The sequence below is a fragment of the Streptomyces griseus subsp. griseus genome, assembly GCF_003610995.1.
Taxonomy (GTDB): Bacteria; Actinomycetota; Actinomycetes; order Streptomycetales; family Streptomycetaceae; genus Streptomyces.
In genome coordinates this window covers 6301476-6356916 of sequence record NZ_CP032543.1, presented here as the reverse complement: position 1 = coordinate 6356916, position 55441 = coordinate 6301476, and the positions used below count along the sequence as shown (strand labels likewise).

The 55441-nt window shown below is 72.4% G+C and carries 55 protein-coding genes and 1 pseudogene; 16 read left to right on the top strand and 40 right to left on the bottom strand.

All coding sequences use genetic code 11. The features are described from left to right. Positions 1-28 precede the first annotated feature (28 nt). The 3 genes from D6270_RS28545 to D6270_RS28535 form a co-directional block, all read right to left on the bottom strand. Positions 29-1489, bottom strand: coding sequence for a hypothetical protein (locus D6270_RS28545; protein WP_109162819.1), 1461 nt, complete (start codon positions 1487-1489; stop codon positions 29-31). 184 nt (positions 1490-1673) lie between these two features. After that, complete coding sequence (locus D6270_RS28540; RefSeq protein ID WP_109162820.1) at positions 1674-2054, bottom strand: PPOX class F420-dependent oxidoreductase; 381 nt, start codon at positions 2052-2054, stop codon at positions 1674-1676. A 28-nt stretch (positions 2055-2082) separates the two neighbouring features. After that, the gene (locus D6270_RS28535) at positions 2083-2361 is read right to left on the bottom strand and encodes a helix-turn-helix domain-containing protein (protein ID WP_109162821.1); all 279 of its coding nucleotides are present in this window, start codon (positions 2359-2361) and stop codon (positions 2083-2085) included. A gap of 67 nt (positions 2362-2428) precedes the next feature. On the opposite strand from D6270_RS28535, the gene map reads away from it, so the two are divergent. Then, a complete protein-coding gene (gene map / locus D6270_RS28530; RefSeq protein ID WP_202419110.1) occupies positions 2429-3202 on the top strand; it encodes a type I methionyl aminopeptidase in 774 nt (257 codons plus the stop codon). A gap of 18 nt (positions 3203-3220) precedes the next feature. Here map and D6270_RS28525 read toward each other — a convergent pair whose 3' ends face one another. Further along, the gene (locus D6270_RS28525; protein WP_109162822.1) at positions 3221-3961 is read right to left on the bottom strand and encodes a glycoside hydrolase family 75 protein; all 741 of its coding nucleotides are present in this window, start codon (positions 3959-3961) and stop codon (positions 3221-3223) included. Positions 3962-4120: 159 nt separating this feature from the next. Beyond that, positions 4121-5938: a gamma-glutamyltransferase gene (gene ggt / locus D6270_RS28520; protein WP_109162823.1), complete on the bottom strand. Its 1818-nt coding sequence runs from the start codon at positions 5936-5938 to the stop codon at positions 4121-4123. Between the two features lie 104 nt (positions 5939-6042). Here ggt and D6270_RS28515 point away from each other — a divergent pair, with 104 nt between their 5' ends. Beyond that, a complete protein-coding gene (locus D6270_RS28515; protein WP_109162824.1) occupies positions 6043-6789 on the top strand; it encodes a hypothetical protein in 747 nt (248 codons plus the stop codon). 17 nt (positions 6790-6806) lie between these two features. Here the strand turns inward: D6270_RS28515 and fabG are convergent, their stop codons facing one another. From fabG to D6270_RS28490, 5 genes are read right to left on the bottom strand one after another with little or no spacing between them, the layout of a single operon-like run. Then, on the bottom strand, positions 6807-7661 hold the full coding sequence (gene fabG / locus D6270_RS28510) for a 3-oxoacyl-ACP reductase FabG (RefSeq protein ID WP_225976971.1): 855 nt from the start codon (positions 7659-7661) through the stop codon (positions 6807-6809). Beyond that, positions 7658-7927 (bottom strand): acyl carrier protein, encoded by a 270-nt coding sequence (locus tag D6270_RS28505; RefSeq protein ID WP_109162825.1) that lies wholly within the window; start codon positions 7925-7927, stop codon positions 7658-7660. Before D6270_RS28505 ends, fabG begins: the two co-directional genes overlap by 4 nt. Before the next feature lie 31 nt (positions 7928-7958). Beyond that, positions 7959-8915: a beta-ketoacyl synthase N-terminal-like domain-containing protein gene (locus tag D6270_RS28500; protein ID WP_109162826.1), complete on the bottom strand. Its 957-nt coding sequence runs from the start codon at positions 8913-8915 to the stop codon at positions 7959-7961. Next, positions 8912-10048, bottom strand: a complete 1137-nt coding sequence (locus D6270_RS28495) for a beta-ketoacyl synthase N-terminal-like domain-containing protein (protein ID WP_109162827.1) — start codon at positions 10046-10048, stop codon at positions 8912-8914. The genes D6270_RS28500 and D6270_RS28495 overlap by 4 nt, the downstream gene beginning before the upstream one ends. Beyond that, a complete protein-coding gene (locus tag D6270_RS28490; RefSeq protein ID WP_225976970.1) occupies positions 10045-12342 on the bottom strand; it encodes an AMP-binding protein in 2298 nt (765 codons plus the stop codon). Before D6270_RS28490 ends, D6270_RS28495 begins: the two co-directional genes overlap by 4 nt. Positions 12343-12760: 418 nt before the next feature. Here D6270_RS28490 and D6270_RS28485 point away from each other — a divergent pair, with 418 nt between their 5' ends. The 6 genes from D6270_RS28485 to D6270_RS28460 all read left to right on the top strand — a co-directional run bounded on the left by D6270_RS28485 (position 12761) and on the right by D6270_RS28460 (position 21710). Next, complete coding sequence (locus tag D6270_RS28485) at positions 12761-14476, top strand: class I adenylate-forming enzyme family protein (protein ID WP_109162829.1); 1716 nt, start codon at positions 12761-12763, stop codon at positions 14474-14476. Further along, positions 14473-14925, top strand: a complete 453-nt coding sequence (locus D6270_RS28480; RefSeq protein WP_109162830.1) for a hotdog fold thioesterase — start codon at positions 14473-14475, stop codon at positions 14923-14925. The genes D6270_RS28485 and D6270_RS28480 overlap by 4 nt, the downstream gene beginning before the upstream one ends. 189 nt (positions 14926-15114) lie before the next feature. Further along, entirely contained in the window at positions 15115-16587 is a 1473-nt protein-coding gene (locus D6270_RS28475; RefSeq protein WP_109162831.1) for an MFS transporter, read from the top strand. A gap of 42 nt (positions 16588-16629) precedes the next feature. Continuing rightward, positions 16630-18498, top strand: coding sequence for an asparagine synthase (glutamine-hydrolyzing) (asnB, locus tag D6270_RS28470; RefSeq protein WP_109162832.1), 1869 nt, complete (start codon positions 16630-16632; stop codon positions 18496-18498). Between the two features lie 252 nt (positions 18499-18750). Further along, on the top strand, positions 18751-19965 hold the full coding sequence (locus tag D6270_RS28465; protein WP_109162833.1) for a L,D-transpeptidase: 1215 nt from the start codon (positions 18751-18753) through the stop codon (positions 19963-19965). A gap of 149 nt (positions 19966-20114) precedes the next feature. Further along, positions 20115-21710: a CocE/NonD family hydrolase gene (locus tag D6270_RS28460; RefSeq protein ID WP_109162834.1), complete on the top strand. Its 1596-nt coding sequence runs from the start codon at positions 20115-20117 to the stop codon at positions 21708-21710. 32 nt (positions 21711-21742) lie between these two features. Here D6270_RS28460 and D6270_RS28455 read toward each other — a convergent pair whose 3' ends face one another. The 5 genes from D6270_RS28455 to D6270_RS28435 all read right to left on the bottom strand — a co-directional run bounded on the left by D6270_RS28455 (position 21743) and on the right by D6270_RS28435 (position 25527). Then, complete coding sequence (locus D6270_RS28455) at positions 21743-22609, bottom strand: amino acid ABC transporter permease (protein WP_109162835.1); 867 nt, start codon at positions 22607-22609, stop codon at positions 21743-21745. Continuing rightward, positions 22606-23250 (bottom strand): amino acid ABC transporter permease, encoded by a 645-nt coding sequence (locus tag D6270_RS28450; protein ID WP_109162836.1) that lies wholly within the window; start codon positions 23248-23250, stop codon positions 22606-22608. The genes D6270_RS28455 and D6270_RS28450 overlap by 4 nt, the downstream gene beginning before the upstream one ends. A 17-nt stretch (positions 23251-23267) precedes the next feature. Further along, positions 23268-24212, bottom strand: coding sequence for a glutamate ABC transporter substrate-binding protein (locus D6270_RS28445; RefSeq protein ID WP_109162837.1), 945 nt, complete (start codon positions 24210-24212; stop codon positions 23268-23270). Between the two features lie 13 nt (positions 24213-24225). Continuing rightward, positions 24226-24969 carry an amino acid ABC transporter ATP-binding protein gene (locus D6270_RS28440; RefSeq protein ID WP_109162838.1) on the bottom strand — a complete coding sequence of 248 codons (744 nt, stop codon included), beginning with the start codon at positions 24967-24969 and terminating at the stop codon, positions 24226-24228. Positions 24970-25086: 117 nt separating this feature from the next. Continuing rightward, the gene (locus tag D6270_RS28435; RefSeq protein ID WP_109162839.1) at positions 25087-25527 is read right to left on the bottom strand and encodes a DUF6278 family protein; all 441 of its coding nucleotides are present in this window, start codon (positions 25525-25527) and stop codon (positions 25087-25089) included. A gap of 139 nt (positions 25528-25666) precedes the next feature. On the opposite strand from D6270_RS28435, the gene D6270_RS28430 reads away from it, so the two are divergent. Further along, on the top strand, positions 25667-26446 hold the full coding sequence (locus D6270_RS28430) for an SDR family NAD(P)-dependent oxidoreductase (RefSeq protein WP_109162840.1): 780 nt from the start codon (positions 25667-25669) through the stop codon (positions 26444-26446). A gap of 71 nt (positions 26447-26517) precedes the next feature. Here D6270_RS28430 and D6270_RS28425 read toward each other — a convergent pair whose 3' ends face one another. The 17 genes from D6270_RS28425 to D6270_RS28345 form a co-directional block, all read right to left on the bottom strand. Next, a complete protein-coding gene (locus D6270_RS28425) occupies positions 26518-27264 on the bottom strand; it encodes a Clp protease N-terminal domain-containing protein (RefSeq protein ID WP_109162841.1) in 747 nt (248 codons plus the stop codon). A 59-nt stretch (positions 27265-27323) separates the two neighbouring features. Further along, on the bottom strand, positions 27324-28103 hold the full coding sequence (locus D6270_RS28420) for an exodeoxyribonuclease III (protein ID WP_109162842.1): 780 nt from the start codon (positions 28101-28103) through the stop codon (positions 27324-27326). A 51-nt stretch (positions 28104-28154) separates the two neighbouring features. After that, positions 28155-28808, bottom strand: a complete 654-nt coding sequence (locus tag D6270_RS28415) for an MBL fold metallo-hydrolase (protein ID WP_109162843.1) — start codon at positions 28806-28808, stop codon at positions 28155-28157. A 12-nt stretch (positions 28809-28820) separates the two neighbouring features. Next, positions 28821-30086 (bottom strand): bifunctional 3-oxoadipate enol-lactonase/4-carboxymuconolactone decarboxylase PcaDC, encoded by a 1266-nt coding sequence (locus D6270_RS28410; protein ID WP_109167239.1) that lies wholly within the window; start codon positions 30084-30086, stop codon positions 28821-28823. Positions 30087-30337: 251 nt separating this feature from the next. Then, positions 30338-30985, bottom strand: coding sequence for an anthrone oxygenase family protein (locus D6270_RS28405; RefSeq protein ID WP_225977088.1), 648 nt, complete (start codon positions 30983-30985; stop codon positions 30338-30340). 72 nt (positions 30986-31057) lie between these two features. Beyond that, entirely contained in the window at positions 31058-32080 is a 1023-nt protein-coding gene (locus tag D6270_RS28400; RefSeq protein ID WP_225976968.1) for an alpha/beta hydrolase, read from the bottom strand. Continuing rightward, positions 32077-32916 (bottom strand): beta/alpha barrel domain-containing protein, encoded by an 840-nt coding sequence (locus tag D6270_RS28395; protein WP_109162845.1) that lies wholly within the window; start codon positions 32914-32916, stop codon positions 32077-32079. The genes D6270_RS28400 and D6270_RS28395 overlap by 4 nt, the downstream gene beginning before the upstream one ends. A 48-nt stretch (positions 32917-32964) precedes the next feature. Then, entirely contained in the window at positions 32965-33666 is a 702-nt protein-coding gene (locus tag D6270_RS28390; RefSeq protein WP_109162846.1) for a phosphoribosylanthranilate isomerase, read from the bottom strand. Further along, complete coding sequence (locus D6270_RS28385) at positions 33663-34808, bottom strand: acyl-CoA dehydrogenase family protein (RefSeq protein WP_109162847.1); 1146 nt, start codon at positions 34806-34808, stop codon at positions 33663-33665. Before D6270_RS28385 ends, D6270_RS28390 begins: the two co-directional genes overlap by 4 nt. Before the next feature lie 131 nt (positions 34809-34939). Next, on the bottom strand, positions 34940-35314 hold the full coding sequence (locus tag D6270_RS28380) for an ectoine synthase (RefSeq protein ID WP_010064083.1): 375 nt from the start codon (positions 35312-35314) through the stop codon (positions 34940-34942). Next, entirely contained in the window at positions 35301-36140 is an 840-nt protein-coding gene (gene trpA / locus D6270_RS28375; RefSeq protein WP_109162848.1) for a tryptophan synthase subunit alpha, read from the bottom strand. The genes D6270_RS28380 and trpA overlap by 14 nt, the downstream gene beginning before the upstream one ends. Continuing rightward, entirely contained in the window at positions 36130-37146 is a 1017-nt protein-coding gene (locus D6270_RS28370) for a hypothetical protein (RefSeq protein ID WP_109162849.1), read from the bottom strand. The genes trpA and D6270_RS28370 overlap by 11 nt, the downstream gene beginning before the upstream one ends. A 3-nt stretch (positions 37147-37149) precedes the next feature. Next, positions 37150-37413, bottom strand: a complete 264-nt coding sequence (locus D6270_RS28365) for an acyl carrier protein (RefSeq protein WP_109162850.1) — start codon at positions 37411-37413, stop codon at positions 37150-37152. Positions 37414-37494: 81 nt separating this feature from the next. Next, entirely contained in the window at positions 37495-38991 is a 1497-nt protein-coding gene (locus tag D6270_RS28360; RefSeq protein ID WP_151414734.1) for an AMP-binding protein, read from the bottom strand. Continuing rightward, complete coding sequence (locus D6270_RS28355) at positions 38988-39836, bottom strand: MaoC/PaaZ C-terminal domain-containing protein (RefSeq protein WP_109162851.1); 849 nt, start codon at positions 39834-39836, stop codon at positions 38988-38990. The genes D6270_RS28360 and D6270_RS28355 overlap by 4 nt, the downstream gene beginning before the upstream one ends. Then, entirely contained in the window at positions 39833-41092 is a 1260-nt protein-coding gene (locus D6270_RS28350) for a beta-ketoacyl-[acyl-carrier-protein] synthase family protein (RefSeq protein WP_109162852.1), read from the bottom strand. The genes D6270_RS28355 and D6270_RS28350 overlap by 4 nt, the downstream gene beginning before the upstream one ends. A gap of 90 nt (positions 41093-41182) precedes the next feature. Next, positions 41183-42397 (bottom strand): aminotransferase class I/II-fold pyridoxal phosphate-dependent enzyme, encoded by a 1215-nt coding sequence (locus D6270_RS28345; protein WP_109162853.1) that lies wholly within the window; start codon positions 42395-42397, stop codon positions 41183-41185. 414 nt (positions 42398-42811) lie between these two features. Here D6270_RS28345 and D6270_RS28340 point away from each other — a divergent pair, with 414 nt between their 5' ends. Then, on the top strand, positions 42812-43618 hold the full coding sequence (locus D6270_RS28340; RefSeq protein WP_109162854.1) for an AfsR/SARP family transcriptional regulator: 807 nt from the start codon (positions 42812-42814) through the stop codon (positions 43616-43618). 62 nt (positions 43619-43680) lie between these two features. Here D6270_RS28340 and D6270_RS28335 read toward each other — a convergent pair whose 3' ends face one another. From D6270_RS28335 to D6270_RS28325, 4 genes and pseudogenes are all read right to left on the bottom strand, one after another. After that, on the bottom strand, positions 43681-44223 hold the full coding sequence (locus D6270_RS28335) for an SDR family oxidoreductase (protein WP_318780030.1): 543 nt from the start codon (positions 44221-44223) through the stop codon (positions 43681-43683). Next, positions 44160-44393: pseudogene (locus D6270_RS33855) on the bottom strand (SDR family NAD(P)-dependent oxidoreductase); the annotation flags it as partial. The gene D6270_RS28335 and the pseudogene D6270_RS33855, both read right to left, overlap by 64 nt. 38 nt (positions 44394-44431) lie before the next feature. Then, positions 44432-45415, bottom strand: coding sequence for a 3-oxoacyl-ACP synthase III family protein (locus tag D6270_RS28330; protein WP_109162856.1), 984 nt, complete (start codon positions 45413-45415; stop codon positions 44432-44434). Positions 45416-45424: 9 nt separating this feature from the next. Further along, the gene (locus tag D6270_RS28325) at positions 45425-45685 is read right to left on the bottom strand and encodes a hypothetical protein (protein WP_109162857.1); all 261 of its coding nucleotides are present in this window, start codon (positions 45683-45685) and stop codon (positions 45425-45427) included. A 205-nt stretch (positions 45686-45890) separates the two neighbouring features. On the opposite strand from D6270_RS28325, the gene D6270_RS28320 reads away from it, so the two are divergent. The 6 genes from D6270_RS28320 to D6270_RS28295 all read left to right on the top strand — a co-directional run bounded on the left by D6270_RS28320 (position 45891) and on the right by D6270_RS28295 (position 52135). Continuing rightward, complete coding sequence (locus D6270_RS28320) at positions 45891-46775, top strand: class I SAM-dependent methyltransferase (RefSeq protein ID WP_109162858.1); 885 nt, start codon at positions 45891-45893, stop codon at positions 46773-46775. A gap of 5 nt (positions 46776-46780) precedes the next feature. Beyond that, positions 46781-48292, top strand: coding sequence for a flavin-containing monooxygenase (locus D6270_RS28315; protein WP_109162859.1), 1512 nt, complete (start codon positions 46781-46783; stop codon positions 48290-48292). Positions 48293-48332: 40 nt separating this feature from the next. Further along, complete coding sequence (locus tag D6270_RS28310; protein WP_202419109.1) at positions 48333-49841, top strand: FAD-binding protein; 1509 nt, start codon at positions 48333-48335, stop codon at positions 49839-49841. Between the two features lie 65 nt (positions 49842-49906). Beyond that, complete coding sequence (locus D6270_RS28305) at positions 49907-50407, top strand: SRPBCC family protein (protein ID WP_109162861.1); 501 nt, start codon at positions 49907-49909, stop codon at positions 50405-50407. Then, on the top strand, positions 50404-51285 hold the full coding sequence (locus tag D6270_RS28300) for an alpha/beta fold hydrolase (protein WP_109162862.1): 882 nt from the start codon (positions 50404-50406) through the stop codon (positions 51283-51285). Before D6270_RS28305 ends, D6270_RS28300 begins: the two co-directional genes overlap by 4 nt. A 91-nt stretch (positions 51286-51376) precedes the next feature. Further along, complete coding sequence (locus D6270_RS28295) at positions 51377-52135, top strand: 4'-phosphopantetheinyl transferase family protein (protein ID WP_109162863.1); 759 nt, start codon at positions 51377-51379, stop codon at positions 52133-52135. On the opposite strand, the gene D6270_RS28290 is transcribed toward D6270_RS28295, so the two are convergent. The 4 genes from D6270_RS28290 to D6270_RS28275 form a co-directional block, all read right to left on the bottom strand. Then, on the bottom strand, positions 52125-53117 hold the full coding sequence (locus tag D6270_RS28290; protein ID WP_109167242.1) for an AraC family transcriptional regulator: 993 nt from the start codon (positions 53115-53117) through the stop codon (positions 52125-52127). The genes D6270_RS28295 and D6270_RS28290 overlap by 11 nt on opposite strands. Positions 53118-53264: 147 nt before the next feature. Then, complete coding sequence (locus D6270_RS28285; protein ID WP_109162864.1) at positions 53265-53777, bottom strand: anthrone oxygenase family protein; 513 nt, start codon at positions 53775-53777, stop codon at positions 53265-53267. 56 nt (positions 53778-53833) lie between these two features. Then, on the bottom strand, positions 53834-54469 hold the full coding sequence (locus tag D6270_RS28280; RefSeq protein ID WP_109162865.1) for a hemerythrin domain-containing protein: 636 nt from the start codon (positions 54467-54469) through the stop codon (positions 53834-53836). Between the two features lie 141 nt (positions 54470-54610). Continuing rightward, positions 54611-55438, bottom strand: coding sequence for an NmrA family NAD(P)-binding protein (locus tag D6270_RS28275; protein ID WP_109162866.1), 828 nt, complete (start codon positions 55436-55438; stop codon positions 54611-54613). Positions 55439-55441 lie beyond the last annotated feature (3 nt).

Here is a 55441-nt window from a genome sequence, read left to right as displayed (position 1 = left end):
ACCGGCCGGGGCAGGCCCGGATGCCGTCTCACACCCCCGGCACCCCCGCCACCCGCAGCGCGTGCACCAGGTCCCACTCCCGCTCCACCGACACCTCGCGGGCCGCCGCCAGCAGCGCGGGCAGGACGCGGTCCCCGCCGTCGCCCGCGATCTCGGCCGCCTCCTGCGGCGTACGTACGCGGACGAAGGCGCCGAGCAGCGCCCGCGCCTCGCCCTCGCGGCCCGCGCCGTCCAGGGCGAGGACCGCCTCGGCCACCTCGGCGGCGGGCCTGGCCACCCCCTGCCGGAGCAGCAGCCCGCAGTCCTCGTCCCGGCCCGCCGCGGCCAGCGCCCCGGCCGCAGCCGCGAACCCGGCGGGCGGCAGCGAGGACGCCTCCCAGAGCAGGGTCGTCCAGTCGGCGGCGAGGCCGGCCCGGTAGAGGGCGACCGCGAGCACCGGCAGCCGGGGCGCGGGCCAGGCCGCGACCTCGCAGAGCACGACATGGGCCTCGCCGCTGCGCCCCTCCGCCCGCAGCCGGACCAGTCGGGCGACGGCGGCGGCCACGGCCTCCCCGGCCTCCGGGTCCGGCAGAGCGGCCGGGACCGGGGCCTTCCCCTCCGCCTCCGCGGGCCCGCCGCCGAACCGGGCGCCGCGCGGGGCCGAGCCACCCGCCGGCGGGGGCGCGGGGAGGGGCGAGGGGGCGTACCCCGCCTCCTCCTCGTCGTCCACGTCGAGACCGGCGAACCGGGCGCCGCCCGGCTTCCTCCGCCGGGGCGCGGGGGCGGATCTGCGGGACCGGGAACGCCCGGGGGGCGGTTCGGAGGCCGCCGGGGCGGGCTCGGCCACGGGCTCCGCCATGGACTCCGTTACCGGCTCCGCGACGGCCTGCGACACCTCCGGCGCCTCCACGACTTCCTGCGGCGGGTGCTCCGACGCCCGCCACGCCGGCCCCTCGGAGCCCCGGCGCGTCGAGCCGCGCGGACCGGTGTGCCGGTCCGGACCAGCCCCGGCCCTCGGCTGCGGAACCGTCACCGCCGCCAGCCGCTTGCGCAGCTCCACGCATCTGGCCGAGGCGCGCCGATGGTCGTCGTGCGCCCAGGCCAGCGCCTCCGGGTCGGCCGGGTCGCCGCCCGGAGCCGCCCCGGCCGTGCGCAGCCGCTCGGCGGCTCGCCCCTGCTCGCGAATCATCAACTCCAGCCGGTGGAGCAGCTCCTGGCGCCCGCCGGGCCGCCGGTCGTGGGCGGCCGCGGAGGCGGAGTACAGCGCGGCGGCCCGTACCGAGACCTGCTCGGCGAAGTACGCGCCGTGGACCTCGGCCAGGTCGGCGAGCAGGGACTCCACGACGTCCCAGGGTGGTATCTCCACCCCGTCGAGGCAGGACCGCATCCCCTGGGGGTCGCGCCGGACGAACACCCCGTACCACCCGCGTCCGGGGTCGAGTCGTGCGGTCAGTTCCTGTAGGTACTGCGCGAACGTGCCTACATCCAGAGCATTCTGATGCACCGTCATCGTCGCCCTCGCCGACTGTCGACTGGAGCCTTCCAGTCCGCAGGCATTCGACCGCAGATGTGTTACGGGACGGCTACGCCCAGCTTTCGTCCACGCTGCGCCGGGCGCACGGGGGCCGACGCCGTGCGCCCCCGTACGCGATCGACGGCCGGGCCCGGAACCCATACACGATCGGCGGTCGGGCTCAGAAAGTGACGGCGATCCCGGTGTGCGGGCGCTTGCCGAAGCGGGCGATGGTGGCGGGCCGGTCGATGAGCCAGAACTTCCAGGTGTACTTGCGGGTCAGCAGCTTGCGCACCTGGCGGGTCTCGTCCGCGTCGAGGAGGCGTGCGGTTCCCTCGGCGCTCGGGGCCCCCTCGGCGATCCCGCCGCGTACGTCGCAGACGGTGACGACCACGTCGGTGTTGTTGCGGAGCCGCTTCACCTTCCATGAGTCGGAGCGGGTCCACACGTACAGCACCTCCCCCTCGGCCGCCGCCCATACGGGCGTGGCGACGGGCGTGCCGTCCTTACGGTAGGTGGTCAGGCTGACGTACTCGCTGCGCGCGAAGTCCTGGAGAGTCACGGACGCGACCCTACGCATCGCGCGCCCGCTACGCGATCAGGGGTACGACCGCCGGCTCGGCAGGCTCCAGGGCGCAGCGGCCGAGCAGCTCGTCCATGGAGAGGCCGAGCGCTCCGGCGAGCGCGGCGACCGTGAAGAAGGCGGGGGTGGGGGCGCGGCCGGTCTCGATCTTGCGGAGGGTCTCGGCGGAGATCCCGGCGCTCGCCGCGACGGCGACCATGCTGCGCTCCCCGCGCGCCTCACGGAGCAGACGGCCGAGCCGTTCGCCGCGGAGGCGCTCTTCAGGGGTGAGTGGGGTGCGGACCATGGACCCACCCTACTACGGTTCACCATTTTTATACCGTCATTACTATACCGCTTCGACCGGTATAGTAATGGGCATGGTGCACATCAAGACAGACACATCCATCGAAGCCATGCGTGAGTCCGGACGCGTCGTCGCGCGCATCCTGGCCCGCGCCCAGGAAGTCGCGGCCATCGGCGTGACACCGCGCGAGCTGGACGAGGCGGCGCGCGAGGTGCTGCGCGAGGCGGGGGCCTCCTCACCGTTCCTGAACTACAAGCCGCACTTCGCGCCCACCCCGTTCCCGGCCGTCATCTGCGTCTCCGTGAACGACGCGGTCGTCCACGGCATCCCCTCAGCCGAGCCGCTGCGCGACGGCGACCTGGTCAGCGTGGACGCGGGCGCCCTCCTCGGCGGCTGGGCGGGCGACGCGGCGGTCAGCTTCACCGTCGGCGAGGCCCGCCCCGCCGACACCGAACTGATCGACGCGGCCACCACCGCCCTGGAGGCGGGCATCGCGGCGGCGGTCGTCGGCAACCGGATCGGCGACATCGCCCACGCGATCGGCACCGTCTGCCGCAAGGCGGGCTACGGCATCCTCGACGGGTACGGCGGTCACGGCATCGGCCGTTCGATGCACGAGGACCCGTCCGTGCCGAACGAGGGACGGCCGGGGCGCGGTATGCCGCTGCGCCACGGGATGGTCCTCGCGATCGAGCCCATGCTGCTCGCCGGCGGCCTCGACGAGTTCCGCCACGACCAGGACGGCTGGACGCTGCGGACGACCGACGGCAGCCGGGCCGCCCACGCCGAGCACACGGTGGCGATCACGAAGGACGGCCCGCGCGTCCTCACCGCCCTCTGAACAGCCCGCTCAGCAGGCTCAGCGTCCGACGAACGCCCTCGCCAGCTCCTCGCCCCGGCTCTCCGCCTTGGCGCGGCTCTCGATCGGTGAGATGCGGGAGTCCTTGAACGCGATGTACGTGACACCGGACGCGACCCCGCCGGTCGTCGGGTGGGGATCGATGGACAGCTCCTCCGCCAGCGCGTACGACCCCTCGCCGATGATCCCGGTGGGCCCGGTGTCGCCGATGACGGCGTACCGCACCTGGCCCTTGTGGATCACCGCGACGACGCTGCCGCCGGTCAGCCCGGACTTCCGGTAGTCCCAGATCCGGCCCGGCGCCGGCACGACCACGAACGGCAGCCGGGCCGAGTCCAGCGGTTTGCCGCGCGAGGTCTGGAACGCGGTCTGCGACTGGAAGTACGGGTCGGTCTCCGGGTTGCAGACCTTGGTCCTCCGGCCGTCGCAGTCGATGTCCATGTCCGCCTTCCAGAACACGGCGTCCGTGGTGCCGCAGACAGGGACGGTGGCCTTCGGGCTGTTGGCGTCCGTACGGTACCTGCCCCGCGAGATCTGCCGGCAGGAGCGGACCTCGGCGAGCAGTTCCTCCGCGCTCACCGGCGCGTCCGCGAGGCCACCCGGGGCTGACCCCGCCCGGGCGTCCGGCGGTGTGTCGGATACGGGGACGTCGGCGGTGGCGGGCAGGGCCGCCGGGCCGAGCAGGGCGGCGGCGCAGGCGGTGGAGGTGGCGACGGTCAGAGCGAACGTTCGGGTGCGCATCGTGGGGGACGGACCTTCCAGTCGACCGGAGGGACCCGTACGGCCCCTCCTTGCGCCGGCGCGGGATCTCCGGCTCTCCCCTCCCCCGGCGGCGGTGCCGGTCGCAGGCGGTGCGTCCGCGTACGGCCGGCCCCGCCGCCGCTGCTTCATGAGGCCGGGTCAGCTCCTGCCGCCCGGCTGCACCACCATGGCCGAGCCGCCGCCGCGCCGCACCTTTTCCGCCGCTGCCAGCCAGCGGCCGTCGGGGAGCCGCTGTACGCCGGTGGCGGCACCGATCTCCGGGTTCTGCCGGAAGACGTGACCCAGCGCTTCGAGCTCGGCGCGGACCGGGCTGTTCCACAGGTCCGGCTCGATCTCGGTGGCCGCCGCGTTGCGCTGGCTGGCGCGGGGCGCGGCGATCGCGTCGACGAGCGGGAGTCCGCGGTCCAGGTGGCCGGTGAGGGACTGGAGCACGGTGGTGATGATCGTGGCGCCGCCCGGTGAGCCGAGCGCGAGGACCGGCTTGCCGTCCTTGAGCACGATGGTCGGGGACATCGACGAGCGGGGCCGCTTGCCCGGACCCGGGAGGTTGGGGTCGTGCACGGCCGGGTTGGCCGGGGCGAAGGAGAAGTCGGTCAGCTCGTTGTTGAGGAGGAAGCCGCGGCCGGGGACCGTGATGGCGCTGCCGCCGGTGGATTCGATGGTCAGCGTGTACGAGACGACGTTGCCCCACTTGTCGGCGGTCGTGAGGTGGGTGGTGTTCTCCCCCTCGAACGTCGTCGGCGCCGCCGTGCCACCGCTTCCGCAGCGGGCCGGGTTGCGTGGGTCACCGGGCGCCACCGGGCTGGTCAGCACCGCGTCGTCCTTGATCAGGCATCCGCGCGCGTCGGCGAACCGCCGGCTCAGCAGCTCCTTCGTGGGGACGTCCTCGAAGGCCGGGTCGCCCACCCAGCGCCCCCGGTCGGCGAAGGCGATCCGGCTCGCCTCGATGAGCCGGTGGAGGTAGCGGGCCTGGCTCGCCCGTGAGAGGTCGGTGGGCTCCAGCATGTTGAGCGCCTGGCCCACGGTCGTACCGCCGGACGAGGAGGGTGCCATGCCGTAGACGTCCAGGCCCCGGTAGCCGACCTTGGTCGGGCTCTGCTTGAGCGTGCGGTACGAGGAGAGGTCCCTGCGGGTCAGATCGCCGGGGCGGACGTTCCGGGTCGCCTGCGGGTCGACGGGCGGCTTGCGGACCGTACGGACGATGTCGTCCGCCAACTCGCCCCGGTACAGCTCCCCGACGCCCTTGCGGCCGAGCTTCTCGTAGGTGCGGGCCAAGTCGGGGTTCTTGAACACCGATCCCACGACGGGCAGTTCACCGCCCGGCAGGAACAGCTTCGCGGAGGCCGGGAAGTCGGCGAACCGGGCCTGGTTGGAGGCCGTCTGCGAGCGGAAGGTGTCGTCCACCACGAAGCCGTCCCGCGCCAGGCGTTCGGCCGGTTTCAGCAGCGTACGAAGGGACGTGGAGCCCCACGCGTCGAGTGCGCGCTCCCAGGTGGCGGGGGTGCCGGGGGTGCCGACGGAGAGACCGCTGGTGACGCCCTCCTCGAACGGGATGGGCTTGCCGTTCTCCAGGAAGAGGGAGGCGTCGGCGCTGCGGGGTGCGGTCTCGCGGCCGTCGATGGTCTGGACGGTGCGCTTCCTGGCGTCGTAGTGGACGAAGTAGCCCCCGCCGCCGATGCCCGCCGAGTACGGCTCCGTCACACCCAGCGCCGCGGCGGTCGCCACGGCCGCGTCCACCGCGTTGCCGCCCTTGCGCAGCACCTCGATCCCGACCGCCGAGGCGTCCCGGTCGACACTGGCCACCGCTCCCCCGTACCCCACCGCCACCGGGGACTTGGGCGGGGCCGGTGGCTTGTGGGCGGGCTGGGCGGAGCCCGCGGGGGCGGCGGCCCCGAGGGAGGCGACCACGGCGAGGGCGGCCACTGTCGAGATGTTCCGGCCGACGGAACGGCGCATACGAACCTCCAGTCAACGGATCTCCGCGCAGGCTAGCCCGCGGGCACCCGGATCGTCAGGACCGCCTCGAACGGTTACCCGAATGACCGATAACATGCCCGGCCATGACGGACGACGTGCGCAACATCGTGCTGGGCGTGATAGCCGCCGGGGTCAGCGGAACGCTGGGCTGGCTGGCCCGTACCTACCTCCTGCGGCGCAAGCTCCGCCGTAAGCAGGCGTTCTTCGGCCTGCCGTCCCACTCCGAGTGCCTGCTCGTCGTCAACCGGTACGCGGGAGCCGAGGGGTCCGTGCACCGGTACGACGTGTTCGCGCTGCTGGAGCTCTCCGCGCTGATCAAGGACTGCGCGGGCAACGCGCAGATCGTCACGCACGACGTGGCACAGCAGGGCTTCGGGGAGCGCACGGAGTTCTGTGTCGGCGGACCGACGTCCAACCAGCGGATGGCGGCCCACCTGCGGACCCTGCTCCCCGGTGTGAGGATCAACACCGACCCGGACCCCGGCCCGGACCAGGTCGCCTTCCAGATCGGCTCGGAGCGCTACCGGCTGGAGCCGGGCATCGCGGAGTACGTTCTGCTCGCCAGGCTGACAGGTGGTCAGGACGCGCGCCCGGTCTTCCTGTTCTGCGGACAGCGGGCCATCACCAACCAGGCGGCGACCCGTTACGTGTCGCGCCACCACGAGAAGCTGCTGCGCAAGCACGGCAACAAGTCGTTCGCGCTGCTGCTGAAGGTGGTCAACTCCCAGGCGTACGGCCCCGATGTGGTGGAGGTCGTCGGCGATGTGACGCGTGCGGCACAGACGCCGGAGCCGGCGGCGCCCCCCGCCTCCCACCGGGCGGGGAGCTGAGTGCTCGCGCCGGTCGATCAGCTCGGCAGGCCGCCGTTGATCTCGACGACCTGGCCGGTGATGTAGGCGGCGCGGTCCGAGACCAGGAAGGAGACCAGGTCGGCGACCTCCTGCGGGGTGCCGGCCCGGCCGAGCGGGATGCTCCTGAGGTGGCGTTCGGCGACCTCGGCCGGCAGGCCGGCCGTCATGTCGGTGGAGATCAGGCCGGGCGCGACGACGTTGGCGCGGATGCCGTAGCGCCCGCACTCCCGGGCCAGGGAGCGGGTGAAGCCGATGATCCCGGCCTTGGAGGCCGCGTAGTTGGTCTGGCCCGCGCTGCCGTGCACCCCGGCGATGGAGGAGAGCGTGACGACGGCTCCCCGGCGGCGGCGCATCAGCGGGTAGACGGCGGCCCGGCAGACGTTGTAGGTGCCGTCGAGGTTGGTGCCGATGACCGAGCGCCACTCCTCCTCCGCCATCAGGGCGAGCGGCCGGTCCCGGGTGATACCGGCCGAGGTGACGACGGCCGCCAGCGGGCCGAGTTCGGCCTCGGCCGCGGCGACGAACTCCTTGACCTGCGCGGCATCGGCGACGTCGACCGGCCGGTGGAGGACCCGGGCCCCGGCCTTCTCGGCGATCAGGGCCGCTTGCCGGGCGGCCTCCGCGTCGGAGCGGTAGCAGAAGGCGATGTCGTAACCGTCCTCGGCGAGGCGGGCGACGACGGCACGTCCGATGCCTCGGGAGCCACCGGTGACCAGGGCCACCGGGCGGGGGGAGCGCTGGGTGGGTTCGGGGGTGGTGATGGCTTCGGTGGCTGTGCCGGTGCCGCTGTGGGCCTCGGAGCCGGTGTCGGCTTCGGGGCCGGTGAGGGCTTCCGCTTCGGGGCCGCTCATGTGGCGGACGCGCCGTTCAGCTCGGCCTCGATCAGCTCCCGTACCAGCCGGAAGCTGCCGATCTCGGCCAGCCGCGACTCGTCGATCTTCACGCCGTAGCGCTCCTCGACCCGGACGGCGATCTCCAGCGAGATCAGCGAGTCGACCTCCAGGTCCTCCTTGAAACGGGCGTCGTCGGTGACCTCGTCGACGGGCAGTTCCAGCGCCTGCGCGACGACGGTGCGCAACTCCTCGGCGTCGAAGGCCTGGTCGGTGTGGGCGGGCATGGGGCACTCCTCTTGCTCGGTGGTCGGGTACTCAGGGGGTGTGGTGCGGGCCCGTGAGGAACGCGGCGGCGACACCGTCGTCCTCGGGCCCGCCGCAGGTGGCGAGGACGGTGTGCCTGCCGTGTTCGTCGAGGTGGGCGATGGCGGCGGCGGCCTGGAGCAGGCCGAGGGCGCCGGAGGTGGCGCCGAGTCCGGCGGCGGGATCAAGGACGGAGGCGGCGCGCGGCCCGGCCGGTTCGTCCGCCGCCTCGGTCAGCCACAGGTCGGGCGCCAGGCCTCCGGCACGGGCCACGGCGCCGGCCAGGTCCGCCGCGCGGGCACAACCGGCCACGACGGCACGGATCTTGGCGCCTCGTTCGGCGGCGCGGGCGGCCGACTCCAGGACCAGGGCAACGGCACCGTCCAGCGCCGGGGTGCCGAGCAGCTTGGTGACGATGTCGCCGCCCGGCTCCACGCCGATCACGACGGCGGTGTCGGCGCGTCCGGTGACGATCAGGGCGCGGGCCCAGTAAAGGGCGTCGAGGCCACTGGTGGGGCCGTTGCACAGGGTCACGTTGGGGCCGCGCAGTCCGTGGGCCATGGCGACCGAGCCGGCGATGACGTTGCTGGAGGTCTGCGGCAGCCCGAGCGGACTGAGGCCGAGGACGGTGTCGCGGGCGATGGTGTCGGCGAAGCCGCAGACGTTCTCCAGGATGCCGACGTTGGTGCTGACGAGGACGGCGGTGGAGTCACCGGCGCCGGTGTAGCCGTCACCGGTGAGCAGACCGGCGTCCCTCAAGGCGGGGGCGGCGGCGCGCAGGGCGAGGCGGGAGGCGCGGTCCTTGTGCCGCAGGTCGCGGCCGACGAGTCCGGTGACGGGGTCGAAGCCGCCGTCGCGGACGGTGCCGAGGAGTTCGTCGGGCAGGGTGAGGCCGGGGACGGCGAGCCCCACCCCGGTGACGACGGCCGCTCGGGGCGGCGACGCGGAGGCGGGATGCGCTGCGCTCATCGGGCTGCCTCCAGGATCGCGGCGGCGTTGATCCCGCCGAAGCCGAACGCGTCGACCTGAGCAAGCGTCATTTCTGGTGCGGAGGCGGCCTTTTCGCGTACGAGACGCAGTCCGTCCGCCTCCTCGATCGGGTCGGTGAGACCGAGCACGGGCGGCACCTGGCCCCGCTGAAGGGCGAGCACGGCCATCGCCAGGCTGAGCAGGCCGGAGCCGCCGAGGGTGTGGCCGGTCATCGACTTGACAGCGGTCATCAGCGGACCGCTCCCGGGAGGGAAGATCCGGGAGAGCACGGCGGCCTCGGTGGAGTCGTTCTTCGGGGTGCCACTGCCGTGCAGCATGACGAGGTCGATCTCCTCGGGTGCGGCCCCGGCCAGCCGGTAGGCGTCGCGCAGGACGCGGGTGATGCCCTCCGGGTCGGGGGCGGTGGAGTGCCGGGCGTCGCAGTTGACGCCGACGCCGCGCAGCCGGGCGTGGACCCGGCGGCCGGGGGCGGCGGCGCGGGTGAGCACCACGGCGACGGCGCCCTCGCCCATCAACATGCCGCGGTGGGAGCGGTCGAAGGGGCGCAGCGCGTCGGGCACGTCGTTCTGGACCCGGTCCAGGGTGCCGAAGGCGCTCTCGCCGATGGCGTCGGTGCCCGCCACCACGACGGTGTCGGCCTCGCCGAGTTCGATGAGGTCGGTGGCCATGGCGAGGGCGTAGAGGCTGGCGGCGCAGGCGTTGGCGAAGGTGTAGGTGCGGGCGGCGCCGTACTGTTCCCGCAGCGCGGTGCCGAAGTGCAGGTCGGCGGGGTCGAGGGCGGTGCCGTGGCGCCACCAGAGTTCGGCGCTGCGCTGCTCCTGGAGGGTGGTGCCGACCAGGATCGGCACATCGGCGAGATCGCGCGGGTGGCCCGCGTCGGCGAGGGCCTGGTCGATCGCGGTGATGAGCCAGCGGGTGGCGCGGCCGGGTTCGTCGACGCCCGGGCGGGCCCGGTCGGTGATCTCGTAGGCGTTCCGGGCACGGTACTTGTCGTGGTCGAAGACCTGGAGCGGCCCCCGGCCGTCGCGGCCCGCGCAGAGCGCGTCGAAGACCTCCGACGGGGTGGTGCCGTTGCAGGCCACCGCTCCCATCCCTGTGATGTCCCACGTCATGATGCCTGCTCACGCAATCTGTAGGCGGCCACCTTGCCGGTGGCCGTGGCGGGCAGTGTGCTGACGAACTCGACCCGGGCCGGGCGCTTGTAGAGGGCGAGGCCGGCGCGGACCGCTGCCCGGAGGGCGCGGCGAATCGTTTCCTCGTCGGCCCCGGTCTCCGGAACGACGAAGGCGACGGCGCACTCCAGGCCGTCGGCGTCGAGGCCGCCGACGACGGCGCAGTCGCGGATGCCGGCGACGGTACGGAGCACCGCCTCGATCTCGGCGGGCGGCACCTTGTAGCCGCCGAGGTTGAGGAGGTCGTCGGCCCGGCAGAGATGGGTCAGGGTGCCGTCGGCCTCACGGCGGACCAGGTCGCCGGTGTAGGCACCGCCGTCGGCGAAGGTGATCCGGTCGGCGTCGGGGCGGTCGAGGTAGCCGAGTGCGACGGTCGGTCCGGCGATGTGCAGACGGCCTTCGGTGCCGTCGGGCACGTGGCGGCCGTGCTCGTCGCGGACGGTGGCGGTGGCGCCGGGGACGGCCAGTCCGGCCCGTCCGGGCATCGGGCGGTCCGGCGGGGTGGCGACGACCACGTGCATGACCTCGGTGGCGCCGAGGCAGTTCATCACGGGGGCGCCGAAGACGTCCTGGATACGGCGGTTGAGGTCGGCCGGGCAGTTCTCACCGGCGGTGAGGCACAGGCGCAGCGCGGCCACCGCGTCGTCCCCGGGCCGGAGGGTGTCCAGCAGGGCCGCGTAGAGGCGGGGTACGGAGCAGAGCACGGTGGGGCGGTGGCGGCGCAGCGCGGCCCGGACGGTGTGCGGGTCGACGGCACCGCGGATCAGTGCGGTGGTGGCCCCGGCGTCGAGGGCGCAGAGGACGGAGCTGCCGAAGCCGTAGCCGAAGGACATCCGGGCGGTGGAGAGCACGGTGTCGTCGGCGCGCAGGGCGAGCAGGCCGCCGAAGCCGTCCAGCATGGCGGTGATCGCGGAGGTGGCGTGCCGGACACCCTTGGGCCGGCCGGTGCTGCCGGAGGTGTACTGGATCAGGGCGGTCCGGCCGGGGAGGTGGCCGGTGGAGGGCCGGGCGAGGTCGGGGCGGTTCGCCGCGTTGGGGTGGCCGATGCGGATACCGGTGCGTACGGCGTCTCCCGTGAGCAGCACGGTCCCGGCGGGCGGCTCGGCGGGCGCGGTGTCGAGGTGGATGACCTCGGCCGCGCAGTCGGTGGCGACGAGGGCGAGGCCGGCCTCGCCGAGCATGGGGCTGACCGGGACGGGCACGCAGCCGTGCCACCAGAGGCCGAGGACGGCGGCGACGGTGGCAGCGGAGTCCTCGGCGACGACGAGCGCGCGGGCGCCGGGGGCGACGCCGTGGGCGCGCAGGGCCCCGGCGTAGCCGCGAGCGGCTTCGTGCAGGGCCCGGTAGGAGACGGCGCCGAGGTCGGGGTCGAGGTAGGCGGTACGGTCCCCACGTCCGACGGCGAGGTGGCGGCCGGTCAGCCGCTCCACCAGGTCGATGGCGGTGGAGGGGTCGATGCCGGTAGTCCGGCCGCCGCCCGTGGTCAGGGCGCTGCCCGTGGTCAGGGCGCTGCCCGTGGGGGCGGGTGCGGTGGCCGGGCGGGCGGCCTGCGGGGAGGACAGTCCAGGCAGGGGCGGCGCGGGCGAGGGTGGGACAGGCGGGACCGGCGCGAGCCGCAGCCCGGCGGGCACAGGCTCGGCGGAACCGAGCCGCAGCCCGGCGGGCGCAGGCTCGGCGGAACCGAGCCGCAGCCCGGCGGGCACAGGCTCGGCGGAACGCTGGGCCGGGACAGGCGACGACGAGGCGCGCGGGGACAGCGCGGGCGAGGATGAGGCAGCCGGGGACGGCTCAGACCGCAGCCCGGCGGGCGACGACGCGGCTGGGCGCTGGGCCGGGGCGGGGAGAAGCGGCGTCGGCGAGGACGGCCCGGAAGGGGGCGGCGCAGGCGGGCCGGCAGCAGAGCGGGCACCCCCCGGAGCCGAGGCCAGGGCCGGACCCGAAGCCGCGGCCCCCACCCCCACACCCGCCCCTGCCCCTGCCCGCAGCGAGGACCGGGCGTCCAGCAAAACGGCGGCGGCGAGCGCGCTGTCGATGGCGCTCGCCTCCTCGTCGCTCAGCGCGACGCCGAAGGCCCACTCGACCCGGGCCGCGAACTCGACCTTCTCCAGCGAGTCCATCTTCAGATCACGGTGGAAGGACGCCTCGGCCCCCACCTCCGCGAGGTCCAGCTCAAGGACGGATGCCACGATGTGGCGCAGCCGCTCCACGGCATCGGATATCCGTTCAGGCGACACGCGACGCGCTCCTTGTCGGGCTGCACGACGGCCGGCAGCCACGGCTTCCGGTCGGCTCCGGAGGAATTCGGCAGGAACGTAGCCGGGCGGGCCTCGGCCCGTCAGCGCCCCGACACCAAGTTCGTCAAGTCCGTTTCAGCCGCGCACAGATACCTTTCGGCCGACCCCGACTGGACCGCACGACACGGCATAACGCGGCATTCCCGGCACGAAACCCCGGCGCGGCAACCGACCTGACGCATTCTCGGCGGGCGATGGCGACGACGCAGAGGCCCCCTATAACTTCTGCACGCGCTGCCGCGACCGACCGGCGCTCCGGAGTCCCGGATCCTCGGTGCGTGCGTCGGCCGACCCGCGTCGCACGGCGGGGTCCCGCGATCCGTCCAGAGAGCTCGTCCGACCGAGGCCAGGGGAATCGATGCCGCTCACCTCCACCACGCTGCTGTCCCCCGAAGCACGTCTCCGGCTCGCGGAGCTCCCCGGTCTCGGCGGTGGCAACGCCTGGCGGATCGCCGTGGAGACGAACCCCGCGGCCGACCTGCCCGTACTCCTCGCCGAGCAGCCGCTGGCCGGCCTGGACGGCACCCCGCGAACGGAGTTCAGCCTGCGCGAGCTGGACGCCCTGGCGGACTCCTGGTCGGCCTGGTACCTGGACCGGGGCGTGGGGCCGCGCGACCGGGTCTCGGTCTACCTGGCGGACACCTTCGCGTACCAGGTGCATCTGACCGCGCTGGCCCGCATCGGCGCGATCGGCGTACTGATCAACGGCCGGATGCGCCCCGAACTCGCCCTCGGCCTGGTCGAACGCACCGGCTCGGCCGGCCTGTTCACCGACACGGAGCGGCTCACCCTGCTCGCCGGGCGTGAGCGCGCGCTTCCCGGGCTGCGCTGGACCGCCCTGGACGAGGAAGTCGGCACTCTGGGCGCCCGCGCCCCCAAGCCCTCCCAGCTGTTCCGGCACGGGGACGACGACCCGGTGGTCATCTGCCACTCCTCCGGCACCACCGGAAACCCCAAGCCGGTCGTCTGGGCGCACCGGCAGAGCGTCGCCGGCGCCCGCTACCGGCTGATCAACCACCCGGAGCAGCCGGGCTCCCTGGTACTCGCCGGTGCCCCGCAGTCGCACTCCAGCGCCATCGCGTTCACCTTCTACTCGCTGCTGGCCGGGGTGCCCACGGTCGGCTGGTCCGACCCGACCGGCCCCGGCATCGCACGCGGCTGCGCCACCCACCGGCCGAACGTCGTCCTGGCCTTCAACGAGGCTCTGTCGCACCTGGCCACGCACGACCCCGAACCGGCGGACTTCGACTCCGTCGCGGTGTGGGTGAACCTCGGCGACTGCGGCCACGACGCGCACATGCGCCGGCTGATGCGGCTCGGGCACACCACCGCGCCCGACGGCACCCGTACCCCCGGCTCGGTCATCGACGACGGCCTGGGCTCCTCCGAGCTGGGCTGGGCGGCGCTGCGCCGCGTACTCACCCCCGACTGCCCGTCCCGGGCCCGGCATCTTGGCACCCGGGTGCCGATCGCGGAGGTCGCGGTCCTGCGCGAGGACGGCACCGAGGCGGCGACGGACGAGGTGGGCCTGCTAGGGGTCCGCAGCGAGGCGCTCGCGCACGGCTACTGGAACGACTCCGACACCACGTACCGCACGATGCTCGCCGGCTACTGGCTCTCCGGCGACCTGGTACGCCGCTCCGCCGACGGCGAGTTCTTCCACGTGGACCGGGCGGTCGACCGGATCAGGACCGAGGCGGGTGACGGCTACTCGGCGCTGATGGAGGAGGAGCTGCTGCTCGCCGTCGAGGAGCTGGCGGACTGCTCGGTGGTCGCCGCCCAGGACCGTGGCCGGACCGTGGCGGCAGCAGTGGTGACGCTACGTCAGGACGTCACGGCTGACGACCTGTTACGGCGGGCCAACGCCGCCCTCGACCAGGCCGGTCAGCCGCGACTGGCCCTGCTGGAGATCGCGCCCACTCCCGACGCGATTCCGCTCGGCCCGACCGGCAAGGTACTGAAGCGCCAACTGCGCGAGAACTTTGCCGCGTTGGAGACGTACCGACCGGCCGACCCGAAGGCAGTGGCGGTAGCGGTGCCGGTGGACCAGGACCCGACGGCGGTCCCGGCATGACCACCTTCGCCGCGCCGCCCACCCCGGAGGCGGGCCCGGAAGCCGCAGCGGCCTGGGTGAACGAGGCCGGTGCCGACACCCTGGCCGGCCGGATGGGGATGACCTTCCTGGAGGCCGCCCCCCGGCGGGTGGTGGCGACCATGCCGGTCACCGGCAACACCCAGTTGCAGCGGATGCTCCACGGCGGTGCCTCCGCCGTCCTCGCCGAGTCGCTGGGCTCACTGGGCGCCGCGCTGCACGCGGGCGAAGGCCGTATCGCCGTCGGGGTGGACATCAACGCCACCCACCACCTGCCGGTGCGCTCGGGCACCGTGACCGGCGTGGCGACGGCCCTGCACCTGGGCGTGACGTCGGCCAGTTACGAGGTCGTCATCACGGACGAGGCGGGCCGCCGGGTCTGCACCGCACGGATCACCTGCGCGATCCACGGCAGGCGGAAGCGCGGCTGACCCGCCGCCACGGAGGTGGAAGCGCGGCTGCCCCGCCGCCACCCGTCACGGCCGCCCCCGACACGCCCCGCACACCCGCGCCGCTCCCTCACCCACCCACGTACGACAACCCCGCTCCACCCCCGTACAAGCCCCCCTCCCCGTCCGTCACAGCCGTCGGGCCGCCACAGGCCCCGAGGAGTGCCTGCCATGACCACGCTTCACGACCCGCACGAGCCCGAGACGGCGGCTCCTCCCCTCCTCCAGCGCACCGGGCCGGTGCTGCTCGTCCTGCTGTCGGCGATGTTCTTCGCCCAGTTCGACTTCTTCGTGGTCAACGTGGCCGCTCCCTCCCTGGAGAGCAGCATCAACGCCGACCCGGCGGCGCTCGAACTCATCGTCGGGGGTTACGCGTTCGCGTACGCGGGCGGGATGATCACCGCCGGTCGGCTGGGCGACCGTTACGGGCACCGCCGGCTGTTCGTCATCGGCACGCTCGCCTTCGGGTTCACCTCGCTGCTGTGCGGACTGGCCGTCAATCCGGGCCAGTTGATCGCCGCCCGCCTGGCCCAGGGCCTTGCCGGGGCGGTCATGGTGCCGCCGGTGCTGGCCGTCATCACCGCGTACTTCCCCAACGAGAAGAAGGGGAAGGCGATGGCCTGGTACGGCGCCGCCGCCGGGCTGGGGTCCATCGCCGGCCAGGTGCTCGGCGGTGCGCTGATCTCGGCGGACTTCGCCGGGCTCGGCTGGCGCACCATCTTCCTGATCAACGTGCCGTTCTGCCTGGTCATCGCGTTCGCCGCGCTGCGGGTGCTCCCCGCGCACATCAGCCGGATCCGGGCCGGTCTCGACCCGGTCGGCGCGGTCGGCGTCTCGTTCGCGCTCGCCCTGCTGCTGGTGCCGCTGACCATGGGCCATGTCTCCGGCTGGCCGGCCTGGACCTGGGTCAGCATGGCGCTGGCCGTTCCGGTGATGGTGGCGACGCTGCTCTGGGAGCGGGCCCTGGCGGCCCGTGGCGGCAATCCGGTGCTCGTCCTCTCGCTGTTCCGCAGCGACTCCTTCCGTGGCGGCGTGATCGCGGGCGCGGCGTTCATGCTCTACTTCGGCAGTTTCATGTTCACCCTGACCCTGCTCCTCCAGTCCGGGCTGAAGCTGGACCCGTTCGAGGCCGGACTGATGTTCTCGCCGATGGGTGTGCTGTTCACCGCCACCTCCATGATCGGCGGGCGGCTCACGGCACGCTGGGGCATGAACGCCCTGGTGGTCTCCGGCGGGGTGACCGCGCTCGGACTGGCCCTGCTGGCCGTGCCGTTGGCGTTCTCGGACTCCACCGTCGGCCTGCCGTGGGTGGTGTTCTGCCTCTGCCTGGTCGGCGCGGGCAACGGTGTCGTGCTGCCCGCCCTGTTCGGCGCGGCGCTCATCAACGTACCGCCGCAGGACGCCGGGACCGCCTCCGGGATTCTCACCACCACCCAGCAGTTCGCGAGCGCCGCCGGTGTCGCGGCGATCGGCGCGCTGTTCTTCACCGTGGCGGGCGACCGGCCGGCCACGGCCGACTGGTCCCTCGCGATGGCCTGGGCGACCGCCGCGAGCTTCCTGCTCGTCCTCGTCGTGATGTGGACGACCTGGACGTTCAAGCGCTTCAGCCCGCCGCCGGCCGGACGGTCCGCCGCCCGGGTCTGACCCCGCACCATCACGTCCACGTCCGAGAGAGGCCACATCACCATGTGTGGAACAGCAGGATGGGTCTCCTTCGACCCGGCAGCCCCCGTCACCGCCCCGGTGGCCGACGCGATGACCGCCACCATGGCCTGCCGGGGGCCGGACGCCCACGGTCTCTGGCTCGGCCGGTCGGTGGCCCTCGGTCACCGCCGGCTCTCCGTCATCGACCCGGCGGGCGGCAGCCAGCCGATGGTCTTCGAGCAGAGCGGTGAGCCGGTCGTCGCCATCAGCTACACCGGCGAGGTCTTCAACTACCTTGAGCTGCGCAAGCAGTTGGTGGTCCGCGGACACGGCTTCCGTACCGACAGCGACACCGAGGTCGTCCTGCACGCCTATCTGGAGTGGGGCGAGGACTTCACCGAACACCTCAACGGCATGTACGCGTTCGCGCTGTGGGACGCCCGTACCGAGGAACTGCTCCTGGTCCGCGACCGGTTGGGGATCAAGCCGCTCTACTACTGGCCGCTCCCCGGTGGCGGGGTGCTGTTCGGCTCCGAGCCCAAGGCGATCCTGGCCCACCCCTCGGTGCGCCCCGCGATCGACTCCGAGGGCTTCGCCGAGCTGCTCGGCTTCACCAAGACCCCCGGCCACGCGGTCTACAAGGGCATGTACGAGCTGCGCCCCGGCCACACCCTCAAGGTCGGGCGCGGCGGCAACACCCTGCGCCGCTACTGGGCGGTGGAGTCCCACGAGCACACCGATGACCTGGAGACCACGGTCGGCCGGGTCCGTGAGCTGCTGGAGGACATCGTCGCCCGGCAACTGGTGGCCGATGTCCCGGTGGGCACGCTGCTCTCCGGCGGGCTGGACTCCTCCATCATCACCGCCCTGGCCGCCCGCCGCCGGACCGCTCTCGGGGCCCCGCCGATCCGGTCCTTCGCCCTCGACTTCGACCGGCACGGCGACGACTTCCGGGCCGACGACTGGCGCGGCACCCCCGACGCGCCGTTCGCCGAGCTGCTCGCCCGGCACGCCGGCTCCGACCACCAGGTCGTCACCCTCTCCCCGGGGCAGCTGCTCGCCCAGGACGCTCGCGAGGCCATCATGCGCGCCCGCGATCTGCCGTTCGACCTCGGTGACGGCGACACCTCGCTCTACCTGCTCTTCCAGGAGGTCCGCCGGCACTGCACGGTCGCGCTCTCCGGCGAGGCGGCGGACGAGGTCTTCGGCGGCTACCGCTGGTTCAACCACCCCGACACCCTCACCGCGGACACCTTCCCGTGGCTGGCGCCGCCGTTCGGCACCGGCATCTCCGGGCCCGGCAGCGGCCCCGGCGAATCCCTGATCGACCCCGCGCTGCTGACCAAGATCGACCTCCAGGGGTACCGGGCCCAGCGCTACCACGAGGCGCTCGCCGAAGTTCCGCGGCTGGCCGGCGAGTCCGCCGCCGACCGGCGGATGCGCGAGATCGGCTACCTCCATCTGACCCGGTTCCTGCCCTGGATGCTGGACCGCAAGGACCGGGCCAGCATGGCCGTCGGCCTGGAGGTGCGGGTGCCGTTCTGCGACCACCGGCTGGTGGAGTACGTCTTCAACACCCCCTGGGCGATGAAGTCGTTCGACGGCCGGGAGAAGAGCCTGCTGCGCGCCGCCACCCGGGATCTGCTGCCGCCGGAGATCGCCGACCGGGTGAAGGCCCCGTATCCGACCAGCCGCGACCACCGCTACCTCGACGGGCTGCGGGCCTCCCTCAAGCGCGCGACCGAGGGCCCGGACGCGCCGGTGCGCGAGCTGCTGGACGAGACCGCGCTCGCCGCCGCCACCGCCGACGACCCGCGCCCCGGCTACCGCACCGGGACCGAGCTGGTCCTCGCCCTCGACTTCTGGCTGCGCGGTCAGAACGTCGGTCTCGACGTCGACCTGGAACTCTGAACCGCCCCCCGGGGTGGCGTACGGCCCCGCCCTCAGCACCGCAGCCGGGCCCGGCCGCGCGGGGAGCCCCGTAGGCGAGCGCCCCGGCGGGCAGGCACGGGCAGGGCACAGGCGAGGTCAGGGGCCGGGCGGGCGGGACACGAGCGAGGTCACGGACACGTCATGGGCGGAAACCGACATGGCGGAAACGGAACCCACCAGGGGGAAATCACCTCTCCCCTGTCGAGTCTTGCCGCCCTGGAGGTTTTTCCGTTGAGTTCCGCACGCCCGCGCACCCGTCACACCGCCCCGTCCGTCCGGAGCGCCCGGCTCGCCCTGACCGTCCCGGCGGCGCTGCTCGCCGCCGCTCTCACGGCCTGCTCGGGCGGTGGGGCGTCCGGCTCCGCCGCGCGGGATGGCGGGGACGGCAAGGCGCCCGCGGCCGACATCTCGGTGAACCTCCGGGGCAAGGCGGCGACCCCGGGCGGGCCGGTGAAGGTCACACTGGCGGCGGGCAAGCTGACGTCGGTGTCCGTGACGGCGGACGAGGGCGGCGCGCTGACCGGGAAGACATCCGCCGACGGCCGGACCTGGATATCCGAGCGGGTCGCCGCGCCGGGCACCGCGTACACGGTCGAGGCGAAGGACGCGGACGGCGGCAGCGACACCGCCACGTTCAGGACCGCCGAGGCGGAGAAGGTGAACAAGCTCTCGCTCGCGCCGGGCAAGAACACCACGGTCGGCATCGCCCAGCCGCTGTCGGTCGTCTTCGACCACCCGGTGGAGAACAGGGCGGCGGTGGAGAAGGCCCTGAAGGTGTCCACCTCGAACAGCACCGAGGGCTCCTGGGGCTGGTTGCGGGACCACTCGGGCAAGGACCGCGTCGACTGGCGGCCCGAGGAGTACTGGAAGCCGGGCACGAAGGTCACCCTGGCCGCCGAGCTGAACGGCATCGACACGGGCGCAGACGGCGGCTGGTTCGTCCGTGACTACGCGACGACGTTCACCATCGGCGCCGCCCAGGTGGTCAAGGTGGACCTCGACGGGCACCGCCTCTCCCTCCACCGCGACGGCAAGCAGGTGTTCCAGGCGCCGATGTCGGGCGGTACGCCGGGCGGCGACAAGGCGTCCTGGCGGGGCACGGCCGTCCTGATGTCGAAGGAGGGCACGATCAACATGCGCTCCGAGACGGTGGGACTCGGTGACGCCTACGACAAGATGGTCGACTACTCGATGCGGCTGACCTGGTCGGGGATGTACGCACACGCCGCGCCGTGGAACTCCGGCCACTTCGGCAACGCCAACCGCAGCTCGGGCTGTCTCGGGATGAGCGACGCGAACGCCTCCGCGCTCTACGGGCAGGTGCGGGTGGGCGACCCGTTCGAGATCACCGGTGCCGACGCCAAGGGCACGGTCGCCGAGGGCAACGGGTACGGCGCGTGGAACGTGTCGTGGGCCGACTGGCAGACGAAGAGCGCGCTGAAGTGAGCCACGCGCTCACCTCCGTACAGCGGAAGGGCTACTGACAGGACGTCCAACAATCGTTACCTTCACGCAACGCGCGAGGTAGTTACCACCGGTAAACAACCGGGGTTACCGTCGGGTCACTTTGCACTGACACGCGTGAGGAGTGACCCGTGGTACGTCCGAAACCGGCACTGCGCACCACCGCTTCGATCACCACCGCCGCCGTCCTGCTGACCGGAGCCGCCCTCGGCGCGGCTCCGGCTGCGGGAGCCGCACCCGCCCCCACCTCGGCGAGCGCCTCCGCGCCGGGCCTGACGTTCCATGACATCCCCGGCTCCGGGGGCATCACGCTCAAGGGCAATGTGTTCCGACCGTCCGGAGCGTCGGCCGGGGCGAAGCACCCCCTCATCGTCTTCCCGACCAGCTGGGGCCTGCCGCAGATCGAGTATCTGGCGCAGGCCCAGAAGCTCGCCGACTCCGGTTACGTGGTGGTGAGTTACACCTCGCGCGGCTTCTGGCTCTCCGGCGGTAAGATCGAGGTGGCCGGCCCCCCGGACATCGCGGACGCCTCCGCCGTCATCGACTGGGCGCTGGCGAACACCTCGGCCGACCCGGACCGGATCGGCATGGGCGGGGTCAGCTACGGCGCGGGCATCAGCCTGCTGGCCGCCGGGCACGACCCCCGTATCAAGGCGGTCGCCGCGCTCAGCGGCTGGGCCGACCTGATCGACTCGATCTACAGCGGCCGGACCCAGCACCTCCAGGCCGCCGCCCTGCTCGGCGGCGCCGGGCTGATCACCGGCCGCCCCAGCGACGAACTCTCGCAGACGCTTGTGGACTTCCTCGGCTCCAACCTGGCCAAGGAACCGGAGATGATCGCCTGGGGCGCCAAGCGCTCCCCCGTCACCCACCTCGACAAGATCAACGCCAACGGCGCCGCCATCATGATGGGCAACGCCTGGGGCGACACGATCTTCCCGCCCAACCAGTACGCCTCGTTCTACGAGAAGCTCACCGGCCCCAAGCGGCTGGAGTTCCGCCCCGGCGACCACGCGACCGCCGAGCTGACCGGCCTGTTCGGGCTGCCCAACGACACCTGGACGAGCACGCGACGCTGGTTCGACCGCTACCTCAAGGGCGAGCGCAACGGCATCGACACCGAGCAGCCCGTCCAGCTCAGGTCCCGCACGGACAAGGGGTACGAGGGGTACGCGGACTGGAAGTCGGTGGGCGCGGCGAAGAACCGCATCGCACTCGACGGTACGAAGAAGGTGTGGGCGAACGTCGACTCCGGCGCCAACGGCGGCATCACCCTGCTCTCCAACGCGCTGGACCAGTTCGTCAAGCTCCCGCCGACCGTCTCCGTGCCCCTTCTGCCGCGCGCCTTCGCGAGCGTGTGGCAGTCGGAGAAGTACGGCGCCGAGCAGCGCGTCCGGGGCACGGCCGAGCTGCACACCACGGTCACCAGCACGAAGTCGAGCGGCACCTTCGTCGCGTACCTCTACGACGTCGGCCCGCTCGGCGTGGGCAAGCTGGTCAGCAACGCCCCGTACACGTTCCACGGGCAGACGCCGGGCCGGCCGTTCCCCGTCGGCCTGGAGCTCTTCTCCACGGCCTACGACGTCCCGGCCGGTCACCGGCTCGCCCTGGTGATCGACACCGTCGATCCGCTGTACATCGAGCACAACCCGACCGGCGCGCAGCTGACCTTCTCCTCGCCCTCCACGGACCCGAGTCAACTCTCGGTCCCGCTGCGCGAGAAGTGATCACCGACTGCTGCCGGGCGGGGCATGCTCCGCTACTGCCCTCCCGGCAGCAGCTTCCCCGGCTCGGCCGGGGCCACCCCCACCGCCTCCGTCCTCGGATTGCGCCGCTGCCTTCGCGCCACCCAGGTGGCGAACCACGAGAGCAACATGCACATGCCGATGTAGATCGGAGAGATCACCATCACGACAGGGATGAAGGGAAGATCGTAGTCGAGATTCGACGCGATCAGCTTTCCCGCGTGGAGGAATTCCTCGTAGGTGATCAGATAACCCAGTGAGGTGTCCTTGAGCGCGACCACCAGCTGACTGATGATGGTCGGCAGCATCGCGCGTACGGCCTGGGGAGCCAGGACGAACGTCGTGACCTGTGTCTTGCGCATCCCGAGGGCGTACGCGGCCTCGCGCTGGCCGCGGTCCACGGAGTTGATCCCGGCCCGGAAGACCTCCGCGAGGACCGAGCCGTTGTAGAGGGTCAGTCCGGCGACCAGGGCGGGCAGGGCCTGCACCTTCAGCGCCACGAAGATGAAGAAGATCATCACCAGCACCGGCATGGCCCGGAAGAACTCGACCAGCAGGGTGGAGATCCAGCGCACCGGCCGGTGCGCGGAGAGCCGGCCGACCGCGAGGACCGCGCCGAGGGCGAGGGAGAGGACGGCGGCGTACGCGAACGCCTTGAGCGTGTTGCCGAGGCCCCGCAGCAGCAGCTCCTGGATGCCCTTGTACTCGAAGGGGCGCCACTTCTCGGCGGTGAACTGGTCGGTGTCGAAGAGCAGATAGACGATCCAGCCGACGAGGGCGAGGATCACGGCCGTCGAGGCGATCCCGTAGATGAGATGCCGTTTACGGGCCTGCGGCCCCGGGATGTCGTAGAGCGCGGTGGCCGAGGGGACATGGGTCATCGTGCGACTCCCCAGCGCTTCTCCATCACGTTGAAGAGCGCACTGATGGTGAGGGTGATGATCAGGTAGCCGACGGCGATCCAGACGAACGTCCAGATGATGCTGTAGCCCAGCTCGTTGAGCGTCCGGTAGGTGCCGAGCAGTTCGGTGACGCTGAAGGCGCCGGCGATCGCGGAGTTCTTGGCCAGCGCGATCAGGGTGGAGCCGACGGGCGGGAGCACCGATCGGAAGGCCTGCGGCAGGACGACCTCGCTCAGGGTCTGGCCGAAGGTCAGCCCGAGGCTGCGGGCGGCCTCGCCCTGGCCGGTGGGCACGGTGTTGATGCCGGAGCGCAGCACCTCGCAGATGAACGCGGAGGTGTAGCAGCCGAGCGCCAGGACGGCGAAGAGCTGGAACGGCAGCACCAGGCCGAAGCGGGGCAGGCCGAGGAGGACCGCGAAGAACAGCAGCGTCAGGGGGGTGTTGCGCAGCACGGTCACCCAGACCGTGCCCAGCACCCGCAGCGCGCCGACCGGCGCGACACGGAAGGAGGCCATGACGAAGCCGAGGGCGAGGGCGAGGGCCGAGGAGTAGACGGTCAGCTCGACGGTGCCGAGGAAGCCCTTGCCGTAGAGGGAGAAGTTGTCTGTCAGTACGTCCATGGGTGGGGCCGTCCCCCTCAGTTCGCCGGGTAGCGGTCGATGGGCGGCGGGGTCGGCGCGGGTACGCCGGAGCGCCCCAGCGTCGCTTCGAACGCCTTCTTCCAGTTGCCGTTCTTCTCGTTCGCCTCCAGCGCGTCGTTGAGGGCGGCGCGCAGCGCGTTGTCGTCGCGCGGTACGCCGATGCCGTACGGCTCCTTCGAGAAGGGCTTGCCGACGACCTTCATCTCGTCGGGCGCCTTGGCCGCGAAGCCCAGGAGGATCGCGTCGTCGGTGGTGACGGCGTCGACCTGGTACGTCAGCAGGTTGTCGACGCAGATCGAGTACGTGTCGTAGGCGACGAGCACCGCCTTGGGGTAGTCCTCGGCGATCCGCTGGTAGGGCGTGGAGCCGGCCGCCGAGCAGACCGTCCTGCCGTCCAGGTCCTGGGGGCCCTTGATGTCGTCCTCGTCGGTGCGCACCAGGAGTCCCTGACCGGCCATGTAGTAGGGCCCGGCGAAGCCGACGAGCTTCTTGCGCATGTCGTTGATGGTGTAGGTGCCGACGTAGTAGTCGATCTGGCCGTTCTGGAGGGCGGTCTCGCGGTTGGCGGAGGCGATGGTCCGGAAGCGGATGGTCTTCGGTTCGAAGCCGAGTGAGGCCGCCATCATCCGGGCGATCTCGATGTCGAAGCCGGAGTAGACGCCGCTGGCGGGGTCCTTCTCGCCCAGGTAGGGCTGGTCCTCCTTGGCACCGACGACCAGATGGCCGCGCTGCTCCGCCTTCCGCCAGGTGGGCGACGCGGGCAGTCGGAAGCCCTGGTCCACCTGGTAGACGGGCAGCGCCTCGGGCGCGGGTCCCTTGACCGGCGGGCTGCCGTCCTTGCCGCAGGCGGCGGCGAGGACGGTGAGCAGGAGGCAGAGCGCGAGGACGGCGCTGCGGCGGTGACGGTCTCTGTTGGTACGGGGACTGCTGGTACGCGACACGGAAAGCCCCCCGTCAGTGCTTGAGGATCTTGGACAGGAAGTCCTTGGCGCGGTCGCTCTCCGGAGCGGTGAAGAAGTCCTCCGGGGTGCGGTCCTCGACGACGCGGCCGTCGGCCATGAAGACGACGCGGTTGGCGGCGGACCGGGCGAAGCCCATCTCATGGGTGACCACGACCATGGTCATGCCGTCCCGGGCGAGCTGCTGCATGACCTCCAGCACCTCGTTGATCATCTCCGGGTCGAGGGCGGAGGTGGGCTCGTCGAAGAGGAGCGCCTTGGGGTCCATGGCCAGGGCGCGGGCGATCGCCACGCGCTGCTGCTGGCCGCCGGAGAGCTGGGCGGGGAACTTGTCGGCCTGGGAGGCGAGGCCGACCCGGTCCAGCAGTTCCCGGGAGCGCCGGTCGGCCTCGTCCTTCTTGCGCTTGCGGACCTTGAGCTGGGCCAGCGACACGTTGGCCAGGACGGTCTTGTGGGCGAAGAGGTTGAACGACTGGAAGACCATGCCGACTTCGGCGCGGAGCTGGGCGAGACCCTTGCCCTCCTCGGGGAGGGGCTTGCCGTCGATCAGGATGGAGCCGGACTCGATCGTCTCCAGCCGGTTGACCGCCCGGCACAGGGTGGATTTCCCGGAGCCGGAGGGGCCGATGACCACTACCACCTCCCCGCGGCCGACGGTGAGATTGATGTCCTGAAGTACGTGCAACTCTCCGAAGTGTTTGTTGACGTCCCTCAGTTCGATCAACGGATCGACGGCCATGCGCTGCCCTACCCACTTGTCGCTGTGTCGAGGTCAGCGCAAACTATCCATCCCGAAAAGGGACTTCGCACCCGACACGCGCGAATGGCACATAAGGCTGTTTATCGCCATTCGGGATCAGTTCTCGGCCGACTCCGCGTACACCTGCGAGAGCTCGGGGCTGCCCGCCATCGCCCAGTCCAGCCCGGCCTCGACCACGTCGATCTCCCGCCCGGACTCCAGCCGCACCACGGGCTGCCCGCTCGGCCAGATGCCCCACGCGGACCCCGGGACGGTGCGCACGATGACGGTGCCCAGGTAGAGGCCAGCGTCGTTGCCCAGCCAGGGCAGCTCCTCGGGGTCGTCGCGCCAGCGGGGCGGCAGCTGGTCGAGGGCGGCCAACGAGGCCGGGGTGTCGTCGAGTTCGAGTCCTTGCTGCCCCACCCGGGCACGCAGCAGTTCGCATTCGGCGAGCAGCTCGGCCACACCGTCGGGATCAGCCTCGACGGCGGCGGCGAGCGCCTGCCCCTGCGTACCACCCTGACGCTTACGCCAGTTGTCCAAGAAAGGGATGTTCATACCACTAGGGTCCCATCCTTGCCAGGTTCCGCACCACAGGGCGCGCGGACCCCCGGCGGAAGCGGGGTGAGGGCGCGGCCCTCGCGGACGGTGCCGCCGCCGGCCCAGCCGTGAAGACACGAGCCCCTAGGCTACGGACATGAGTGCGCAGACGTATGTGTCGGACCTGTTCTCACTGGCCGGAAGGGTGGCCGTGGTGACCGGGGGCAGTTCCGGGATCGGGCGGGCCGTCGCCGGGGCGCTGGCGCGGGCCGGGGCGAAGGTGGTTGTGGTGGCTCGGCGGGAGGCCGAACTCAAGGCGACCGTGGACGAGTTGGCCGGTGACGGGTGCCGGGCCGCCTGGGTGAGCGCCGATCTGGGGGACGCCGAAGGGGTACGGGCGGCGGCCGAGGGTGTCGTCGGTGCGTTCGGGGAGCCGGACATCCTCGTCAACTGTGCCGGGATCAACCTGCGGCCGCCCCTCGGCGAGCTCGGTGAGGACGTCTGGGACACCACCATGGCCGTGAACCTCAAGGCGCCCTTCCTGCTGGGGCAGCGGTTCGGGCCCAAGATGGCCGAGCGGGGGTACGGGCGGATCATCCATGTCACCTCGCAACAGGCCCACCGCGCCTTCGTGAACAGCGGTGCGTACGGGGTGTCCAAGGGTGGTCTGGAGTCGCTGGCCCGGTCGCAGGCCGAGGCGTGGTCCCCGTACGGCGTCACCGTGAACACCCTGGTGCCGGGGTTCGTGCTGACCCCGCTCAACGAACGGCTCGCCTCCGACCCGGAGAAGGTCGCCTCGCTCGCCGCCCGCACGCTCGTCGGGCGCAACGGGCTGGCGGAGGACTTCGCGGGAGCCGCGGTGTTCCTGGCCGGGGCCTCCTCCGCGTACGTCACCGGGCAGGCGCTCTTCGTGGATGGCGGGTTCTCGGTCCACTGAGCTCAGGGGAGCGGCGGCCGGGCGGCGGGCTCGTGGTGCTCCGAGTCCGCCGCCCTCCCCCGGACGGGCCGTCAGGAGTTCTGCTGCCAGAGCGTGGCCGCCGCTTCCGCCACCGCTGACCCGACCGCCGCCGAGGTGGCCTCCTTGGTGAGGCCCAGGCCGTTCAGCGGGCCCGAGCCGTCCTCGAACTCCAGCAGCGCCAGCAGGATGTGCTCCGTACCGACGTAGTTGTGGCCGAGGCGCAGCGCCTCCCGGAACGTCAGCTCCAGGACCTTGCGCGCGTCCGCGTCGTACGGGATCAGCTCCGGCACCTCGTCGACGGCGGCCGGCAGGGCGAGGGCCGCCGCCGCGCGGAGGGCGTCCGGCGTCACGCCCTGGCCGGTGAGGACCCGGGCGGCGATCGATTCGGGTTCGGCGAGGAGGCCGAGCGCGAGGTGGGCCGGGAGGATCTCGGCGTGCCGGGCGGTCTCGGCCTCGTTGTGGGACGCCATGACGACGTTCCGGGCGCGCTGGGTGAAGCGGCCGAAGCCCTGGCTCGGGTCCAGGTCGGAGGCCTCTTCGCCCTTCTTGGTGACGAAGCGCTTCTGGGCCGCCTGGCGGGTGACCCCCATGCTGCGGCCGATGTCGGTCCAGGAGGCGCCCGAGCGGCGCGCCTGGTCGACGAAGTGGCCGATGAGGTGGTCGGCCACATCGCCGAGGTGGTCGGCGGCGATGACCGCGCCGGAGAGCTGCTCCAGTGCGTCGGGGTTGGACTTCTTGATGGCCTCGATCAGGTCGTCGAGGCGCACGGACGGCGTCGCGGGGAGTGGCTGCGTCATGCGTCAACCCTAGGTTGACACCCCGCTGGGTGTCAACCTTTGGTTGTCAGCTGTGGTCGTCAGAGGTCGAGGTCCACCACGACCGGTGCGTGGTCGGACGCGCCCTTGCCCTTGCGCTCCTCGCGGTCCACATAGCTGTCCTTGACCGCGGCGGTGAAGGCGGGGTTGCCGTAGGTCAGGTCGATCCTCATGCCCTTGTTCTTGGGGAAGCGCAGCTCCCGGTAGTCCCAGAAGGTGTAGGCCCGGTCGTACTTGAGGGGGCGGGGCAGCACCTCGCCCAGCCCCTCCCCCTCCAGGGCGGAGAGAGCGGCGCGCTCGGCGGGCGTGACGTGCGTGGCGCCCGCGAAGAGCGCCGGGTCCCACACGTCCTCGTCGGTCGGGGCCACGTTGAAGTCACCGAGGACCGCGAACGGCGGCATCCCCGCCGCGTCCGCCGCGACGGCCTTCCGCAGGGCCTCCAGCCAGGCCAGCTTGTAGGTGTAGTGCTCGTGCTCCACCTCACGGCCGTTGGGCACGTAGACCGACCAGAGGCGGACCGGACCGCAGGTCGCGGAGATCGCGCGCGGCTCCTGGACGCCGTCGTACTCCGGGCCGCCGGGCAGACCGGTGACGACATCGGTGAGGCCGACCCGGGAGAGCAGCGCGACCCCGTTCCACCGGCCCGTGGCGTTGACCGCGGACTCGTATCCCACCTCGCGCAGGGCTTCGGCGGGGAACTGCTCGGCCGTGCACTTGGTCTCCTGGATGCACAGCACGTCGGTGCCGCTGCTCTCCAGCCAGGCCAGCAGCCTCGGCAGCCGGGCGGTGATCGAGTTGACGTTCCAGGTGGCGATGCGCATGGCCACCAACCTAGCGGCTCCCACCGACAGCCGCCGAACGCCCGCCGCGCCTCAGAGCTCCGTGACGCCTCCCGGGGCCAGCCGGCCGTGGTCCGCGCCGCCGAGGGCGCCGATCTGGTTGTCGTAGACCGGCCGCGCGAGGTCCGTCAGCAGGGCGTCGTGGACGTCGATCGCCCGGCGCGGCTTGACCTCGCGTACGTAGTCGATGACCTCGGAAATCTTGCTCCAGGGGGCCATCACCGGCAGCAGCAGGGTGTCCACGGGGCGCTCGGGGACGGTGAGCGCGTCGCCGGGGTGGAAGACCGAACCGTCCACCAGGAAGCCGACATTGGTGATCCTGGGGATGTCCGGGTGGATCACCGCGTGCAGCTCCCCGTGCACGGTGACGTCGAACCCGGCCGCCGAGAACGCGTCCCCGTCGCCCACCGTGTGCACCCGCCCCGGAAAGGCCGCCGAGAGCTGCCCGGCCACGCTGCGCAGCGTCCAGACCTCCGCCGCCGGATTGGCCTCCAGCCCCGCCCGCAGCCGCGCCTCGTTGAAGTGGTCCGGGTGTTCGTGCGTGACCAGGAGTACATCGGCACCGAGGGCCGCGTCGTCCTCGGAGAAGCCGCCCGGGTCGATGACCAGGACGCGCCCCTCCTTCTCGATCCGCACGCAGGAGTGGGTCTTCTTGGTGAGGGTGAGTGCCCCGGGCGATGCGTTCATGACCCCATCCTGCTACGCCGGCGGCGTGGTTTCCTCCTGGATCACCTTCTGCGCCACGGCGAAGGCGGCGCCGGCGGCCGGGATGCCGCAGTAGACGGCGGTCTGGAGGAGAACTTCCTTGATCTCGGCGGGCGTCAGTCCGTTGCGCAGGGCGGCCCGGGTGTGCGCGGCCAGGCCCTCCGGGTGGCCGGAGGTGACGAGCGCGGTGAGCGCGATGACGCTGCGGGTGCGGCGGTCGAGGCCGTCGCGGCTCCAGACCTCGCCCCAGGCGTACCGGGTGACCAGCTCCTGGAAGTCCTCGGTGAAGACGTCGGCCGAGGCGTTCACCGCGTCGACATGGGCGTCCCCCAGCACCTCGCGGCGTACCTTCGTGCCCTGCTCGTACCGGTCGCCCGGGGTCGGCGCGAGGGCGTCCGGCGCAGCGGCGGCGGGGGCGATCTCGGCCACCGGGACGAACGGGGTGCTGGGGGCGGTGGGCGCGGTGGCGTGGGGCAGTACGGAGATCGCGGCCGAGGTGTCCTGCTGCCAGGCGGTGGAGAAGTGCGTCAGGAGCAGGTCGCAGACGGCCGCGGGCTGCTCCACCGGAGCCAGGTGGGAGGCGCCGGGGACGAGGGCGAGGCGGGCGTCCGGTATCCCGGCGACCAGCGTGCGGGCCTCGGCGGGCCCGGTGACCTGGTCCTCCGCGCCGACCAGCACCAGGGTGGGGACGCCGATCCGGCCGAGGTGGTCGCGGATGTCGAACGCCGCCAGCGCCTCGCAGGCCGCGATGTAGCAGCCGGGGTCGGTGGTGCGGACCATCTGCACGGCCCACTCCACGATGGCGGGCTGGGCTCCGGCGAAGCCGGGGGTGAACCAGCGTTCCGGCGCGGTACGGGCCATCGGCTCCAGGCCGTTGGTACGGACGATCACCCCGCGCTGCCGGAACTCGTCGGCCGTGCCGAACCGGGGCGAGGAGGCGACGAGCGCCAGCGAGGCGACCCGGTGCGGGTGGCGCAGGGCCAGGTCCGCGCCGATCGCCCCGCCTATGGAGCAGCCCGCGTAGCCGAAGCGCTGGACGCCGAGACCGTCCAGCGTCGCGAGCAGCCGGTCGCCGAGTTCGGCGACGGAGGCGGCGGCGTGGGCGGGCGCGCCGCCGTGGCCGGGCAGGTCGTAGCGGAAGACCCGCCAGTGCTGGGACAGCTCGGGTATCTGGCGGTCCCACATGTGCCACGTCGTGCCGAGCGAGGGCCCGATGACCAGGACCGGGGCGTCCTCGGGCCCGTCGAAGCGGTACTGCATGGATTCCGTCGGCTTGTCACTCACCGTTCACACGCTCCCACATCTCTCCGGGCCGCAGACAGGCGGGGGCGGGACGGGGACTCCGCCGGGCCGAGCATGGCGGAGAAAAGCGGTGCGCGGCACACGCAGGTGACTCCTCTTCACCGAATGGGCAGAGGAGTCGAGCTGTGCGAAAGCAAATATGCTGGAGCTGATTCGGATATGGTGCGCGTGCGTAAGGGAAAGAGGGAATCGATTGCCCGGCTTCCCCTTTATCCGAGCACCGACGGGGTTTCCGGCTTTCCGTACCGGAGCAGAGCGGCACACAGAGCACCGAGACTCAGGACGCAGAAAAGGGTCCGGAATACGTTCACCGGCACCCATACCGCTTTGAAATCGTCGATCACCGCGTGGACGTCCCGGGCGGAGGCGGGGTCACCGAGCGCCGCGAGGTCCGCGTTGAGGGGAAGGTTGACCGCCACGGTGACGACGAGCACCAGGAGATAGCAGGCTGCCGCGACGGCGAGCGGCAGGGCCACCGCGCGGCGCTTGCGGCGGAAGGTCACGATCGCGGCGGCGACCGTGAGGCACAGCGTGGCGAGGAAGACCAGGCCGAACAGCGCGCTGCCGTCGATCGCCGCGTTGAACCGCTGCATGGCCGCCGCGTAGGCGGTGTCGTCCAGCTCGGCCAGACCCGGCATGACGGAGATGTCGTAGGCGAAGAACAACCCCGCCATCAGCCCCGTGCAGAGCACCGATGCCACGAGGAGCGGCGCGGTGATCCGGTCGCCGGTGGGTGGACGGCCGCCGGGCCGGGCCGGGCCCGTCGGGTACGGGGCGGCGTGGGGAGGGTAGTGGCTCATGACGCGGTCCTGTCGATCGGATGGACTCTCCCGGGCGGTTGCATGCGGTGCGCGCAGCGAGACGGAGCGTGCGCACGGCGCGCGATCATCCCAGCAGGTTCGGGGGTCAAAGGTCCATACCTCACACGCTCACGCGCATACGCGCGCGTCACCTCGGGCCGTCGGGGAAGCCGCCAGGCACTCTTCGAGAAACGCCAGCGCCCGTGCGTGGTACAGCGGGGCGGCCAGTCCGAGGCTGAGGTTGTGTCCGGCCTCCGGCAGGCGTTCGACGACCGGGCGGCGCGTGCCCGTGAAACTGGCGGCCACCGCCGCCAGTTCGTCCCTGTCCAGGCGCCACCAGCCCTCGTACGCGCCGAAGGTGAGCCGCACCGGGCAGCGCACCCGGGCGGCGGCAGCTGGGAACCGGCCGGGCCACCGCCCCGTCTCCGCCTCCTCCGCCGCCGGAACCTCGCGAAGCAGGGCGCGGCTGGCCCGGAAGGTTCCGCCCGGATAGAGGCGCAGCGGGCCCCAGTTAAGCTCCCCCGCCCCACCTGCCAGCGTGTCCGGGAAATGGGCGGCTGCCGACGCGTAGTGCCAGCCACAGCCGTTGAGGTCGAGCCCGAGCAACCGGTCGAGGGGGGTGGCGCCGCTCCAGGGCTCCCCTGCCAGGTGCAGGGCGGTCTTGCCGCCGTCGGAGTGCCCGAGCAGGAAGAAACCGGCTCCGACCGGGTGCCGTTCGGCATAGTCGGCGAGGGCTCGGCGCAGCAGCCCGGCCTGTTCGGCGAGTGGCAGACCGTGCGGGAGAGCGGCCCGGGACAGGCCGTAGCCGGGCCGTTCCACCGCGAGGACGGTGTGACCCAGCGACGTGGCGAGAGCGAGCAGCGAGGTGTGCGGGGCGACCGGACCGGCGAAGTAGCCGGGTGACATGGCCCGGCCGTGAACGGCGACGAGCACGGACCGGGTCGCCCCGGAGGCCGGTGCGGCCCGCCAGGCGCCGAGGCGACGGCGACCGTGGCCCAGCACGATCTGCTCGACCCCGTCCGGGGCGACGTCGTGCCCGGCCGGGGCGACGTCGTGCCCGGCCGGGGCGACGTCGTGCCCGGCCGGGGCGACGTCGTGCCCGGCCGGGGCGACGTCGGCCGTGGCCACCGGCCCCGTCGGAGCGGCGCTCACGCGGGCACGCCCTCGGCCTCGCCGGCGGGCGTGGCCGGGGTCACCGTCCCGCCGGCCGCCGTACCGGGCAGGGGGGCGGGGTGCGGCAGGACCTGTGGTGCCTCGACCGTGAGCGGCACCACGACGCGCTCGGTCTTCCCGGTGCTCGCCGTGTGGTGGGTGTCGAACTCGGCCAGCCAGGCGTCGAGGCTCGGGGCACGCAGCAGTGAGGTCCCGATGAGCAGGCCCCGGTATCCCTCGGCCAGCAGACCGGCCGCGGTGGCCGGGCTGCTCACCGCACTGGCGCTGACGGGACAGAGCGTGCCCGCGGCCCGTACGGCGGGGAGCAGCGCGCGGCTGCGGTCCAGGTCACCGGCGTCCCGTTCACGGGCGGTGATGTCCTTGTTGTTGACCGCGACGACGCAGTCCCGCGGGTTCGGCAGACCGATCGCCTCCTCGGCGGTGGTGATCTCCACGAACGGAGTCAGCCCGTGCGCCTGGCACTGGCGGGCCAGGTCGTGCAGGGCCTCCCGGGGCAGCAGCGCCGCGGTCAGCAGGACCGCCGAGACGCCCGCGTGGGCGGCGGCGGTGATCTGCTCGCGACGCGTCACGAAGTCCTTGAGCAGGACCGGGACGTCCACGCGGGCGGTCACCTCGTGCAGCATGGCGGCCGACCCACCGAACCACCGGCCCGTCACGACGGACACGCACGGGGCCCCCGCCTGCTGGTAGGCGGCGGCGAGATCGCCGGGAAGGCGGCCCCGCAGCAGGTCGGCGCCGTGCGCGTCGCGGGACTTCACTTCCATGATCACGGGGCGCTCCGCGCCGAGGAGCGCGGAGAGGAAGGACTGCGTCATCGGGCTTTCCTCACGGGGTGTCGGGCTTTTCTCGCAGGACGGGAGCTTTCACGGCGCAGGGGCGGGAGTGCCGGTCCAGGCGCGGTCCAGGGCGGCGACCCGGGCCGGGTCGAGCGGGCCGCCGTCGGTACGGGCGGCGTTGTCGATGTCGACGCCCCGGTACCCGGGATGCGCGGCGAAGGCCCCGCCCGGCGCATCGGCCTCGCTGAGGCCGCCCGCCAGGACGAACGGCCGGGGCAGCGCGGGGAGCAGGGCCTCCAGCGCCGCCGCCGGCACGGGGTGTCCGGTGCTGCCGACCGCCCCGCCGCGGGTCGCCGAGTCGACGAGGAACAGGTCCGCCCCGGCGCGGGCGTACGCCCTGAGGAAGGGCCGCTCGAGGCACACCCCGTCAAGCACGTGCACGGCCTTGACGAGCACCGCGTCGGGCATCGCCCTGCGCAGGGCCGCCACGGCCGTGGGCGGCTGGTAGGAGTGGAGCTGAATCCAGCGCACGCCGGCGGCACGGGCGGCCGCGGCGATCTCTCCGGCCTCGTGCAGAAAGGTGACGAGCACCGGCTCGGCCCGGCCCGCCGTGCGGACGGCGTCGGCCACGGCCGTGAACCGCGTGCGGGTCAGGTCACGGGCCCCGTTCTCCACCCCGTACCAGAGGCCGACGAGATCGGCGCGTGGTGCCACGGCGGCGGCCTCCTCGGGAGAGGTGGCGCCGCACACCTTGAGCAGCGGCCGGGACGCCGCCGCCGGGACGCTCATCCGCCCAGCCCCAGGGTCGAGGCGACGTGGTTGTACTGGATGTCGTTGGTGCCGGAGTACAGGGTGCCCGCGACCGCGGCACGTACCTCCTTCTCCAGTCCGACCTCGGTGAGGTAGCCCGCGCCGCCGAAGACGCGGACCGCGGAGAGGCTGGTGGCCAGTGCGGCCTCGCTGGCGAGGATCTTCGTCATGGCGAGGTCGGCCGTGACGTCCTCGCCCGCGGCGAGCCGCTCGGCGGTGTCGTAGAGCCACTTGGCGGCGGTCTCGGTGCGGATCTTCATGTCGACGACGCGGTGCGACACCGCCTGGTAGTCGCCGATGGGATGGCCGAAGGCCCGGCGTTCCCGGGCGTAGGCGACGGTGCGCTCCAGCCGGTGGCGCATCTCGCCGAGCTGGACGGTGAATCCGAACAGGATCTCGCGCTTCATCACATGGTCCAGGACGAGCAGTCCGCCGCCGGACCGGCCCAGCACCCGGTCGGCGGGTATCCGGCAGCCGTCGAGGTGGAGGGTGGACAACGGGGCGGTACGCAGGCCCATCTTGGCGGTGGGCCCGCCGACGGAGAGCCCGGGGGTGTCCCGGTCGACGAGGAAGGCGGTGGTCCCGAGCGGTCCGCCCTCGGGGCGGGTACGCGCGTAGACGACGAAGACATCGGCGATGGGGCCGTTGCTGACGAAGGCCTTGCCGCCGGTGAGGACGTAGTGCGTGCCGTCGCGCTCGGCGCGGGTGGTCATGGCCATGGCGTCGGAGCCGCTGTCCGGTTCGGTGATGGCATGCGCGCCGATCAGCTCGCCCGAGCAGATGCCGGGCAGATACCGCTCGCGCAGGGCGTCGCTGCCGAAGGCGGTGAGGGGCACGCCGGTGCTGGCCATCGACGTGGTGGCGCAGAAGTTCAGCCCGGACTCCCGGCAGGTCTCACCGAGAGTCTCCAGGACGTGCAGGGTGGTGAGAAGGGACTGGCCCGCGCCGCCCCACTGTTGGGGGAACGGCAGTCCGAGGACGCCGCTTTCGGCCAGGGATCGCCATCGGCCGGGCTCGAAGGCGGACCGGGCGTCCGCCTCGATATGACCCTCGCTCAGGATCTTGCCCCACTGGGCCATGCCTGCGCAGAGGGCCTGCTGGTCTGCGTCGCGGTTCCTCATGGCGGAGCCTTCCGTACGGGCCGTGCGGGTGGCCTGGGTCGGTGACGGGCGGGGAGGTGACGGCGGTGTCCCGCCGTCGGATCGGCGGGCGCCCGCGGTTCAGGCGCCCGTCGGGTGGGCGGCGGTCCGGCCTAGTAGGCCGAGGAGACGCCCTCGGCCAGGCTGTGCACCTCGTCGCCCCGGAGCGCCGGGGCGAAGACACAGACCAGACGCAGGTCCTCGTGCGGCGAGGCGATCAGGAAGTGCGGGTCGTTGTTGTCGAGCGAGTAGAGGACGCCCGGCGTCAGCGGATGACTGGTGCCGTCGAGTTCCACCACCTCGCCGGAGCCCTCGATGCAGTAGCAGGTCTCCAGGTGGTTGCGGTACTCCAGGCGGGACTTGGTCCCCGCCCGCACCGTGGTGTCGGTGACGCTGTAGCCCAGGCCGTCGGCGTCCAGGATGAATCTGCGGCTGAGTCCGTTGCCCCAGTCGACGGTCTTGACGGTCTCGATGTTACGGATGAGCACGGGGGTCCTCCTTCGGACGGGTGGAGAGGGGACGGCCGAGGTCGGCGAGGAAGGAGCGGTAGCCGTCAACCGGGTCGGACCCGGCCTCCAGACTCCGTTCCAGCGCGGCCACTCCGGCGGAGCCGACGATCGCCGCGTCCGCGCCGCTGCGGGCGACGGAGAGGAGATCCTCGGCGGTGGACACCCCGAAGCCGACGGCTATCGGGGAGAGGGTGAGGTCGCGCAGGGAGGCGACGAACGGCGCCAGACCGGCGTGGCCGCCGTCGGGCGTTCCGGCGCCGCTGCGCCCGTAGCGCGCGACCAGGTAGAGGTATCCGGAGGCGTGGGCCGCCGTCTCGGCGACGATGGCCGGTGAGCTGCCCGGGTAGCAGGTGGTGACCTCGGGCAGGTCCGCCGCGCGCAGCGCCTCGTGGTGGGCCTGCCGCAGCCGGGGCGGCAGGCCGTGGGCCAGCAGGGCGTCGGCGCCGCTGTCCGCGACGACGCGGGCGTAGTCGGCGGGCGCGGCGGTGCGCAGGCTGTGACTCCAGTCCGCCAGCACCGCGATCCGCAGCCGCTTCAGCCCCGGTCGTACGGCGGCGACGAAGTCCAGGGTCTCGCGCAGGCCTGTGCCCCGGGCCAGCCCCCGGTCGGCGGAGCGGCGCACCACCGGCCCGTCGGTGGGTGAGTCGGGGAAGGGAACGGCCAGTTCGAGGCAGTCGACGCCCGATGCGTCCAGCAGCCCGACGAGGTCGGTGAGGACGGGCAGCGGCGGGTCGCCCGCGTTGAGGAAGACGGCCAGGCCCAGTTCCTCCCGCGCACGGGCCTCGGCGAAGAAGTCAGCCGGCACGGTCCGCCCCTTTCAGCCGCTCCAGCAGGTCGAGCGCAGCCCCGTCGTCGAGGGCCGCGCCCGCCTCGGCGACCGCCTTCGCCCAGTCGTCGCGGTGCCCGGAGGCCAGGGCGAGCGCGGCCGCGTTGAGTTGGAGAGTGGCGCGCAGGGGTGCGCCCGCGCGGCCGGTGAGCACGGAGCGGAAGTGCTCGGCGGCGGCGTCCCGGGGGACGGGCGCCAGGTCGTCGGGGGATCCGCCGGCGGGGACGAGTTCGCCCGCGCGGAGCGTCAGTGTGCCGCCGTCGGGGAGGTGGATCGTGTTGTCGCACATGCTGAGCAGTTCGTCGGCGCCGAGCGGGTTGGTGACCAGCCACGTGACCGGGGTGCCGGGCCGGGAGGCCAGGGCGCGCAGGGCGGACGGGACCCGCCCCCCGCTGACGCCGGTGACCTGCGCGGAGACCGGGACCGCCGCGAGGAACGGGCCCAGGATGTTGAGGAAGCGGCCGAACACCCGCATGGGCGTCGGCACGGCCAGAAGAGCGAGCCTGGCCAGTTGGACCGGGTAGACGAACGGCCCGGTGAAGGCGATGCCGTGGGTCTCCAGGTGACGGGACGTCTGGTCGAGCGAGGTGGCGAACGGGACGCCCAGTCGGTCCAGGAGGTCGATGGAACCGGTGCGCGCGGTGTGGGCGCGGGAGCCGGACTTGACGACCCGGACCCCGCAGGCGGCGGCGACGAGTGCGGCGGCGGTGGACAGGTTCACGGTGGGCGGGCCGCCGCCGGTGCCCACCACGTTGACGGTGCCGGCCCAGGAGCCGGCGGGCCGCGCCGGGCGCCGCCGGTCCAGCGCGTCGACCATGGCGAGCAGGCTGCCCTCCTCGGGCAGGGCCGCGGTGAGCGAGGCGAGGAGCGCCAGCGCGTCACCGCGGTCCAGCGCGCCGTCGGCCAGCGCCTGCCACAGCGCGTCCCACTGCTCGGGGCCGGCCGCGGCGCGTCGGTCGACCACCGGGACGAGGGCCGGGTGCACGGCTCAGCCTCCCGTGGCGGCGGTGCTCTGGGAGCGCGCGACGTAGGCGTCGATGGCGTCGACGCTGCGGAAGTTCTCGGGGTCCAGGTCGGTGTCGCCGACCGCCAGCCGGAAGTGGTGCTCGACCCAGGCGATCAGCTTGAGGACGCCGAGGCTGTCGATCGCCCCGTCGGCCAGGAGGTCCAGGTCGCGCGGGAGCTGGGAGGGGGTGAGATCGGGAAGGAACTCCCGGACGATGTACTCGCTGATCTGGTCTGCGTTGCTCACGGAATGCTCCTTGGCGGGTTGTTCGTGAAAGGGCCTCCGACGGCGCTGGACGCGCCGGCGCCTGCCGGGTGTGGAGAGGGGTCAGGACGCGGTGGCGGGTGCGGCCACGCTCTGCGCGATCGTGCGGCGGTCCACCTTGCCGGTGCTGGTGCGCGGCAGCGGCTCGGTCACGGGCCTGAGCAGGCCGGGCACCCACCCCCGGGCCAGCCGGGTGGTGCAGTGCCGCTTGAGGTCGAGGCTGGTGACGGTGGAGGCGTCTTCCAGCCGTACGACGGCGATCAGGCGCCGGCCCTCGACCGGGTCGGGCACGGTGGTCACCCCGGCCTCCAGCACGGCGGGGTGTTCCAGCAGGACCTGTTCGACCTCGCCGATGTTGACGGCGACGCCTCGGATCTTGACCTGGTGGTCGAGTCGGCCGATGAGCCGGAGGGTGCCTTCGCCGTCCCTCGCGACCAGGTCCCCGGTGCGGAACCACGGGGTGCCCGGGCCGCCGCCCGGCGCCGCCTCCAGGACGAACTTCTCGGCGGCTCGGCTCGGATCGGCGTACCCGGTGCTCTGGAAGGGGGTGGAGACCTCCAGTTCGCCGCTCCCCGGCCCGTTCACCACCCGCCCGTCGGGATCCCGCAGTCTCAGGCGTACGCCCGGGAGCGGGCGGCCCAGCGGCATCGGGGCGGACTGCGGGAGGCTGCGGTCGACCTCGTGGATCAGGCTGTCGTTGGTCTCGGTGCAGCCGTAGATGTTGTGGAGCCGGGCGCCGGGCGCCAGCGCCGCGAGATCGGCGAGCGCCTGCTCGGGCATCACGTCGCCGGTGAACGCCGCGTGCCGGACGGATTCCAGCGGGCCGCCGCCCTCCACCCTGACCTGCGCGCCGACCAGTGCGTAGAAGAGGGGAACCGCCTGGACCACCTCGATGCGGTGGGTGCGCAGCAGGCGGAGCAGTCCCCGGCCGCTCGCCGCTGTCGACGGGTCCACCAGGACCACCTGTCCGCCGTGGGCGAGAGTGGTCCAGACATCCAGCAGGCAGAGGTCGAAGTTGAGTGGCGCGTAGTTGAGCACGGGGGTGGACTCGGCGATGCCGAAGGCGTCCGCGGCCCAGTCGGTGAAGGCGTCCACGGCCCGGTGCGGGAGAGGAACGGCCTTGGGGATGCCGGTGGAACCGGAGGTGGTGAGCACGAGTGCGGTTCCCGGTGGCACCGCTCCCCCGCCGCGTCCGCCCCGCGCCGGGGCCGTCACCGTGACGGCGGGCCCGGCGAGCGCGTACCGGCAGTGCGCCTCGGCCATCACGGCCGCGACATGGTCGGGCGGCAGGGTGGGAGAGGGCAGCAGCACGGGGCGACCCGTGGCGAGGCAGGCCAGGACGGTGGCGACGGTGCCGGGCGACTTCTCGTCGAGGACGGCGACCGTGGCGCCGGCGGGGACCTGCCCGGCGAGCCGGGCGCGGGCCTCCGTGGTCGCGTCGGCCAGTTCCCGGTAGCTGGTGGGGGTGCCGTTCCACCACAGGGCGGGGGCGTCCGGAGTCTTGTCGGCCCAGCGGAGAACGGAGTCGGCCATCTCGCCGTGCCGCCGGGTCCCGGTCATCGGCCCGCTCCCGTCGCCGGGGCCAGCCGGAGCCACCCGCCCTTGACGGCGACGGCGCCCTGCGACCGCACGGTGAACGCGACGGTGTCCCCGCCGGCTGCGGGCGTGAGGTCGAGGGACGTTTCCTCACCGGGCAGGACCGGGCGGGCGAAGCGCGCACCGATGGCCCGGACCCGGTCGACGTCTCCGTCCGCGAACCGCTCGGCGGCCTCCTCCACGGCGAGTGCCACCAGGCTCATGCCGTGGGCGATGACATCCGCGAACCCCGCTGACCGGGCGGCCTCGGCGTCGAGGTGGACGGGGTTGAGGTCTCCGGCCGCGTGGCCGTAGTCGGCGATCCACCTCCGGTCGATCCCGAGGTCGCTGCTGAGCGTGGCGCCCGGCGTCTCCTGCCTCACCGCGGCCATGGGTACGAGAGTCCCGCGCGGTTCTGCCGCCCGGATGCCGACGAGCAGGATGTGGGCGGTGAGCCGCGCCTGTTCGGCGCCGGTCGCCCGGTCGGCGAGCGTGGTGGTCAGGACCAGCCGGGTGCCCTTGGGTTCGACGCGTACGGCGTCCACTTCGGCAGTCGCGTCGAGCGGGGCGCCGGGGCGCGGCGGGTGGTGCAGTTCGATCTCCTGGGCGAGGTGGACCAGGGAGTACGGGCCGTGGCCGGCGGCGAGGCCGGCGACCGTGTGCTCGGCGAGCGGGTGGGTGAGGACGAAGGCGGCGAGAGGGCCCGCGACGGCCAGGCCGGGTGCCGGACGGCCCAGCGCCCGGCGGGTGACGGTCCGGTAGCGGAGGGCGGCGTCCGCGTCCAGGGAGGGTGCGGACGGATCGAGTGCGGAGTCGGGCAGGGTCGTCATGCGGGGGCCACCACCAGGCTGCTGTTGTGGCCGCCGAAGCCGAAGGAGTTGGTCAGCGCGGGGCCGCGCGGGACAGGTCGCGGGGTGCCGTGGACCACGTCGATCTCCATCTCTGGTTCCGTTCGTGTGTGGTTGGCGGTGGGCGGCACCGCTCCGGCGTTCATCGACAGCACGGCGACCACGAGTTCGACGGCTCCGGCCGCCCCGATCAGGTGGCCCAGCACGCCCTTGCTGGCGGTGACCGGCGGCCCGTCCGGTCCGAAGACCTTGGCCAGGGCCGCGGCTTCGGCGCGGTCGTTGTGCACGGTCGCGGTGCCATGGGCGTTGACATGGGCGATGTCCGCGGGGACGAGACCGGCGTCGGCGAGCGCGCCGGCCATGGCCTCGGCGGCGTACGCGCCGTCGGGGTGCGGGGCCGAGAGGTGGTGGGCATCCGAGGTGGCGGCGTATCCGGCGACCAGCCCGTGTGCCCGGGCGCCCCGGGCGCGTACGTCGGCTGCCCGTTCCAGCACCACGAAGGCGGCGCCCTCGCCCATGACGAAGCCGTCCCGGCTCTCGTCGAACGGCCGGCACGCGGTGGCCGCTTCGGTGCGGAGGGAGGCCGCGTTGAGGTTGCCGAACCCCGCGAGGGTGATCGGCGTGAGGGTCGCCTCGCAGCCGCCCGCGATCACCACGTCGGCGCGGTGGTCGCGGAGCATGCCCGCGCCGATCCCGATGGCGTCGGCCCCGCTCGCGCAGGTGGTGGAGATGGTGAGTGCCGGTCCGTGCCAGCCCAGTTGAAGGGCTATCTGGGCGGCGGCCGCGTTCGGCATCGTCATCAGGGGCATCAGCGGGCGGACCCCGGCGGGCCCCTTCGCCGCGAAGTTGACGGACTCGGCGTCGCTGGTGGCGCGGCCCCCGACGGCGTTGCCGACCACGATGGCGCAGCGTGCGGCGGGTTCCCGCGGCAGTCCGGCGTCGGCGTGGGCGGCCAGCGCCGCGGCGAGCCCGTAGCGGGCGAACGGGTCGAGCCGCCGGGCGGCCTTGGTGGCCAGCGCCTCCTGCCAGGGCAGGCCGCGGCCGGTGAGTTCGGGCACCCGGCAGCCGATCCTGATGCGGTGGCCGGTGGTGTCGAAGTGGGTGAGGTCGACCGCCAGGGACCGGCCGGCCGACACCGCTGTCCACAGTTCTTCGGTGGTGAGCCCGGCCGGAGTGACGGCGCCCATCCCGCTGATGGCGATGTCCGGCCGGGCGGCGCGTTCGGCTTCGGTACGCATGGTCCGTGTGGTTCCTTCCCGTTCCGGTGACCGGCCGTCGGCCGTGGCGAGGGTGCCGTGCTCGAATGGATGGGGGCGGTGCCGGCAGGGTCAGCCCGCCAGGAGTCCGCACTCTCCGGCGGCCTTGAGGAACGCCTCCGCGGCGAGCTCCACGTCCGCGTCCGTGTGCCGTGCGGTGACGGCGATCCGCAGCCGGGCCAGATCGCGCGGGACGGCGGGGGTGACCACAGGCAGCCCGATCACGCCCAGGCGGCGTGCGGTGGTGGCCAGGTCGTAGGCCGACTCGTCGCTGCCGGCGATGAGCGGGACGACGGCGGTCTCGCTGTCGCCGGTCCGCATGCCGCCCGCGCTCACCAGCTCCCGGAACCTGGTGCCGTACCCCTGGATCCGGGTGACGCGCTCCGGTTCGGCGCGCAGCACGCGCAGCGCCTCCAGGGCGGCGCCCGCCGAGGCCGGCGCGAGGGCGGCCGAGAAGAGGAACGGCCGCGCGGCATAACGGAGATGTCCGATCAGCTCGGCCGATCCCGCGACCCAGCCGCCCATGGAGGGGATGGCCTTGGAGAGGGTGCCGAGCTTGACGTCCACCCGTACCCGCCGGTCGAAGTGCTCCTCCACACCCAGGCCGGTGCGGCCGATCACACCGAGGGCGTGGGCCTCGTCGGTCATCAGGAGCGCCTCGTGGACGTCGCACACCTCGCGCAGCCGGGGCAGCGGCGCGATGTCGCCGTCCATCGAGTAGACGCTGTCGACGATGACCAGGCGGACTCCGCCGGGGGCGGCGGCCTCCATGCGACGGGCCAGGTGCTCGGTGTCGTTGTGCCGGAAGCGGACCACGGTGGCCCCGCTGAGGCGGCAGCCGTCGACGATGCTCGCGTGGGCGTACTTGTCGACGAAGACGGTGTCGCCGGGGCCGACCAGGGCTCCGATCGTCCCCACGTTGGCGGCGTAGCCGGAACCGAAGACGATGGCGGCCTCCCGCTCCGCGACGGTGGCGACCTCGGCCTCCAGCTCCTCGTGGAGCGGGATGGACCCGGCGAGCGCGCGTACGCCGTGGTTACCGGTGCCGTAACGGGCCGCGGCGGCCTGGGCGGCTGCCACCACGCGCTCGTCCCCCGCCAGGCCCAGGTAGCTGTAGCCGGACATCATCAGCAGCCGCCGGCCGTCGAGGTCGACGTAGGCCGTGTCGCGCTCGGCGGTGTAGGGGACGAAGCTGTTGCGGCGCTCGGGCTCCCACTCCAGCGACGCCACGCGCCGGCCCGTCGCCTCCAGTTTGGGCGCGATTCTCCCCCACGCTGCGGATGCCATCGGCCGTCCTCTCATTTGTGACTGCCATTGCACACGGGTGCAACGAATCTGATGCGCCTCGAATTCAACGGGCGCCTCGCAATCGAGACGCAACACGGGAGCAAGATCAAACAGTCATCGGAGGATTTGCGCGCACCGGGCAGCTGATTCACCGGGCGTTAACTGGTGCAACTTAACGGGTAGTTGACACACACCCTTTTTAAACGAGAATGCTGTTTACTCAGCCGTGGAGAAGAATTGACCAAGCTCCTGCCGGATCGCCGCAGCCCTCCCACGGGATCCCCACGTGCATCACCTGACGCACGAACCACACGCTGGGCCCACGCACGGAACCGCACGCACTGCCAGACAGTCGACTTCCGTCACCCATGCCGCCGGGGAAGTCATCTCAACCTCTCACTGGGGGGATCGATCGTGCTCATCAGGCTTATCGGCCTCGTCTCCATCGAACATGAATCCGAGGCCCCGCGGGTACTGGCCAGCCATCAGGCACAGATAGCCCTGGCCCGGCTCTGCCTGGAACGCCCCTCTGGCATAGGCCGGGAGCAACTTGCCGACACCATATGGCCGGATGGTCTGCCCAGCACGTGGGCTTCGGCTTTACGCAGTGTCGTCAGTCGCCTCAGAGTTTCCCTCTCGGAGGGGAAGGGCGTCGAGCCGACGGTCATCGCCCGCGGGGGACGCTATCTGCTGCACCTGCCGGAGGACGCCCAGCTGGACGTGGAGCGTGCCGAGCAGGCGGCGTTCACCGCCGCTGCCGCCCACCGCGAAGGCGACCACAGCACCGCGCAGCGGCTTGCCGCCACCGCGGTACCCCTGCTGCGGGGCCCCTTCCTCGCCTCCCACGAGGGCGAGTGGGTGGAGTCCGTCCGGCGCCACCTCAAGGATCTGCGGGTCTCGGCCCTGGAGACCGCGAGCAGTTCCTCGTCCGCCCTCGGCGACACCCACCACGCCCTGCGCTACGCCGCGGAGGCGGTGCGCCAGGCCCCGTTCCGGGAGAGCGCCTACCGCTGCCAGATGACCGCGCACCGCTTGGCCGGCAACCGGGCCGAAGCCCTGCGGATATACCAGCAGTTGCGCGTCGTCCTCGCGGAGGAGCTGGGCTGCGACCCCAGCCCCGAGAGCGAGGCCGCCTACCTCGGCCTGCTGGACCGGACCCGTCTGCCGGTGGTCCCCGCGCGGGCGGAGTGGGAAACGATGTCGGCACACCGGCTGAGCTGATCCCCGGCACGGCAGTGGGGAGGGACACGAGATCGTGTCCCTCCCCACTGCCGTGCAACGGCTCACATGATGGAGACACCGCTGTCGATACTGATCACCTGCCCGGTCATGCAGTCCTGGTCGAGGAAGAGGGAGACGCTTCGGGCGACCTCCTCGACGGTGACGAACCGCGGGACGGGCGCCTTGCGCGCCATGTCCGACACGATGCTCTCCGGCAGCTGGTCGGTCATGCCCGTGATCATGAACCCGGGTGACAACGCGTTGACCGTGACCCCTCGCCGGCCGCACTCCGCCGCCAGCGCACGGGTCATCCCCATCACTCCGGCCTTGGACGCGGAGTACGCGGTCTGCCCCGCGGTGGCGATGAGGCCCGAGGGCGAGACGACGTTGACGATCCGGCCCCAGCGCTGACGCAGCATGTACGGCAGTGCGGCCCGGCTGGTGTGGAACGAACCCAGCAGGTTGGTGCGGATGACCTCGTGCCAGTCCTCCGGGACTGCATGGCCATCAGGGCGTCCTTGCGGACGGCTCCGTTGTTGACCACCACGTCGATGGGGCCGAGAGCCCGCTCGACCTCCTGGCAGAGGCGCTGCGTCTCCTCCCACGAGCCGACGTCCGCGCCGACGACGACCGAGTCGTTCGTCAGCTTCTCGCTCACCGCCCGGGCCTGGTCGGCCGAGCTGCGGTAGTGCACGGCCACCCGGCAGCCCAGCGCGTCCAGTTCGACCGCCAGCGCCTGCCCGAGGCCGCCCGACGCGCCGGTGACCAGGGCCACCGGCGCGTCGGGGCGCTTGCCCGCCTTCTGTGCTCCGCTCACGTGGCGCCTCCCCAGCGCATCAGGACCGAACCCCAGGTCATGCCCGCCCCGAACCCGGCGAGCAGGACCAGCTCTCCCGCTCTGATCCGATCCGCCTCCAGCGCCTCGGTGAGGGCCAGCGGGATCGAGGCCGACGCGGTGTTGCCGTACCGGTCGAGGTTGGTGATCAGGGACTCCGGGCGCAGACCCGAGTGCTGCATCACCGAGTTGATGATGCGGATGTTCGCCTGGTGCGGGATCACGTGATCGACCTCCGCCGGAGCGACCTTCGCGCTCTCCAGCGTCTCGCGCACCGTGCGCACGGTGTAGCGGACGGCGTTGAGGTAGATCTCGTTGCCCTTGATCTGTGCGAAGTGGAGCCCCTGCGCGACCGTTTCCGGCGTTGTGGGCATCCGGCTTCCGCCCGCTTGAACCTTGAGTGCATCTGCACACGATCCGTCGGCGCCCAGGTTCCAGGCCAGAACAGGATCTTCCGGACCGGGTACGAGGACCACCGCGGCCGCTCCGTCGCCGACCAGGATGGACAGGTCCCGGTCGGCGGGGTTGGCGGTCAGGGTGTGCGTGTCCGAGCCGATCAGCAGGATCGGACGACGGTCCATGCGCAGGATGCCCATGGCCGCCACCAGCCCGTAGACGAAGCCGGCGCATTCGGAGTTGACGTCCATCGCCCCGCCGGCGATCCCCAGATCGTGGTGGACGAAGGCGGAGGTGGCGGGAGAGGGCTGCTCGGGGGTGGCCGTGGCCACGATCAGATGGGCGATGTCGGCGCCGGTCAGCCCCGCTCTTGCCAGAGCCGCGCGGCCCGCGTCGACGGCCAGGGAGGCGGTCGTCTGGCCCGGGTCGACCGCCCGCCGCTCCTGGATACCGCAACGGCTGACGACCCAGTGCTCGTCGACCCCGAAGCGCTCGGCCAGTTCCGTGCTGGTGACGACCCGCTCGGGCAGGGCCTTGCCCCACCCCGCGATGGCGAATCCACTCATGGTCCCGCCTCAGGCCTCGGCCGGCTGCGGCGCCAGGTCGACCAGCTTCGCGTACACGTCCCGCATCGTCGTGGTGTCGTCCAGCTCCGCGAAGAGCGACTCGTCGGCGGGGATGTCGGGGTGCTCGTTCTGGAAGTTGTACAGCCACTCCATCAGGTCCAGCGAGTCCACACCCGGGATGTGCCGGATCGGCGCGTCGGGCGTCACTTCGGTGGCTCCGGAGACGGCGGCGAGCTGCTCCGAGAGAACCTCGACAGTCGGCAGTGCCATGATTTGTTCCTCTCTCAACGCGGCGTACGGTCGTGACGGCATGCAAGCCGCTCCTCGCAATCGGTCCGCAACAAGACGGTCACACGCTGCTGTTGCGGACGGATTGCACACGTCCGCTTGGCTCCCTCTCAGCACGGTTCGGAACCCGAGAGCCGTCCGAGCGCTCTCGCGCCCGGTCGGCAGAAGCTGCGAGGAGAGGGCGAGGATGGCGACGATTGCCTCCCACACCGCGGAGCCGGAGGTGGACGCAGTCCGCCACCACTACGAGGTGGGAAACGAGTTCTACCGGCTGCTGCTGGGGCCCAGCATGATGTACAGCGGCGGCTACTGGCAGGAGGGCGAGGGCCTCACCGAAGCCCTGGACCTGGCGCAGGAGCGTAAGCTCGACGCGTTCGCCGAGCTGGCGGACGCCGCGGGCAAGGACCGGGTCCTGGACATCGGCTGCGGCTGGGGCACCCTGATGGACCGGCTGACGCGGAAGCACGGCGTGCGCGAGGCGGTCGGTCTGACGCTGAGCCGCACCCAGGCCGACTTCATCGCGGGCCTGGACAACCCGGCCCTCACCACCCGGGTGGAGAGCTGGTCGGAGCACAGCGCCCCGGGCGCCTACGACGCGGCGTTCTGCGTCAACGCGCTGGAGCACTTCGTGCCCTCCAGCCTGTCGCCGAAGGAACGCACCAAGCGCTACCGCTTCTTCTTCCAGCAGGTCCACCAGGCGCTGGTGCCGGAGGGCCGGTTCGTCCTGCACACGATGACCGCCGAGGCCCAGCCGATCGGGCGGAAGATCCTGGCGGACCTCAAGTTCCTCCAGCGCTCCGAGTTCGCCGGCATGCACATCCCGCACCTGCACGAGCTGGCCGCCGCCGCCGAGGGCCTCTTCGAGGTGGTGGAACTGCTCAACGAGCGCGAGGCGTTCGCCCGTGCCTGCCGCGCCTGGCTGGTGCTGCTCGCCGAGCGGCGCGAGGAGGCCGTGGCGCTGGAGAGCGAGGAGGTGGTGGCTCGCTTCGAGCGCTACCTGGACATCTTCGCCTACACGCTGGAGGACCGCTTCTTCAACAACTTCCGGCTGACGCTGGCCCGTAAGGGGTGACCGGGATGGCTCAGGCACCCCTGGACCCGGCCCGCGACCTGCGGGTGGCGGTGATCGGCAGTGGCTTCTCCGGGCTCGGCACCGCGATCCGGCTGATGCAGCAGGGCATCGACGACTTCCTGGTCTTCGAACGGGCCGACGAGGTCGGCGGCACCTGGCGCGACAACACCTATCCGGGCTGCGCCTGCGATGTGATGTCGCATCTCTACTCCTTCTCGTTCGCTCCCAACCCGAACTGGAAGAGCACCTTCGGCAAGCAGCGGGAGCTCTTCGACTACCTGCGCGACTGCGCCGACCGGTTCGGGGTGCGCTCACGCATCCGCTTCCGGCACGAGCTGACCGAGGCGCGCTGGGACGACCTGCGCAAACGGTGGCTGATCTCCACCACCGGCGGCGACTACACCGCCCGGGTCCTCGTCACCGGCACCGGCTACCTCAGCGAGCCGGCCGTCCCGGACATCCCCGGCCTCTCCGAGTTCCAGGGCGAGGTGTTCCACTCGTCGCGGTGGCGGCACGACCTGGACCTCACCGGCCGCCGGGTCGCCGTCATCGGCACCGGGGCGTCCGCCATCCAGTTCGTCCCCGCCATCCAGCCGGAGGTCGGGCAACTGGACCTCTACCAGCGCACCCCGCCCTGGATCGGCCCGAAGAACGACAAGGCCAACAGCGCCCTCCAGACCAAGCTGCTGACCTCGGTCCCCGGCTACCAGCGCTTCCGCCGGAACTTCAACATGTGGGGCCGGGAGATCCTGGCGTTCGTGATGGCGCGCCCCGCCGTCGCCGGGAAGATGCAGAAGATGGCGTCCGACCACCTCAGGAAGAGCGTGCCGGACGAGGCGCTACGGGCCCGGCTCACCCCGGACTACGTGATGGCCTGCAAGCGCCTGCTCTTCTCCAACACGTACTACCCGGCGATCCAGCAGCCCAACGTGGAGCTGGTCACCGACGGCATCGCCAAGGTCACTCCCGACGCGGTGGTCACGGCCGACGGCCGGGAGCGCCCGGTGGACACCATCGTGCTGGGCACAGGGTTCGAGGCGGTACGCCGCCCGATCGCCGAGCGCGTCTTCGGCCGGAACGGCGTCGGCCTCAAGGATGCCTGGAGCGAGGGCATGAGCGCACTGCGCGGTACGGGCGTCGCAGGCTTCCCCAACCTCTTCATGCTGCTCGGGCCGAACACCACGCTGGGCCACTCCTCCCAGGTGATCATGATCGAGGCTCAGATCGCCTATCTGCTGGACGCCCTCAAGACGATGGACAAGCGCGGTCTGGCCAGCGTCGAGGCGCTGCCCGAGGCTCAGCGGGCCTACAACGACAAGCTGGACCAGCGGCTGGACGGCACGGTGTGGAACGCCGGGAACTGCCGCAGCTGGTATCTCGACGAGCACGGCCGCAACCCGTCCATCTGGCCGACCTACACCTGGCGCTTCCGGCGGGCCACCAGCCGGTTCGACCCCGCCGAGCACCTGCTGAGCACCAGCGAGGACCTGCGGGCGACCGCGTCCGCCGCTTCCTGACAGCCGTCCACGTGACCGACGAGACATGGAGTCCTTCCCCATGAACCTGCACACCCCTTCCCGAAGAGCAGTGCTCGGCACGGTCGGCGCCGCCGCCACGGTGATCGGCTGGAACGCCACCACCGGCAGCTGGGCCCACGCGGCCGATCCGGCACGCCGTCCCGGCGACCGCATCGTGTCCGTACCGCAACTGGACGGCACGCTCACCACGGACACCAGCCAGTTCGGTTCCTACAGCCACGACTTCGGCCGGCTCGTCAGCGGCACCGTTCCGTGGGCGGTCCTCACCCCCGGCTCGGTCCAGGACATCGCCAAGATGATCGGCTACGCCCGGACCAACCGGCTGAAGCTGGCGGTCAACGGCCGCAGCGGCACCGGAGGCGACCTGGAGTCCCACTCCTGCTACGGCCAGGCCGCGGTTCCCGGCGGGATCTCGGTCAACGCCCGCGGTATGGCGCGCATCCTGTCGACCGGGAGCGACTCCATCACCGTGGAGGCCGGGGCGACATGGGCGGAGATCACCGACCACCTGCTCCCCCGCGGCCGCACCCTGCCCGCCCTGCCCGACTACCTGCCGCTCTCGGTGGGCGGGACGCTCAGCGTCGGCGGCATCGGGCTCACCATGGGCTCCGAGGGCCTCATCGCGGACACCGTGACCTCGATGACCGTGGTGACCGGGACCGGCGAGGTGGTCACCACCTCCAAGAGCCGGCGCTCGGACCTCTTCCGCGCCGCACTGGCCGGCGGCGGTCAGGTCGGTGTGATCGTCAGCGTGACGCTGCGGACGGTGCCGTCCGCCGAACGGGCCACCGTCTTCAGCCTCTTCTACAGCGACGTCACGGCCTTCATGAAGGACTCGGAGATCCTCCTCGCCGACCGCCGCTTCCAGATGCAGGGCGGCGAGATGGTCCGCAAGCCGGACGACTCCGGCTGGCGCTACAAGATCGAGGCGGTCGCCACGTACTCCGGCGGACGCGTCCCCGACCGGGCGAAGCTGTTGAAGGGCCTCAAGGACCTGCGCGCCGAGGCCCACATCGAGGACTTCGCGCTGCGCGACTACCTCTTCCGGCTGGACGGCTACGAGGCCTTCCTCAAGGAGGCCGGGCACTGGTTCGAGGCCAAGCCGTGGCTGAGCCTCTTCCTGCCGAGCTCACAGGCCGCCCGCTTCCTGCGCCTGGTGGAGAGCCAGCTCACCTCGGAGAGCCTGGGCGCCGGGGTGGTGCTCACCTACCCCTACCCGACGTCCAAGGTCACCGTGCCGATGGCGGTGCAGCCGAAGGACCGGACCGGATACCTCTTCGACCTGCTGCGCTTCCCGAACCCGGGGACCAGCGACGCCGAGATCGCGCGGATGGTCAAGCAGAACCGCTGGCTGTACGACCGGGCCGTGGAGCTGGGCGCCAAGCGCTACCTCGTCGGGGCTGTGCCCGGTCTGACCGCCGCGGACTGGCGGCGCCACTTCGGCAGCAGCTACGGGGCACTGTGCGACGCGAAGCGCCGCTTCGACCCCGGCAACGTCCTCACCCCCGGCCAGGGCTTCTTCGGCTGACCGAGCACGGCCCGGGGCCGCTCCTGCGGGAGCGGCCCTTCCCGTTCATCCCCCTGGAGGAGCAGTTGAAGACATACGAGCTGGTCGACGAGGCATGGCTCACCGCCGGTCCGGACGCGGTCTGGGAGGCCCTGCTGGGCGAGCTCTCGGGCGAGGCGCGGTGGTGGGTGCCGGACAACACCTTCGAGCCGGTGGACGGCGCCCCGGACCGGGTCGGCGCGCTGACGCGGATCACCGTCCACACCAAGGGTGTCGACAAGGGCGGCAAGAAGCTCCGCTTCACCGCGCGCACCACCGCCGTACAGCGGGCGGAGCGACTGGCGCTGGAGTACGTGGAGGGGGCCTTCCGGGGTACCGCGGAGTTCACGCTCACCCGGCTGGAGGACGGCGGTACCCGACTCGTGATGTTCTTCCGGGCCAGTCCGCAGGGCCAACTGGCTTTCCTCGCACGCCTGGTGGACGTCGGCGCGATGCACACCCGGGCCACCCGCGCCGCGTTCGGCAGGCTCAACCAGCTGCTGTCCAGCAGTACGCCCGCCACCTCCGCCGCCGGAGGTGCGCGGTGACGACACCCGAAGCCGGGGAGGTCCTCCTCGACGCCGGCGACGGCGGACGTCTGGCCCTCTCCGTGCTGCACCCGCTGGAACGGAGCGACCGGGAGCCTCCCGTGGTCGTGCTGGCACACGGGTGGGGCGGCAGCCGCCGGATCTGGAGCCTGGTGACCGACCGCCTGCTGCGCAGCGGTTTTCCCGTGGTCTCCTACGATCTGCGCGGCCATGGCGCCTCGACCGTGGGCTCCTCGGGTGTGACTGCCGAGGCCATGACCGCCGATCTCGCGGCGGTCGTCTCGTACGCCGGTGGCGCGCCGATCGTCGTCGGCCACTCCGGGGGCGGGTTCGCGGCCCTGTCCCTGATGGCCACGTCGGGGCCGGGCGCCGGACCGGTGGGTCTGGTGCTGGTCGCCTCGGCGGCGCACGACCAGGACACGCCGGAGAAGGAGGCCGCCATGATGGAGGCCCCGCTCTTCTCCTGGGCTCTGCGGCGGCCCGCGGTCGGGCGGCTCCTGCTCGGCCAGATGACGGGTACGTCGCTGGATTCCCGGTCCCGGGAGGTGAACCGCCAGGTGTTCGCCGGGACCGCGCCGGCGGTGCGTGCCGCCTGTTTCCGTTCCTCCCGGGGCATGGACCTCCGGGCGGCGTCGGCCTCCCTGCGGATTCCGGCCGAGGTCCTGGCCGGGGAGAAGGACAAGGTCATCCGGCCGGAGCTGGGGCGGGAGCTGGCTGCCGCGCTGCCGGACGCCACGTTCACCCCCCTGCCCGGTGCCGGTCACGTCCTGCCACTGGAGAGCCCGGACGCGGTGGTCGCGGCGGTCCTGCGGGTCGACCGGGCGTTCGCCGGCCGGTCGACGAGCGACGACACCGTGCAGCGGACGGGCTCCCGGTGAGCGGTGGCCCACGGCGCTCCACTCCTCCGGGCCGGGGCCGGCAGAACACGCCCGGCCCCGGCCCGGAGGTGCGACCGGCGGGCGGCAGGCCGTGATCGGGCGGGTCGTCCCGGAGACGGTCGCGCGGGCGGAGGCGTTCGACGACGCGCTGCCCGGCCTGCCCGACCCCCGGGAGCTGGCACTGCTGCGCGGGCAGCCCGAGGCGATCGTCCGGCGGTTCGCCGCCGCACGGTCCTGCGCCCACCGCTGTCTGGACCAACTGGCCCTGCCGCAGGTCCCGTTGCTGCGTACCCCGGACGGCGGGCCGAAGTGGCCGCCCGGTGTCGTCGGGAGCATCACGCACTGCGCCGGGTACCGGGGCGCGGTGGCCGCCCGCGCCGGCCTGTGGGCGGCGCTCGGTGTGGACGCCGAACCGGCCCTGCCGTTGCCGACGGGGGTACTGGACCTGGTGACGACGGCTCCGGAGCGGCACATGGTCGCCGAGCTGTCCAGGCGAAGCCCGCAAGTCCCGTGGGACCGGCTGCTGTTCAGCGCGAAGGAATCGGTCTACAAGGCCTGGCACCCGGCCACGGGCCGATGGATCGGGACCCTCGCGATCGAGGTGACGCTCACCGCCGACGGCCTCATCACAGCACTGGTACGTCCGGAACGGACACAACCGCCCCGGGGAAGACGGCGATCCGCCGTGACCGCGACCGGGGACGGCGTACCACGAGCGACGGGCGGGGCGTACCCCTACCGGGGCCGCTGGCACACGGCGGGCGGTCTGCTGCTCACGGCGGTGGCCGTGCCGGGCCTTGGGGCCGTCGGCCGGACGGATGCCCGGCCGACGGCACGGCTCAGCGTCTGAGCATCACGGTCCGGCCGTCGGAGCCGGTGGCCAGGACCTCCTCCGAGCGTTTGCCCCGGCGGTACTCCTGGGGGCTGACACCGCGCTCGCGTTTGAACGCGGCACTCAGCGCGAACGGCCCCGAATAGCCGACCTGTTCGGCGATCTTGGCGACCGAGAGGTCGGGGTCGCGCAGCAGGTCGGAGGCGAGTGTGAGCCGCCATCCGGTCAGGTAGGACATCGGCGGCTCGCCAACCAGCTCGGTGAAGTGACGCGCCAGCTTCGCCCGGGAGACCTCCACGGCAGTGGCGAGCGAGGCGACCGTCCACGCTTCGCTCGGCCGGTCGTGCAGCAGCATCAGGGCACGGCCGACGACGGGATCGCTCTGGGCCCGGAACCAGAGCGGGGCGCCGGTGCCGGGCTCGGCCAGCCAGGAGCGCAGCACGTTGATCAGCAGGAGGTCGAGCAGCCGGTCCAGCACCACCTCCTGGCCGATGTCCTCCTGATCCATCTCGGCGGCCAGCATGCCGATCAGCGGGGTCCGGGCGGCGGAGGCGGGCTGCACCAGCAGGGCCGGCAGACTGGCGAGCAGTCGGCGGCCGACCTCGTTGGGCGCCTGGTAGGTGCCGCTGAGCATCACCGTCGAGCCGGAGCGGTGCGGTTCGCCCCAGGTCCGCACACCCAGCGACATCGTCTCCGTGACGTCCTCCCCGTCGGTGGTGCTGCACCGCTGTTCGGCGGCCACCGTGACGCCGGGCGGAGTGGCCGGGTCGTCGGCGAGGGTGTACGGCTCGGGGCCCCGCAGGACCGCGACGTCCCCGGCGGCCAGCTTGACCGGCTCGCCGCCCTCGCGGAGCACCCACGCCGACCCGTGCAACAGGGTGACGAGCGACAGGGGGGCACGGTCCTCGACGCGCAGGCCCCACGGGGGGTTGAACACGGATTTCAGCAGAAAGGCCCCCCGTGCCTTGGGGCTTCCCAGCAGGCCGCTGAACGCATCCACCACAGTCACCTCATTCCGTTTCGACGTCGTGGTCTCCGAGCGCGTGTCGCCCCGGCGGCCGCCGGGGCCGGTCACGCCCCGGAGCCCTTCGGCCAACGGCCCGCGACTCACCGCGGTTCCCGATTCCCGGCTCGACACTTCCCGCCGTCACGCCCGGGAAACCGCCCGCCGCAGGGCCGTGTCGCCGAGCAGGGCGAGAGCTCCCAGGCAGGCGGCCGTACGGACGGCGTTCGCCTTCCGCCACGGCCTCTCGTAGGCCGTTCTGGCGGCCGTCGCCGCAGCCGACGACGCGGTCACCGGAGCGCTGCGGAGAGCGCGGTTCAACGGCAGGTTGGCTCCGACGGTCACCGCGATGCTCAGGCCGTAGAGGACCGCGGCGGCCGTGGCCCGCCGGGCGGCCCTGGCCCGTTCCGCTCGGCGGAGCCGCCGGGCCGCGACGCCGGTGGCCACGAACACTCCGAGAAAGAGCGCCCCGAAGGAGGCGCTGTCGTCGAGGGCGTCGTTGAACCGGCGCATCGCGCTCACGAACGCCTCGTCGTCGCGGCGCGCCAGCGCGGGCATCACACCGACGTCGAAGGCGAGGTAGAGACCGGTCATCAGACCGGTGCCGACGGTGGCGGCGAGGAGCGCGGGATCGGGTCGGGAGGAGCTGGGACTCATGATGTCTCTCCGGTCGTTCTGTGGTTCGGACCGCCGGCACCGGCGGAGGGTCCGGGTCAGGTGGGCTCCAGAAGCCCGGTGACGGAGCGGCGGTAGCTCTTCGAGAGCAAGGTGCGGCCGATCAGCCGCACCGGGCCCGGCATCACCCCGCCCGGGTCGGGAAGTCCGTCCAGCAGCCAGGGCGGCAGGATCCGCTTGACGCCGAAGGGCGCCGCGGCCAGGACCCGGCGTTCCAGGGCGGTGAAGACGTCCGGCGGCACGCGGGTGAAGACCGGGAAGGTCAGCTCTTCCTCCTCGTGCAGGTGCTGGTGAAGGACCGAGTCGAACATGCCGACGGGACCGTCCAGCGCCTCCGCCCGGCCCGTTTCCAGGGCCCGGGTCACCCGCAGCATGGAGTCGTCGAGGGCCACGTGGTCCTGGACCATGAGGTGCGAACCGGCGGCGATCTCGGGGGCGTGCTCGATCAGCCCCGGCCAGAGGATCTCGTCCTCGGTACGGTGGTGCCAGTCGACGATGTCCCTGAACTGGCGCCACCACTCCGCGACCGCGGGCAGACCGGACGAGGTCAACAGCGGTACCGCGGCGACCAGTCGGCGGGAGTCACGTCGCAGCGCGAGATGCGTCTGCGCGAATCCGCGGAGGTGACGGGGCAGCGCGCCCACGCCTCTGCCCTCCCACGCCGGCCCGTCCATCGCGTCCCTCTTTTCTTCGGTCGCTCCGGCGCTGCGCTGCCGGGCCCCCGACTTGTCGGTATGTGGCAACACACACGGTCCACAGGTGGTCCGCGGCCCGGTTCCCCGGTTCCGCGGACCACACTGCTCGAACAGGAGCGGTCAGGCGCTCCAGGCGCCGGCCGCGGCCGCTTCCTTGGCGTAGTCCGCGAAGTCCTTGGGCTCCCGCCCGAGCGCTTCGCGGACACCGTGCACCAGGCTCGCGTTGCGGCCGTCCACGATCAGCGTGAAGAGGTCGGCGAACTCCTCCGGCTCGCCCAGCTGCCGCAGCGCCGCACGGTAGTCGTCGACACTGACCGGGATGTAGGTGATGGTCCGGCCGGTGGCGGCTGACAGCTCGCGGGCCACGTCGTGGAAGCTCAGCAGCCGCGGGCCGGAGAGCTCGTACGTCTTGCCGATGTGGCGGTCGTCGGTGAGCGCGGCCACCGCCACGTCGGCGATGTCGTCGGCGTCCACGAAGGGCTCGACGGCGTCACCGGTCGGCAGCGCCAGCTCACCGGCGAGAACCGGGTCGAGGAAGAAGCTCTCGCTGAAGTTCTGGTTGAACCAGTTGCAGCGGACGACGGTCCAGTCGCAGCCGGACGCCTTGAGCGCGTCCTCGCTCGCGACCGCCCCTTCCTCGCCCCGGCCGGAGAGCAGCACGAGGCGCTTGACACCCCGCTCCACCGCGACGGCGGCGAATCGTCCGATGGCTTCCTTGGCGCCGGGGAACGCCAGGTCCGGGTAGTAGGTGACGTAGACGGCGGAGACTCCGTCGAGAGCGGCCTCCCAGGTGTTCTCGTCCTCCCAGACGAAGGGAGTACCGCTGGAGCGCGAGCCGACGCGGGTCGGGCGGCCGAGCGTCTCCAGGCGCTCGACGACGCGCCGCCCGGTCTTGCCGGTGCCGCCGATGACGAGGATGGGCGCTGTGTTCTGTCCGTTAGTGCTCATGAC

What these genes read in the sequence shown, in the direction of transcription:
- D6270_RS28500 (WP_109162826.1), bottom strand. Translation starts at nt 8,915, where the DNA reads ATGAGCGCAGCGCATCCCGCCTCCGCGTCGCCGCCCCGAGCGGCCGTC.
- D6270_RS28495 (WP_109162827.1), bottom strand. Translation starts at nt 10,048, where the DNA reads ATGACGTGGGACATCACAGGGATGGGAGCGGTGGCCTGCAACGGCACC.
- D6270_RS28285 (WP_109162864.1), bottom strand. Translation starts at nt 53,777, where the DNA reads ATGAGTCCCAGCTCCTCCCGACCCGATCCCGCGCTCCTCGCCGCCACC.
- D6270_RS28525 (WP_109162822.1), bottom strand. Translation starts at nt 3,961, where the DNA reads ATGCGCACCCGAACGTTCGCTCTGACCGTCGCCACCTCCACCGCCTGC.
- D6270_RS28275 (WP_109162866.1), bottom strand. Translation starts at nt 55,438, where the DNA reads ATGAGCACTAACGGACAGAACACAGCGCCCATCCTCGTCATCGGCGGC.
- D6270_RS28455 (WP_109162835.1), bottom strand. Translation starts at nt 22,609, where the DNA reads ATGACCCATGTCCCCTCGGCCACCGCGCTCTACGACATCCCGGGGCCG.
- D6270_RS28280 (WP_109162865.1), bottom strand. Translation starts at nt 54,469, where the DNA reads ATGGACGGGCCGGCGTGGGAGGGCAGAGGCGTGGGCGCGCTGCCCCGT.
- D6270_RS28320 (WP_109162858.1), top strand. Translation starts at nt 45,891, where the DNA reads ATGGCGACGATTGCCTCCCACACCGCGGAGCCGGAGGTGGACGCAGTC.
- D6270_RS28450 (WP_109162836.1), bottom strand. Translation starts at nt 23,250, where the DNA reads ATGGACGTACTGACAGACAACTTCTCCCTCTACGGCAAGGGCTTCCTC.
- D6270_RS28415 (WP_109162843.1), bottom strand. Translation starts at nt 28,808, where the DNA reads ATGAACGCATCGCCCGGGGCACTCACCCTCACCAAGAAGACCCACTCC.
- D6270_RS28330 (WP_109162856.1), bottom strand. Translation starts at nt 45,415, where the DNA reads ATGAGTGGATTCGCCATCGCGGGGTGGGGCAAGGCCCTGCCCGAGCGG.
- ggt (WP_109162823.1), bottom strand. Translation starts at nt 5,938, where the DNA reads ATGCGCCGTTCCGTCGGCCGGAACATCTCGACAGTGGCCGCCCTCGCC.
- asnB (WP_109162832.1), top strand. Translation starts at nt 16,630, where the DNA reads ATGTGTGGAACAGCAGGATGGGTCTCCTTCGACCCGGCAGCCCCCGTC.
- D6270_RS28425 (WP_109162841.1), bottom strand. Translation starts at nt 27,264, where the DNA reads ATGACGCAGCCACTCCCCGCGACGCCGTCCGTGCGCCTCGACGACCTG.
- map (WP_202419110.1), top strand. Translation starts at nt 2,429, where the DNA reads ATGGGCATGGTGCACATCAAGACAGACACATCCATCGAAGCCATGCGT.
- D6270_RS28435 (WP_109162839.1), bottom strand. Translation starts at nt 25,527, where the DNA reads ATGAACATCCCTTTCTTGGACAACTGGCGTAAGCGTCAGGGTGGTACG.
- D6270_RS28315 (WP_109162859.1), top strand. Translation starts at nt 46,781, where the DNA reads ATGGCTCAGGCACCCCTGGACCCGGCCCGCGACCTGCGGGTGGCGGTG.
- D6270_RS28350 (WP_109162852.1), bottom strand. Translation starts at nt 41,092, where the DNA reads ATGCGTACCGAAGCCGAACGCGCCGCCCGGCCGGACATCGCCATCAGC.
- D6270_RS28480 (WP_109162830.1), top strand. Translation starts at nt 14,473, where the DNA reads ATGACCACCTTCGCCGCGCCGCCCACCCCGGAGGCGGGCCCGGAAGCC.
- D6270_RS28515 (WP_109162824.1), top strand. Translation starts at nt 6,043, where the DNA reads ATGACGGACGACGTGCGCAACATCGTGCTGGGCGTGATAGCCGCCGGG.
- D6270_RS28310 (WP_202419109.1), top strand. Translation starts at nt 48,333, where the DNA reads ATGAACCTGCACACCCCTTCCCGAAGAGCAGTGCTCGGCACGGTCGGC.
- D6270_RS28345 (WP_109162853.1), bottom strand. Translation starts at nt 42,397, where the DNA reads ATGGCATCCGCAGCGTGGGGGAGAATCGCGCCCAAACTGGAGGCGACG.
- D6270_RS28325 (WP_109162857.1), bottom strand. Translation starts at nt 45,685, where the DNA reads ATGGCACTGCCGACTGTCGAGGTTCTCTCGGAGCAGCTCGCCGCCGTC.
- D6270_RS28360 (WP_151414734.1), bottom strand. Translation starts at nt 38,991, where the DNA reads ATGACCGGGACCCGGCGGCACGGCGAGATGGCCGACTCCGTTCTCCGC.
- D6270_RS28385 (WP_109162847.1), bottom strand. Translation starts at nt 34,808, where the DNA reads ATGAGGAACCGCGACGCAGACCAGCAGGCCCTCTGCGCAGGCATGGCC.
- D6270_RS28545 (WP_109162819.1), bottom strand. Translation starts at nt 1,489, where the DNA reads ATGACGGTGCATCAGAATGCTCTGGATGTAGGCACGTTCGCGCAGTAC.
- fabG (WP_225976971.1), bottom strand. Translation starts at nt 7,661, where the DNA reads ATGAGCGGCCCCGAAGCGGAAGCCCTCACCGGCCCCGAAGCCGACACC.
- D6270_RS28485 (WP_109162829.1), top strand. Translation starts at nt 12,761, where the DNA reads ATGCCGCTCACCTCCACCACGCTGCTGTCCCCCGAAGCACGTCTCCGG.
- D6270_RS28535 (WP_109162821.1), bottom strand. Translation starts at nt 2,361, where the DNA reads ATGGTCCGCACCCCACTCACCCCTGAAGAGCGCCTCCGCGGCGAACGG.
- D6270_RS28410 (WP_109167239.1), bottom strand. Translation starts at nt 30,086, where the DNA reads ATGCAGTACCGCTTCGACGGGCCCGAGGACGCCCCGGTCCTGGTCATC.
- D6270_RS28395 (WP_109162845.1), bottom strand. Translation starts at nt 32,916, where the DNA reads ATGACGCAGTCCTTCCTCTCCGCGCTCCTCGGCGCGGAGCGCCCCGTG.
- D6270_RS28355 (WP_109162851.1), bottom strand. Translation starts at nt 39,836, where the DNA reads ATGACGACCCTGCCCGACTCCGCACTCGATCCGTCCGCACCCTCCCTG.
- D6270_RS28420 (WP_109162842.1), bottom strand. Translation starts at nt 28,103, where the DNA reads ATGCGCATCGCCACCTGGAACGTCAACTCGATCACCGCCCGGCTGCCG.
- D6270_RS28505 (WP_109162825.1), bottom strand. Translation starts at nt 7,927, where the DNA reads ATGCCCGCCCACACCGACCAGGCCTTCGACGCCGAGGAGTTGCGCACC.
- D6270_RS28430 (WP_109162840.1), top strand. Translation starts at nt 25,667, where the DNA reads ATGAGTGCGCAGACGTATGTGTCGGACCTGTTCTCACTGGCCGGAAGG.
- D6270_RS28390 (WP_109162846.1), bottom strand. Translation starts at nt 33,666, where the DNA reads ATGAGCGTCCCGGCGGCGGCGTCCCGGCCGCTGCTCAAGGTGTGCGGC.
- D6270_RS28475 (WP_109162831.1), top strand. Translation starts at nt 15,115, where the DNA reads ATGACCACGCTTCACGACCCGCACGAGCCCGAGACGGCGGCTCCTCCC.
- D6270_RS28440 (WP_109162838.1), bottom strand. Translation starts at nt 24,969, where the DNA reads ATGGCCGTCGATCCGTTGATCGAACTGAGGGACGTCAACAAACACTTC.